Consider the following 57,671-nt stretch of genomic DNA (forward strand, 5'->3'; position numbering starts at 1 on the left):
TTTTTCTCATAGCGATCATCCTTTCTTTGATAACACTATTTTACCATACATCATCTCAAAAATATATAGCAGAAATTTAATTTATTCTATACTAGAACGTTATCCACACACTGCATTCGGAAGTGAACAAATCATCAAGATTTCATTGGAATCTATGCTGATCAGCCTGTTTCGTCGATATTCAGAAGAAGAACCCCTCTTCGCCTATGAGCAGGCCGAACATCCGATGTTACACCGCAACCACGATATTTTTCTCAGTCAGGTAATCCAATATTTAAATCAACATATCTCGGAGCATCTGACTGTCGCACAGATCTGCAAAGATAATATGATTGGACGTTCCCACCTGCAAAATATTTTTCATAAGAAAAAAGGATGTGGTGTCATGGAATACTTTTCCTGGCTAAAAATAGAAGCAGCGAAAAAGCTGATCCGCGAGAACCGCTACAACTATTCGCAGATTGCAAACCTGCTCGGTTACTCATCTTATCAGTATTTTTCGCTGCAATTTAAAAATTATACACGAATGACCCCTTCCCAGTATCACCGTTCCATTAAATCTTTTTCTGAGTAGCTGTGCGGATTGCCGCATTTATCCGCTCTCTGCAATCAGTCAGATAAGAAATACTTCTCGGATATTTCTTAAACGTCACTTCTTCGTCCTGTGTCCGTTCTATACATTTCAGAACTGTATTTCGGTCTGTCAGACCCTCCAACAGATACATGGCTCTCAGATCATTCATTGCCTCATCCATCAGCATCAGACGGATAGATTCTTCAGGTTTTCTGTCTGCCCCTGGATATACAAGGAACGGATCGCCCGATGGAAATGCTCCAGATGCATCCGTACAGCGGTATGGATCAATCGGATAGAGCGATTTCTCTGAATTATAGAAGTTATATCCCCAGTGAAGGAATCCATCCAACTGATATTTGTACATCTGCACCCCTAAGATTCTTGTCCTATATCCAGGCTGTACAATGAAACGATTTGATACATCTTCATACTGTCCAGTACAGTAATATCCCCATAACTTTTCCGGTCGGTCTTCTAAAAATGGTTCCATATGATTCAATGCACATACCGGCTGGCTGACCAGTCCTTCCTTATAGAAATCATAATCAGACAGCGCATCAAATACGATGCATCCTTCTAAATCCTCTGCTACAATCTGCTTTGCTGCACGATAAGAATCAATCTGTGTCATCTGGGGTTCATCAGAAATATGGAAATATACTTTCTCGCGAATCCCAAGTCTGTCCATCTCTTCTTTGAGTGCCGTCAGAAATTGATGCAGGAAATTTTTATACGCCTCTCCAGAGGCATCCGTATCCCATCCAAATAACTTCACCAATTCCCCATCTTTCTCTCCTACAATCTTCGGCGCTGCAACTGCTCCCCACTGGGAGAACAAATGAGAAATCTCATAATATTCTATTCCACATCTCTGGCACATGCTCACCCACTTTTCAAAATTTGCAAATCCAAATGTGTATTGGTTTCCCTCTGCCTTTACGTCAACAAGCTGTACCGTACGTCTTTCTCCTCCCACTGCCGTATCAAGCGGCGGAGTAAATACTGGTGTCAGAAGCATGTTGCAGTTTCGTTTTACTGCTGTCTTCACAAAATTTTCTACAACTTCCCAATATTCATCTGAAAATACTTCCAGTTGATAGTAGTCTGCAAGACAGTCTGTATGAAACCATTCTGTACGCGGAACTGGAAGTTTTGGAAGTACCTGGTCAATCACTTCACAGAACACTTCCAGTTTGCCGATAAGATCTTCTCCATGCGTTAGACGAATCTCCAACGGATATTCCCCCGCCTGGATGTCTTCAGGAATCTCTACATCGATCCACAAACTTCTCCATTGTCCGCTCACCATAGGAAATCCAAGTTCAGGAATCTTGGTCAAAAGATCCGGATATAGCCCCGGTGCTGTAGTAAGGTAATCTTCATCCCTGCTCATATGACATGGATATTCACATGGTACAAGCTGTACAAGACGGACATCCACTTGATTTCTAATTGGAGATATCACTTCCACCTTTCCTCTCTCTTTTCCATTTCCCGCCCAGTAATAAGCAATCTGAAAAGATACGTTTTCCCCTTTCAATGCAGTCAGTCTTGCAAGGTTTCCCTCTCCTGATGGTTCCTTATCTGCAAACACCTTTTCCATTGCAGATACCATTTTGATTCTGAAATATTTCATTCCTTTTCCTCTCTTTCTGAGCCTCATCACTCTGAATTTTTTCGTCTATTTTATCCTTTCACTCCGCTAAGTGCAATACCTTCTACAAACTGCTTCTGCAAAAATGCATACAAGATAAACGGGAAGATAAATGACACGGTTGCTCCCGCCAAAATAAGCCCATAATTTGTCTGATACTGTGTCTTTAACAATGACAATGCAACAGTCAATGTGTACATAGAAGAATCGGTTGTGGATACAAGCGGCCACATAAAATCATTCCATGAAGTCACAAAAGTAAATACGACAAGTGACACAAGAACTGGTTTGATCAGAGGAATTACGATATTGATAAAGATCTTGTATTCCGGACAGCCATCCACCTTTGCCGCCTCTAAAAGTTCATCCGGAACACTTTCCATAAACTGCCGGATCAAAAATACACCAAACGCATTTAAGATAATCACTACCAGCGCAAAATATGTGTTGAGAAGCCCTAATTTCTTCATAATAATAAATACCGGAATCATAGTAACCTGCCCTGGAATCATTAGTGTGAGCATATACACTTTAAAAAGAAATTCTTTTCCCCAGAAATGTTTTTTCTCAAATCCGTATGCTGCCATGGAAGCAATCACGCAGTTGAAAAAGCAGGAACAACCGACAACGATTACACTATTCATTAGCGAGCGGAAAAATCCACTCTTTCCAAATACATGCTCATAGTTTGTAAAATCTGTAAAATTCACATCGCCCCACGAAATCATCAGTGTCGTAGAATGCGTAAAGGACATGATCAGCATATACAAAAACGGTGCAATGCAGATCGCCGCAAAAATTAGGATGAAGAAAAGTCCGATGACTCCAAGCGGTGTCCATGCTTTTTGTTTTTTCGTGTTTGTAGCACTCATACCTGCCATACTACTTTCCCTTCCTTTCCTTGAAAAACAGATTTTCTATAACATTAATAATCACGACGATCAAGAGTAGCAACATTGCCATCGCACATGCATATCCCATTTTGTACTGTTTAAATGCCGCATTGTAAATTCCCATAACAAGCGTGACAGTAGCACGTCCCGGACCTCCTCCGGTCATTAGGTATGCAAGGTCAAATACCTGGAAAGACCAAATGATCCCAAGTGTCACTACAAGATAAGTGATCGGTTTTAACATCGGCAGTGTAATCTTAAAAAACTGTTGAATGGATGTCGCTCCATCTACTTTTGCCGCCTCGTATAAATCTTTTGAGATTCCCATAATTCCTGCATAATAAATAACGAGAAAATATCCGACATTTTTCCAGACTGCGACAATACATATACTGATCAGTGCTGTCTTTGTACTGCCGAGCCAATTAACTGAATCTAGATGAAAAAAATTTAAGATGTTGTTTAACAACCCACCCTCTGTATTTAAAATAATCCTCCAGATGGTTCCCGCTGTAACTGCTGATGCAATTACCGGAATAAACATAACACTTCTTAAAAATCCCCCTGTCTTATTCTGCATTTTATATGCGAGAAATGCTGCAAAAACTAATGAAAGTATCGTCTGTGCCGGCACAGTCATCAATACATACAAAAGTGTGTTTTTCGCTGCATCTGCAACATAACCATCCTGAAATACCCTTTCATAATTTTCAAGTCCGACAAACTTCGGCGGGGTCATAATATTGTAGCTTGTAAAACTAAAATATCCTGACATAAAAATCGGTATAATACAAAAAGCCATGATCAAAATAAAACTTGGCAATACATATATAATTCCCTGCAATGCTTCTTTCTTTTTCCTGGACACAGGATCACTTCCTTCCTTGTAAATCAATCGGGAGAACCTTTTTAGATTCTCCCAATCGGCTTACGCTTCTAATTGAATTTTCTGATAACAGTTCTATTTTAAATTCGTATTATAATACTCTGTCGTCTGCTTCAGCACTTCCTCCGGTGTCATTTCTCCCAGCATCATAGACTGAAGATTTTTATACAGAGTGTCATAAAGGGAACTTGCCCCTTTAAATACAGGAAGTGACACAAAGTTGTCGCCATAGTCAGAGAATAATTCTGCAAAACGCTCATCTCCGGAATACGTCTCGTCCTTTGTAATTGGAGGTTGTTCAGATACTGTCTTATGGAAATCAGACATCACATCCGCACTTGTGATATACTTCATCAATTTTGCTGCAAGTTCTTTATTCTCGCATTTTTCAAACATCACAAGCGAATCCGCTGCGACAAATGTCTGTGCTTTCTCAGGACCTTCGATCAACGGCTGGAAATCCCAGTTGACTTTATCTCCAACTGTCAGCGCATTGCTGGATGCAAGTACTGCCATTGCTGCTTCTCCATTTTTAAACGGCTGCAGTACATCGTCATTTGATGTACAGGAGTCTGGAAGTATTCCCTGCTCTTTCAAGCTATATAAAAATTTTGTTGCTTCCAGTCCTTCTTTGGAATCAATTGTAAGATTTCCTTCTTCATCTACAATTTCTCCACCTGCTCCCCAAAAATATGGCCAGTAAATCTCATTTAAAGATCCATAGTGAGGATTTCCCCAATCCTGAAGAAACGGTGCCACATTTGGATTGCTTTCTTTGATTTTTTTGCATGCACTAACCAGTTCATCCCAATTTGTTGGTATTTTGTCAATTCCCGCTTCCTTCAAAAGATCCATATTTGCGACAAGAATTCTTGGATTTCCAACAACAACCGGAAGTGCATACTGTCCTTCCTGAATATTTCCAAGTTCATAATACAGATAATTTTCTTTTTCCTCATCTGTAAAATACTCATCAATATCTGTCAGTGCCCCCATATCGATATAATCATAAAACATTTCCATATACATATATCCAACATCCGGTCCATCATCCGAAGTTGTTCCTGTCAGATATTTCTCCTCATAATTATCCCACGGAATGATCTCCACCTTTACCTCACAATTATTCTCTTTTCCGAATGCTTCCATTTTTTCTCCCCAGAATTCCTCGTCGGTCACTTTCGCATCCGTCGCTGCAAACGTTGGCATCCAAAGTGTGATTTTTTCCTTTCCCCCTGATTTCTTTTCATCTCCTGAACCAGAACCGCATCCACTAAATAGTCCAACTGTCATCGCTGCCACTGCAAGCAGTGCAATTACCTTTTTTTGTTTCATAACTTATTTCCTCCTTTTGCTAAATTGTTTTGTGTAATTCGCTCATTTATTTATCTCTTAATCAAATAATATAACACTTTTGCACAATTTTCTTCCTATAATTGTCCGTGTTCTGCATACTTTTGTCCATTTTGTGAAACTATCCCTTCTCTTTCTGTTCTGTTTTCTTGAGATCTCAATTCTTTATTGCACACCAGCAGATTTCTATGGTATAATGAGATTCAAATGAAAGCTGAAAGAAGGTATCTATTATGTTAGTAGCTATCATTGGTATTTCTATTCTTGCAGCTGTCATCGCTGCAGTTGTCACAGCTTCATTTGCCGGCGTGCTCGCAGCAGAGCTTGACGATGAAGAATAAGAAATCATTAAAAATGGATGCAGACCTGCCACTTACAGATCCGCATCCATTTTCATTTATATAATTCTACATAGAAGAGACAATTATCCGCTGTACTAAACAATACTGTCATGTACAACACTTCCAAACGGCATCAGTGCTAGCTTGGCAATTTTAAAATGCTGCAATCCAAACGGGATTCCGATAATTGTAATACATAACAGACATCCCAGCAGCGCTGACTCAATTGCAAGTGGAAGTCCCGAGACAAGCAACCATATGATATTCAGCAAGAGGGAACCTGCACCTCCTCCATAAGTAATCTCCTTTCCAAACGGGAAAAACGACAATGCCGCAAACTTAAAACACTGCATCCCCACCGGGATTCCTATGATTGTGATACACCAGAGGCACCCCGTCAGAAGCCAGCTAAGCCCTGAGATCACACCTCCACAGAGAAACCAGATTACATTTCCAAGACATCCCATACTACATCCTCCTCTCCATCTTTCTGATATCGTTGATTCATCATCTGAAGGCTTAAAAGAAGCTGTCGGATCCTCTCAAGCGCTTCATCTACCTGCTTTGATGCACGCGTAATTTTTTCCTGCATAGCCCAATCTGATAAAATATTATCAAAAAATATATCTGCGAACTTTTCAAAACTTTGTATTTCCACATGAATTTCCGCATTTACGGAGATATCTGCCAGTTCTTTTTCAAACATCTTCACTTTCTTTCCGGCAAGCTCCAGTGATTCCTGTGCTTCTTCCAGTCGATTATGCTTCAGCATACTGCTCAAAGCCCCGCCTCCCAGAATATCCCATATTCCTAAATACTTCGCATCCTCTAACTTTTTCTTTGCCTCTTCCAGGCAATGGACTGCACATACTCCCGCTGCCATTGCCTCCTTTACCTCCTGCACATTTCCTTTCCTTTTTTCTTCCATAACTAAATCCTTTCTGCCCTTTTGGCTTCCACACTTTTCTCCCGGCAAAAATTCTTTTTTCTTCCAGCGGTATCCTGCCGAAACACTTTTCCCGGCAGGTATATATTCTAGATGTACTTTTTCTTAAAATAGAAAAAGACTCCTACCGGGGCAATTTCTGCCTCGATAAAAGTCTTGCACATTTCATTTGATACGGATACCTCTCGATATCGGGTGACGATCTCAAACCCACCTTACGGTGTCTGGCTACTCCCTCTTATCTTGATTATGATTCTAATACGTTTCCCCGCTCTTGTCAATCTATTTTTTCTGTTCACAAATCATTTTACAAATCTTATCACAAAATGACTATTCCTGTTCAGTTTTTGCTCCGGAAACAGTAAACCCGTACTTCACAGTTCCATTTTCCCATACCGCTTCCAATTCATACACCGAATTCACCTCTGCTTCTTTCAGTTCGCCTTCACTTCCATCCATTGTGATATCCTGCTCTGTAAACTCTTCCTCTTCCCCAGAGAGTGTTTCCATGCTCCACTTTTTCACAGTGACTTTCTCCGGTTTCCTTGAGAACATAAATTTCAGACTCTTATCCTCCGCATCACAGATAATCTCCGGGAGTACACCTGCCTGATACTGTTCCAAAATAGACCCTTCTTCTGCTTTTTGACTTTCTGTTGTCCCGTCATCCTCTGTATAACTCCAGTCATAGGAAACAGGGGAAATGCTTGTCGATACGATTGCAAGCTTCTGATAATTTTCAATACTGAGCGTCGGTATTTCAGAAGGATCTGGCGCCTGGTAAAATGCATCGATCAATGGCTGGTATTTCTCAGCAATTTTCTGATCTCCTTTTTCTGTACGAATCATCTTTGTCACACCTGCATACTGTGGCGGAAGACTCTGTGTAACTGCCCCATTTCCATAAATTTCTATTGTATCTCCTGCTTGCAGATTTTCTTTGGAAATCTTTTCTCCATTTTTGTCAAATAGCTTTCCATCTGGAATTTCTGCTTCAAACAATGTTTCATTTTTTATATCTGCAAAAATGTAAAATTCCTGTTCTTCCCCATAAGTGAGATAAACTCCTTCTACAGTCGGTATTTCCTCTTTTTCTTTAGTTGTATTTTCCTTTTTTCCACAACCTGTACCTAAAATCAGTACTGATGCGAGAAGCACTCCTATCATTCTGCTTTTTTTCTTCATGTCTAACGCCTCTTCTTTCTACTATATTTCTACTATATTTTTATTATCTTTCCCATTCTTTTTGAATGTATCAGCATTATACCAAAAGCTCGCAGAAAAAAACAGTGCAGAATCTTCTTTTTAAGATTTTGCACCGCTTTTCTTAAGATTTTACAAAGAATTCTATTTTCTTTTTCGGCAATCTATTTCCCTTCTGTATCTTTCAATTTACAGATTTTTTCTTTCAAATATTCTGCTGCTCTCTTTGGATCATCGGCCTTCATGATCGCAGATACGACCGCCACACCATCCATCTTGCATCCTCTTAAAATCTCAAGATTCTCTGCATTCAATCCACCGATTGCCGTCACTGGAATCGGCACAGTTTCACAGATTGCTTTCAATGTCTCCGGCTTTGTGAGAATCGTGATCACCTTTGTCGTTGTCGGGTAAATCGCACCCACTCCGAGGTAATCTGCCCCTTCTTCCCACGCTTTTTTTGCGGCCTCCACAGTCTTTGCTGTCGCTCCGACAATTTTCTCTGGTCCAAGCAGTTTTCTCGCCACAGCTACCGGAAGATCACTGGCTCCGACATGAACCCCTGCCGCATCACATGCGATCGCCACATCCACCCTGTCATCAATAATCAGCGGAACTCCATAGCGATCGGTAATCTTCTTTACAAGAATTGCCTTCTCAAGATATTCTTTTCCGCCTGCCTCTTTTTCTCGCAGCTGTACCAGAGTCACACCTCCTTTACATGCTTCCTCCACAGTCCGAAGCAATGACTCTGTCGTATGATAAGTACTGTCTGTCACCAAATATAAGGTAAGATCTACCTGATTTCCTGTTCTCATCTGTCCACCTCTTCTATTTTCCCATTTTTTCCTTGACAGAATCTGTCACTTTTTCTATTCAAAATTCTGCTTGCTTTTTTCCCGCAGGCGAAGTCGATTCCTGATTTCTTCTTCCTGCAGATCATATAGCGCATCTAAAAATGCTATCTGGAAACTTCCCGGTCCTCTGCTGTTTTCTGCTCCTAATTCCCCTGCGATTCCCATAACCGCTGCTGCTGCCAGCACTGCCTGTCCTCTGCTTTCTGCGGCTTCCGTAAGATAAGTCCCACACAATGCCCCAAGCATACAGCCGGTTCCTGTGATTGTTCCAAGCATAGCATCTCCATTTGCCAGACAGTAGCAATGGGGTCCTTCTATGATCAGATCCTCCTGACCGGTCACGAGAAGAACTGACCGATACTCCTCCGACAGCCTGTAAAATGCAGGTAAGATTTCCTTCTCATTTTCCTCTGAAAACCGATCTTTTTCTCCTGCGTCCACTCCGGTTCCATATGTGGAAAGCCCTGCCAGTTTCCGCATCTCTGACATATTTCCTTTTAGTACGGTCGGACTTCCAATCTCTAGTAGTTCTTTGGCATAATGCAATCGAAGACTGCTGCACTGGATCCCAACAAGATCCAAAACAGTCGGAACACGATTCTTTAGTGCCTCCTGAAATGCTTTCTTCATAGAACTCATTCTCACATCGGTAATATTTCCAAGATTTAAAACAAGCACCTGCGCTGTCCTTACGATTTCTTCTACCTCCTGTGGATGCTCTGCCATGATCGGCCGACCACCGGCTGCCAGTACAATATTTGCACTGTCATGGATGGCAATCGGATTCGTGATACAATGTACAAGCGGTCTATGCTGCCTGATCTGCTCCCCCAGTACCGCGATCTTCGCCGCTATTTTTCTTAACATTTCCTTTGTCATATACTTTCGCTCCAAGACTCCATTGAATTTTTGCAAGCACTCCACTTCTGCTGAGCTGATTTAACAGAAGCCATGCCACTGCTCCTCCCATACAAGTTGCACCAAGAAACATTGGTGTATAGAAAAATGCATTCAGCCCATCTCTTCCCATCAGAAATGCCATGACCGGATAGGATACAAGTGATCCGATGATTCCTGTTCCGAAAATCTCCCCAAACACAGCACAGAAAATCTTTCCATGAGATGCACGGTAAAAAACACCGGATAAAAATGCTCCAAATACTGCTCCGGTCAGAGCAAGCGGCGGGATTCCCATGAACAGCATCCGGATAACCCCGATCATCGTCGCACAGAGCAGCGAATACCATGGTCCTAAAAACACTGCACAAACAATGTTGACAAGATGTGCCGTAGGACACATTCCCTCCACGCGCAAAATCGGTGAAATAACAACTCCCACAGCTACGAACATCGAAAGCATTACCATTCGGTTCGTGTTCATTTTTTGTTTTTTCATGATGTGATTCCTCTCTTTCTTTTGTTGGAACACACCTGACAATCATGCCTGAAAATTTTCCCAGAAAGGACATCAGTCCTTCTGAACATTTCTCTTAATACACTCCTTCGACCCGAAAAGCATGATCCATCGGACCACTTCCTTTTCCAAGATCCAACATTGCCTCCAATGCCCCGGAAATGTAATTCTTCGCATTTTCTACACTTTCTTCCATCGAAAAGCCTTTTGCAAGGTTGGAAGCAATCGCACTGGAAAGCGTACATCCAGTTCCATGGGTGTTCGGATTTTCAATCCTTCTTCCACGGAACCATCGAAATGTTCCATTTTGATATAATAGGTCATTGGCATCGTTCTTCTGATGTCCGCCCTTACACAGGACAGCACATCCATAGGCCTCACTGATCTTTTGTGCAGCTGCGATCATATCTTCCTCCGTGAAGATTTCCATCTCTGCAAGCACTTCTGCCTCTGGAATATTCGGAGTCAGAAGATCTGCCATCGGAAGCAACGTCCTTTTTAGTGTCGCAATCGCCGTATCTTCCATTAATTTTGCGCCGCTTGTCGCCACCATCACCGGATCTACGACAATCTTTTTTGCATTGTACTTTTTCAGATTCCGGGCAATGACTTCCATCAGTTCTGCCGATGATACCATACCTATTTTCACTGCATCCGGATAAATATCAGTAAAAATACACTGCAATTCTTCCTCCAGAAATTTAGGAGTTACCTCCATAATATCTATTACGCCGGTCGTATTTTGTGCAGTCAATGCGGTGATAGCACTCATCCCAAATACATGGTGTGCCATCATGGTCTTGATATCTGCCTGAATGCCGGCGCCTCCGCTGGAATCGCTTCCAGCGATTGTTAATGCTGTTCTCATTTTGTTCTCCTTTTGCATTAATTTTATATAGCGGCAGAAAGTGGTGCCCCCGGCCTGCCGCTTCTTGGGTTCCCGATAGCTATTCCGGCGACATCCGTTCTCTCTGTCGCGGTACGATCTGCACGGAATATTCTAATTTTACAGGATTCTAAAGAATTTCTGTAACAAAAAAGCTGTGATAATCCGCGCGGGTACTATCACAGCATAAACTTCTACCGGGTATTTTCCTACGTTGGCATTATCCAAATCAGGTTATGGGTCTAAGCATACAGCTTACTCTCAGCCTGCTTTTCGCAAGCTCCCCTTGTTCTTTTCCAAGTTTTATTGTAGCACAATTTTACAGCAATGCAAGACTTTTCTGATTTTCAATTCGCTCTGCAAGATCATTTAAATATACCCACCGCTCCATCTTCTCTTCCAATGTAGCTTCTGCAGCTTCTTTCTGTTCGGTGATTTCCGAAAGCTTCGCTGAATTTGTAGCATATTGCATCATCTGCTCATCCAACTCCTCGATTTTCTGCTCCAAAGATGCTATCTCATCATCGATCGTCTCATATTCTTTTTGTTCTTTATAAGTAAATTTCAACTTTTCCGGAGCATCCTTTTTCCAATTCTTTCGATCCGCCTTTTTCTTTGCGGATTCCTCAGATTCTCTGACAACAGTCCCATTCTTGCGCTCTTTCGCTTCAAGATAATCCGTGTAACCACCTTCGTACTGTACAAGCTTTCCGCCAGCCTCAAATGCAAAGATACGATCTGCAATATTATCAAGGAAATACCGATCATGAGATACTGTGATCACAATTCCCAAAAAAGAGTCTAGATAGTCCTCAAGGATGGTCAGCGTTGGAATATCAAGATCATTCGTCGGCTCATCGAGAATCAATACATTTGGAGCATCCATCAATACTTTTAAAAGATACAACCTTCTCCTCTCCCCTCCGGACAGCTTTCCGATCGGGGTATACTGCATTGCAGGAGTAAATAAGAATCGCTCCAACATCTGTGAAGCTGTAATTCTGCCATCTTTTGTCGGAACATATTCTGCCACATCTTTGATATAATCGATCACGCGCTGATTCTCATCCATCTCCGTGACTTCCTGCGCGAAATATCCAATCTTGACGGTATCGCCAATCTCCACCGTTCCCTGATCCGGTTCTTCTTTCCCGGTAATGATCTTCATCAATGTAGATTTTCCACATCCGTTTGGTCCAATGATCCCAAGCCGCTGATTTTTCAGTACAATATACTCAAAATCATCGATCAGCTTTTTCTGCCCATAACTCTTAGAAATATGGTGCAGCTCGATCGTCTTCTTTCCCATCCTCGTTTCCACAGAATCCATCTCAACCTCAGCATCTCTGACCGGAGCTTTTCCATTCTTCAGTGCCTCAAGCCGCTCCAACCTTGCTCTCTGCTTCGTTGTACGGGCACGGCATCCTCTCTTGGCCCACTCCAGTTCCATCCTGAGAACGCTCTGTCTTTTCCGCTCAGAGGCAAGTTCCATCTCCTCTCTTTGTGCTTTCAATTCCAGAAACTGTGAATAATTTGCCGTGTAGGAATATAATTTCCCATGGTCGATTTCTAAAATCTTATTTGTCACCCGATCCAGAAAATAGCGGTCATGTGTGACCATGATGATCGCACCTTTCCACTGGTTCAGATACTCTTCCAGCCAGACTGCCATCTCATTGTCAATATGGTTCGTCGGCTCGTCAAGAATCAACACATCTGCCGGATTGACAAGTGTCCGTGCAAGTGCTACGCGCTTTTTCTGGCCTCCGGACAAATGATCAATCTCTTCGTGATGATCTGTAATCCCGAGGCGGTTCAACGCATTCTTTGCTTCACTCTCTCTTCCCCAGTCTGCTCCATCGGCACCGTCTGCCACATAGGAAAGAACTGTTGCATGCTCCGGGAACTTCGGCGACTGCGGAAGATAGGTGACACGAAGTCCCTTTTGAAAAATCACTTGTCCCTGATCCGGCTCTTCCAGCCCTGCAATTATTTTCAGAAGTGTTGTCTTGCCAGTTCCATTGATTCCGATAATTCCAATTTTATCTCCCTGATGAATCCCACAGGAAATATCATCAAACACTTGCTTCTCTCCAAACACTTTACTGATATGCTCTATATTAATTATGTTCATCTGCAATTCTCCTCATCTTTATCATCTTTCCCATTATATCGATTCCAATGGATTTTCTCAAGACAGACTGGGGAAGAATTTCAGAAGTTTTTCTTTCCTCTATATATTATTCTACTCGCAACATCCGGTAACCCACCCCGATATGTGTCTGGATATACTGGGGCATATCCGGCTCGCTCTCGATCTTCTTGCGGAGTGTCGCCATATATACACGCAGCGATGCCACGTCGTTCTCCCAACTTCTACCCCATATCTCCTGCGTAATATAAGTATGTGTCAACACCTTTCCGACATGTTTTGATAGCAGGCATAATAATTTATATTCAATCGGTGTCAAGTGTAATTCCTTTCCATCCATATAAGCACATCCCGCGCCGTAGTCCAGCATCAGTTTTCCGTTTGTGAAGGTGGACTTTTCTTCCTGGGTTCCCCCTTGCATGATTGCAAGTCTTCTCTGTGTCACCCGCAGCCTTGCAAGCAATTCTTCTACGGAAAATGGTTTCGTCAAATAATCGTCTGCCCCCGCATCCAGTGCCACAATCTTATCATTATCCTCACTTCTGGCACTGATCACAATGATCGGCATATTAGACCAAGAGCGAATCTTTCGGATGATCTCTACTCCATCCATATCCGGCAATCCCAGATCCAAAAGCACAATATCCGGATTATACGAGGATGCTTCCAAAATCGCTGTCTGTCCATTTGCAGCTGTCTGATGGCGGTAACCGTGTGCCTTTAATGTTGTCGTGATCAGATTTCGTACAGATGTATCATCCTCGACAACTAAAATTAATAATTTATTCATTCAAATGTACCTCCTCTGCAGGTAATGTAAATGTGAAAATGCATCCGTGGGGATGATTGTCTTCTACCCGGATGCTTCCTTCGTGCGCCTCTATAATCGAACGACACAGCGACAACCCAAGTCCCAGACTGCGGCGACTGTCCACAATCTTATGTGTTCCAGTGTAAAACATTTCAAAAATGTGTTCTTTTGCCTCAGCACTAATTCCTGGTCCATTATCACTGACAGACACTTCCACCATATTTTCTTTTTTCTGTGAGGCAACTTCTATGACAGATCCCGCCGGCGTGTATTTCAGCGCATTGTCAATCAGATTGATAATTACCTGAAGAATCAATCTGACATCCATCTTTGCCATGAGAAATTCATCATTTTTCTTTAAATGGATCTGATATTCTGCACTTTTCCTTGGCAGATGGCGTATGGATTCCGCAGTCACTTCATCGATCAGCTCCACCGACATCTTCAAGTTCAGTCTGCCATCTTCTATCCTTGTCACAGACAAAAGATTTTCCACAAGATTGATCAGCCACATGGAGTCGTCATAAATATCTCCATATAAGCGAAGTTTCGTTTCTTTGTCAAATTTATCTTCATTCGATAAAAGATTGCTCGCATTTCCTGATATTACAGTCAATGGAGTCCGCAGATCATGAGAGATCGCACGCAAAAGATTTGCTCTAAGCTGCTCATTCTGAGCCATAACAGCAGCCTCCTCTTTCTCTCGGATACTCTGCTCATTTTCCAGCGCAAGCGCACATTCTCCGAGAATTGAAAGCACGATACTTTTCTCAAAAGTATCCATCGGACTGTTTCCAAGTGCAATCCCGATCACTCCATAAACCATGTTATTGACACGAACAGCCAGATATAAACATTTGGCATTTGGGAACATCTTTGTTGTTGCCCCTGCATGACGATTGTTCTTCATTACCCATAGACATGCCTGCCGCTCCTCTTCGGTCGTATACGATTCTTGTTCCTCTTCTTCACCGCAATAATAAACATGCGGAGCCGAAAGAGATGCTTTCTCGACCTCATAGACTACAATATTTCGATTCAGAAGCTTGATCAGCTGCATGGCTGTGACTTCAAGAATATCTTTTTTGTCCCGCTCCTGTTGCAGCAGCTGATTCATATCAAATAAAATCTGTGTCCGAAATGCAGTCTGTGCCGCCTCTCTCGCATTATTTTTCAGCTTTACCGTCAGAGAGCTAGTAATCAATGCTGATAAAAACATAATTCCAAATGTAATAAAATATCCTGTATCATATGCTTTCAGCGTATATTTCGGAGCGGTAAACAAAAAATTAAAGATCAGCACACTGAACACCGAGAGCGTCAAACTGTAAATCCTACTTGCTGTGATCGCCGCTGTGACAAGCACCCCTAAAATATAGACTGTCACAATATTAGACTGGCGGATTCCCAATTCCTCAAACAGAAAGCTAAGTACTGTTGTTACAGTTGCTACAACTACTGTCTTTACCCAGTCTGAGAGCATATAGTACTTCTGTTCCTGCTTTACCTTTTTCTCATGGTAGAGAGAAATACTTCTCTCCGCCCATCCTTTTTCCCTGCTCCTGCTCTCTGTCTCACTTTCTTCTGCGAGCATATCTTCTGTTTCCCACTCTCGCAGATATTTCTCCTGATTTTTTTCAAACAAACTGTCAATTTTCTTCATGCACCAGAAGCCTATGATTCCCGCTGATAAAAATACAATGATCATCCATATATTCTGCATCCTGTGACCGCCCCTCTGACTCTGCTATATTTTCTTATCTATTCCATTAAATATGGAAACACTTCTGTACATTTTTATTTTTTCCAAGAACAAGAAGTGTCTCATCTTCTTTGAAACAATAATCGGAATGAATCTCCGGATTAATCTGATCATCTTTTTTTACTGCAAGAAGTGTCACATTATATTTCCTGCGAATATCTAACTGATGGATGGTCTTTCCCACCCATGCCTTTGGTGTCTCCGTCTCATAAATAGAGTAATCCGGTGTCAATTCAATATAATCAAAAATGTGATCAGATGTATAGCGGATTGCCGTCCATGCTGCAAGCTGCTTTTCCGGATACACTACATGGTCTGCCCCATTTCTCAACAAAAACTTCGCATGAACATCTCTTGCCGCACGCGCTACAACTTTTCTGGCTCCCAAATCTTTTAAAAGACTTGTCGTTTCCAGAGAACTCTGGAATGCATCTCCGATCGCAACGATACAGACATCAAAATTTCGTACTCCCAAAGAACGTACGAATGCCTCCTCTGTGCTGTCCCCGATCTGTGCACTTGTCAAATATGGAAGTGCATCTTCCACTCTCTTTTCGTTTTTGTCCACCGCCAAAACTTGATGATTCATTTCATTTAATTTTCTGGCAACATGTCTCCCAAAACGTCCTAATCCGATTAATAATACTGATTTCATATCTCTTCTCCTAACCTATCGTTATTTTTTCCTGTGGTAATTTTGATTTCGTAAAACGGTGTCCAGATACAACCGCAAAAATCAGTGTCAACCCACCGACCCTTCCCCAGAACATGAGAAGGATTAAAATCATGTGGGAAAACAGACTCAGCTGAGGTGTTAAACCAAGGGACAATCCAACGGTCCCAATTGCCGACGATGTCTCAAACAGCGCTCCCATGAGTGGAACCTGATCAACACAACTGATCACGACTCCCCCCAGAAGAAACAGGGACATATACAAAAACAAAATGGTCGCTGCATTCTTCACTGTCTCTGACGGAATTCTTCTTCCGAAACACTGTACATCTTCTTTCCTGAAAAAAACTGCAAAAGAAGTAAGAAGCAACACAGCAAGTGTCGTCGTCTTAAATCCACCCGCCGTCGATCCCGGTGAACCGCCGATCAACATCAGCAAGATCATGATCAACTGGCTTGGCTCACTCATACGGTTCAGATCAACCGTATTAAACCCTGCCGTTCTTGGCGTTACAGACTGAAATGCAGACGCAAGAATTCTCTCTTTTTCGCTAAGGTCCGTCCACTCAGTTCTTCCAAACTCATAAAAATAAAAATACAGTGCCGGAAGCAAAATTAAAAGAATTGTCACAGTCAAAATAACCTTACTTTGCAGACGATACTTGTGAAAATGTAGTCTGTGGTGCCAAATATCATCCCAAGTCAAAAATCCAATTCCACCAATCACGATCAACGCTATGATTGCAAGGTTGATTGTAGTATTTCCGTTAAATCCGGTCAGAGACGAGAACGGTTGGTTCACCCCCATCAAGTCAAAACCTGCATTGCAAAACGCAGATACCGAATGAAATACTGCATACCACACTCCTTTCTTCATCCCAAATTCTTCACAGAATACAGGCGCCATGAAAATTGCTCCGAGAAGCTCGATTGCCAGCATCGCCCGCAGAATAAATCCGGTCAGTCTTACAATTCCTCCTACCTGTGTCGCGGAAATTGATTCCTGCATCGTACTTCTCTGCATCAGACCGATCTTTCTCCCCGAAAGAATTGCAATGGCAGAAGCTGCTGTGATCACTCCCATTCCTCCGATTTGGATCAACACCATAATGATCAGCTGTCCCTGCATCGACCAGTAACTCGCAGTGTCATGAATCACCAATCCGGTCACACAAATTGCTGACGTTGATGTAAATAATGCATCCGAAAATGAAGTCCCTACCTTTTCTACTGTAGAGGATGGAAGCATCAGCAGAAGACAACCCATCAGATTTACAAGAATAAATCCAAAAATAATCATCTGCGGAGAAGAAAAATGTAATTTTTTTTGTATCACGTCCATAAAGTATCTCCTGAAAAAAGTTATCCGATTCTTCTTCGATCTCGGTATTCTTTATATTACTTTAACACTCATTAACGCCGCATAAAGAAAAATATGCCAGTATTAAAATCGTATAAAGATTTTAATACTATTTTTATTATTTGTCATTCTTTTTCTTCGTTTCTTCTTTCCATCCGTCCACTCACCAGATTGATTCTCGCAAACACTAATGCCGCCTCATTTAGCATTGCAGTCAGAAGTCCATATTCAAATGATGGAATCTGTCGTTTTTCTTCAAGTAGAATTCCCATTACACCGTAAATTTCATCACTTGTCTGAATCGGAAGATACACCGCCTTTGCCCCCGGAAGTGTATGTGTGCAGCAGCCTGCACGCTTCTTATTTGCAATCACCCAGTCTGCCACTGCCCATTCCTGATTATCTATCATACCTCGTAACTCTTCTCTCGACTCTCCTTCTTTTGGAAACACCCACGGTCCCACCGCTTTCCCATCTTTATTCAAGAAGAATACAACCGGAAGATTCATAAGCTTTAACACCTGACCGCTCAATTCTTTTAAAATGTCCTTAATATTATCTACCCGGCGCATTCTCCTGCTATTGTCAAGGAGAAGTTCTGTCCGATACATCATCTTGGCACTTTCTCTTGCTTGTCTTCTGGCATTAGAAATGATCGCTGAAATGCTCAGAGAAAAAATCAGCATAAAAAGAAACGTCATACCGTACCCTTTCTTATAGATTTCTAGACTGTATAACGGCTCTACAAACAAAAAATCAAAAACCAACACACTGATCAGCGATATTGCTGCCGGTAGAAACCACCGTCTTGTATATAGAGAAAGAAGCAATATTCCAAGCAGATAAACCATGATAATGTCTGCATTTAAAAATCCAAGATACTGCATTCCCAGTCCGGCTGCCGTCGACAATATAAGCGACAGAAACCCTTTTATCACTTCTGCTCCACATCCTTCCCCTCTCTGAGAATCAACACCTCTCTTCTTTTTGAACTCTTCGCTCCACTTTCTCTTGTTGCTCTGTCTATCCGGAATAATGTAGATTTCTATGCCCTTTGTGTAGCTGTCAATCTGATCTGTCAGATTCTGCTTCCGCTGCCCCAGTACTGAGCGATGACTCGTTCTCCCAATGACAATCTTTGATGCTCCGCTGATTCTTGCATACTCTGCAATCTGAAACGCAACATCCTCACCGAAGACCGTTGCGATTTTAGCGCCTAGAAGCCTCGCCAGCCTGATATTTTCATCTCTTTTCTTCTTCACATGCTCATCCGCATTCTGCAGGGATGGTGTTTCTACATACAGTGCGGTAAATTTCCCCTGAAAGGCATAGGCAAGCCTCGATGCGCTGCGGATGACTTTCTCGCAACTTGGTGCCGGAGAAATACAAACAAGAATATGTTCCCCTTGATAAATTTCCCGCTTCTCATCTCCCGACACTGCCTGTTGTCCTTTCGCTGCCTCCCGGTTGACTTTATCTGCAGTCCTCCGAAGTGTGATTTCTCGAAGAGCAATCAGCTTTTCTTTCGCAAAAAAGTTATGAAGTGCCCGCTCTGCCTGTGTAGATTTATAAATTTTCCCGTCTTTGAGACGCTGGATCAGCACGTCCGGCTCAATATCAATCAGCTTAATCTGTGTTGCCCTATCAAAAATAAAATCTGGAATCCGCTCCTTGACGTGTATTCCGGAAATCTTTCCTACGATATCGTTCAAACTTTCCAGGTGCTGTATATTAACGGTCGTATAGACATCAATTCCTGCGTTTAAAATCTCTTCAATGTCTTCATACCGTTTCTGATGGCACATGCCCGGCGCATTTGTGTGAGCTAATTCATCAATCAAAACTACTTCCGGATTTCTCTTTAAAATTCCGTTTAAATCTACCTCTCTCAGTTTGATTCCTTTATAATCGACAAGAAGGGGTGGAATTTTTTCCAGCCCCTCTTCTTTGCTCCTTGTCTCTGCACGCTCATGCGGTTCAATATATCCGGCAACCACATCCACACCGCTTTTCTTCAGATCATGCGCCGCTTCCAGCATGGCGTAAGTCTTTCCGACTCCCGCCGCATAACCTAAAAATATACACATCTGTCCTGTTTCTTTTTTATTCATCCAATGTAACTCCCATCTTCTCGGCAATCTCGATGTTACACTTCAACACATTTACCTTCTCTTCTCCGAAGATTCCGAGAAACTTATGTTCTGTATTCTCTTCTACGATTGTTTCCACTTCTTCCTCAGAAAGTCCACTGTTTGCAACTACAATCGGAATCTGGACTTTAGCGGATGCTGGACTAATATGAGGATCTAACCCAGAACCGGAAGCGGTCAGAAGATCTGCTGGTACCTCTCCTTCCAATTCTTTTCCTGTAGCATTCTCATACTTCTTTTGAAATGCTTCCATATCTTTTTCCACGCGCGTCTGAAGTTCTTCCGTCGTGCTTCCATAGTTGTAAGAACCGGAAGCCGGTCCTGTGTAAGTGCCGTCCTCTTTTTCTTTCTCTGAATATACATTATAATTTACCGAAGAAACTCTTCCCTGAAAATACTGTTCCCCTTCAAACTCCTGTCCAATCAATTCTGAACCGACTTTCTTTCCGTTTATTTCTATCATACTTCCATTTGCCTGTTTTTTAAAGAGTAATTGGCCTGCTCCCGTCATCACAAGCGGATAAACAACTCCGCACAGCACGATCAGTACCAGTGTGATGCCAAATGCTTTTTTTAAATAAGATGTAAAATTTTTCATCTTTCTCTTCTCCTTTTTTCTGTCTCTATAATCCTAATAGTGCGAGCAAAGGTGTCACTACAATATCAATCAGCTTGATACCGATAAATGGAACGATGATTCCACCAAGTCCATAGATTCCCATGTTCTTTAAAAGCATTTTCTCAGAACGCATCGGTTTATATTTGACACCTTTCATTGCAATCGGGATCAGACACGGAATGATGATCGCATTGAAGATCAAAGCAGAGAGGATTGCGCTGAATGGTGTGGACAGTTTCATAATATTTAATACCTGCATCTGCGGGATGACAAGTGTAAACATTGCCGGAATGATCGCAAAATATTTTGCTGCATCGTTTGCAATACTGAATGTTGTCAGGGATCCTCTCGTAATCAGAAGCTGTTTTCCAATCTCCACGACTTCCAGAATCTTAGTCGGATCGGAATCCAGATCGACCATGTTGGCTGCTTCTTTCGCTGCGGAAGTTCCACTGTTCATCGCCAGTCCGACATCCGCCTGTGCAAGCGCCGGTGCATCATTTGTCCCATCTCCAGTCATCGCAACAATCTTTCCTTCTCCCTGCTCTTTCTTAATCTCATCAATCTTATCTTCCGGCTTACACTCTGCGATAAATCCGTCCACACCTGCTTCTTTTGCGATGGTTGCCGCTGTCAGCGGGTTATCCCCGGTGCACATGATCGTTTTGATACCAATCTCTCTTAACCGTTCAAATCGTTCCACAAGCCCCGGTTTTACGGTGTCTTTCAGGTAAATCACACCGTAGATGACATTCTCCACACAGACAACAAGTGGTGTTCCTCCAAGACTTGAGATATCTGTCACGATTTTTTCCAGATCAGAAGGAATCTTTCCTCCTTTGGCAGCAACATATTTTTTGATTGCGTCAAAGGCACCTTTCCGGATTTGTGTGCCATCTTCCAGATTGACACCGCTCATCTTTGACTGAGCAGTGAATTCCACAAACTCTACCTGATCTGCCACAGACTCTTCCATTCTTGTTCCCATTGTCTTTCCAAGCTCTACTACAGATTTTCCTTCCGGTGTTGCATCACTTAAGGAAGTCATTACTGCATAATCAATCAGATCTTCCTTTTTTATCCCTTCCACAGGAATAAAATCGGCTGCCAGTCTGTTTCCATATGTAATCGTACCGGTCTTATCAAGAATCATCGTATCGACATCACCACATGCTTCCACTGCCTTTCCAGACAATGCAATGACATTATATCTTGTTACACGGTCCATTCCCGCAATACCGATTGCCGAAAGCAATCCCCCGATCGTAGTCGGGATCAGGCAGACAAGCAATGCGATCAGTGTTGCCACTGGAATCTCAACTCCAGAATAATCTGCGAAACAATAAAGCGTCACAACAACGATCAAGAAAATAACCGTCAGACTGATCAACAGAATGTTCAGCGCAATCTCATTTGGTGTCTTCTTTCTGGAAGCGCCCTCAACAAGTGAAATCATTTTGTCAAGAAAAGAATGACCCGGATCTGAAGTGATTCTTACTTTCAGCCAGTCGCTGACTACTGTCGTTCCTCCTGTTACCGATGAGAAATCTCCTCCTGCTTCTCTTGTGACCGGGGCAGACTCTCCGGTGATCGCAGACTCATCGACAGATGCGATTCCTTCGATCACTTCTCCGTCCCCCGGTATCATCTCATTTGTCCGTACGATGACGATATCACCTTTTTTCAACTCTGATGCACTGATTTTCTTTTCGCTGCCATCTTTCATCAGAAGAACGGCAGTCGTATCTTTCTTTGTCTTCTTTAATGTTTCTGCCTGTGCCTTTCCCCGTCCTTCTGCGACAGATTCCGCAAAGTTCGCAAACAGGATTGTGACAAACAAGATCACGGTGACAATTCCATTATAGACTCTTAAATTTGCCTCATCCCCGAAGATTGTCGGGAAAACTGTCAGCACCAGTGTAATAAAAAATCCAATTTCCACAACGAACATGACCGGATTTTTTATCATATATCTCGGATCTAATTTCTGAAACGATCCAATGACAGCAGATTTCATAATATCCTTTGTAATAAATTTTGTTTTTTTACTTTGTTCTTCCATTTCCGTCAAGATCCTTTCACCCTATTATGGCATCCACAGCACAAGATGTTCCGCAATCGGTCCAAGTGCCAGTGCCGGGAAAAATGTAAGTGCTGCAAAAATATACACAACAAACACAAGAATAAATACGAACAGTACGTTGTCTGTGCGGAGTGTTCCGACTGTCTCATTGACTCTTCGCTTCGCAAGAAAACTTCCGGCGATTGCAAGCTGCGCGATCATCGCAATATATCTTCCGAAAAACATCGCAAGTCCCGTCGTAATGTTCCAAAAATAAGTATTATCTGCAAGTCCCTCAAAACCAGAACCATTGTTCGCTGCTGAAGAAGCATATTCATACAATACTTGCGACAATCCGTGAAATCCCGGATTTGTAATTCCTTCCTGCCCTGCACCTGTCATCACTGCCAGTGCGGAGAAACCGAGAATCAGAAGCGGATGAATGATCAGCACAATCGCAACCAGCTTCATCTCTTTTCCCTCAATCTTCTTATTCAGGTATTCCGGCGTCCGACCAATCATCAGACCGCATAAAAATACAGCAAGGATCACATACATGATCATATTCATCAATCCGACACCCTTGCCGCCAAACACACAGTTTAACATCATATGAAGCATCGGGATCATTCCTCCGAGCGGGGTAAGTGAATCGTGCATATTGTTGACAGTTCCAGTCGTAAAGGAAGTGGTCGTTGTAGTGAAAAGTGCTGATTGCGCAACTCCAAAACGAACCTCTTTTCCTTCCATATTCCCAACCGTCTGATCCAGTCCCGCTTCTGCAAGCAAAGGATTGCCAGACTTCTCCGCCAAATAACATACGGTAAGTCCTACAAGGAATAAGATAGACATTGCTGCAAAAATCGTTCTTCCCTGAGAACCAAAGCAAGTCACATTTCTTTTGATCTTTGCGACTGCGTTTCCTGTTTTCTCCTTTTTCCGCTCTGCGGCCATTTTACCAAAAGTAATGACACAGGCACCCGGTAAAAGCATCATCGAATATAGTTCAATGAGGTTGGAAATGATAGTCGGATTTTCAAATGGAGTGGAAGAGTTTGCTCCGAAGAATCCTCCGCCATTTGTTCCGAGATGTTTGATACTCTCAAGCGCCGCTACCGGCCCCATTGCAATATCCTGAAGTCTTCCCTCTATCGTCTCCACAGTTGCAGTTCCTGCCAGTGTCTGCGGTACTCCCTGCCAGATCAGAAGGATTCCAATCACAATCGAAAACGGAAGTAAAATTCTTGTAGTGATGCGGATCACATCTTCATAGAAGTTCCCGACACCTTTGCTATTTCCAGTAATTCCTCTGCAAAATGCCATACAGGCTGCATATCCGGTTGCGGCCGACGTAAACATCATAAAGGTAATGACTACCATCTGACTTAAATAAGAAAGGCCGGATTCCCCGGCATAATGCTGAAGGTTTGTATTCGTCATAAAACTGATAATTGTGTTAAATGACAGTGTCGGTTCCATTCCTTCAATCTGATTTGGATTTGCCAGCAGTATTCCCTGCACTCTTAGAATGAAATACCCTGCAAATACCATCACCGCATTTGTCATCAAAAGACTGATCGCGTATTGTTTCCACGTCATTCCCTCTCCTTTGATTCTGCACACTTTATACATCATCCGGTCTATTCTGTTAAATACCGGATCTGCAAATGTCTTTCGGTTGGTGGCGATATGATACATGTAATTTCCGACTGGAATCACCAATGCAATATAAATCGCCAGTGTGATAATAATCTGCAACATTTATTTTTCCTCCACATGATAGTATTTTTCTTTTTTTCTTTCTTTGGCTGTCCCGACCTGCTTTTCGCACCAGTCCGCCAGCAGCTTCATACTTCCAAAACAGATCAGCAACAACAAAATCATAAAAATATCTGTTATCATTATTCATACCTTCCTTCTCCATTTGTTTCCATATCAAATTAGCATAACGAAAATTAAGCCGGTGTTATAAATCTTCACTTTTCCATTAAAATCCTATAAAATTTGATATCAAAAAAAGCAACTACCCTATTGGATAATTGCTTTTTCTAAAACTTCTATTATAACTTTTTAATGCCGGAAGCCCTCTTCCCATTTTATATCCACCCAAAGACTATACCAAATGGCAGCATCACCACAGTTGTAGTGAGTGTAAGTGCTCCGACAAGTAAAGCCGGTGCTCCTAAAAATGCAAGCGCACATGTCGCAACTGGATATTTATCTGAAAAATGATCAAACTCTTCTTTGCATTTCTTTTTCATCGTCGTCACCCGACTGATTATCTGCTTCATCATTCATTCCCTCCTTATGCTTTCCACAGATTATCATGTCAGGAATTAAAATACTTCTAAAAAGAAGTGCGTAAAGTTAAAATCAAATAAGGATTGTTTTTTACAGGCAAGATGTCTGTTAGGAAATGTCCTCCATCTCTGTCCGTCTCCACTCAATCCGCGCAACAAACAGATCTCCGTTTACCTCGATTGTAAGTTTCCCTTTCTGAAGTTCCACAAAGCTTTTGACGATCGCAAGTCCCAGCCCGGATCCTTCTGTGTTTCTTGAAACATCCCCGCGAACAAATCGCTCTGTAATATCTCCCGGATTAAAATTTAATTCTCCTTTGGAAATATTTTTCATTGTGATTGTAACTATATCCTCGTTATCTGACACATCGATATACACCCTCGTACCTTCCAGTGAATATTTCAAAATATTGATCAACAGATTTTCAAAAATCCTATAGGTCTTCTGACTATCTAAAGTAAGATACACCTTTTCCTCCTGAAAGTTCCACCGGAAATCAAGTTCGGATTTTTCCATACGTTCACTCAGTTCTAACCTCACCTGTTTCAAAAGTGAAATAATGTCTACTTTTGCCAATTCAAGCTTCACATTTTTGCTTGTCGCCTTGCTAACCTCAAATAAATCCTCAATCAGTACTTTGAGCCGCATAGATTTTCGCTCCAACACGTTGATATAGTTTTCTCGCTCTTCGTCCGTGATTCCTTCTTCTTTCAGCAGATTCACATAAGTGATGATCGCGGTCAGCGGTGTTTTCAGATCGTGGGAAACATTGGTGATCAGCTCCGTCTTCATCTTCTGACTTTTGACCTCTTCGTCTACCGCTGACTTAAATCCGCTCTGGATCTGTAGTAACTGCTTTCTGACTGGATCAAAAATTCCGAAATCCTGTTCCATAGACATATCAAGGTTGCCGGATGCAATCTTCTCTGTCGCCTGAAGCATCCGCTGATAATCCTGTTTGATTTTATAATACTTTTTGCAGATAGTCCGGAATAAGACCACTGAGTAGATCAGCACTCCCGCAATTCCAAAGAACCATCCCATACAAAACAGTGATACGATCACAAACTGTGCTGCAACAAACCGGAAGATTACTTTATTGGATTGTTCCTGCAAATCAATCCGAAAGAATATGTCAACCCGCTTTGCCAGTCCGCTCCATTTCTTTTTCAGAAAAGAACATGCTTTTTCCAGTTTCGCACGATGTTTTTTCAGAAACGGAATCAAAAATATCCTTTCTCTGACTGCTTGTTTCCATCCGATACTGATCAGATTTCGGATGCTTCCTGTCACCCAGTAAATCAGACTGAAGTATATGATCCAGACAATCAGATTCCATGCCATGACCATACTTTCTGCATCTCCATTGCTCAATCCGAGCTGTACCAGTCTATCCTGAATATCTCCTCTCATTGTGCTGATGACCAGACTGGTAACTGCCTCCCACAAGATCAGCAGTCCTATGACAGTAATTCCAATGATTTCTACCGGCATCTGGAACCCTCTCTCGTTTCCGGTATTTAACTTTTTCACAAACGGAAGAAATATCGCCGCACCAATCAGAACAAAAATCGAAATTCTGATCATATCCGCCATTCCGCTTCTATAATAAACGGCATAAAACGGATTCCCGATATAGGACTGATATGCCTGCCCCTGTTCCTTAGTCATACCATATAAAAATGTACAGTCCGCCGGAGTTCCCATCTCTTCTGCTGTCTCTACATCTTCATATTGATCTTCGTATTGATAATACAGTCCTTCCGACAGACGCACTTTCATTTTCTGGGCATAAGTTCCATAGCATTCTGTCACTTCTGCATTTCCAAGATGATCGTATTCCATCTGTACGATCCAGTCATATTTTTTTAGATGATCTTGTGCAAGAAGTTGTTTTAAAGACTCCCCGTTCTTTAGAATCGTTTTTCCATTTTTATTTAACACTTCATATTGAAGATATGGACGGATTTCCCGGAAAGAATTTCCCGGTGGATCCAGCTCCCGCGTATTCGCCCCACTGATTTCTTCATATAAAACTTGATTTCCATTATAAAGCATTTCCGCGAATTCCCGTGTCGTATAATATTTTCTGCTCTCTTTCTCACTCTGCTCTCGTATATGCGGATAGGCGGACAAAATCACCATCGCCGGAACTATACAGAGCAGCGTCCATAAAAAATATTTGATCTTACATTTGTTTTTCCATCTTGTAGCCAATTCCCCACACCACCTTTACATACTTTGGTTCTTTTTGATTAATCTCAATCTTTTCCCGGATATTCCGGATATGTACCATGATCGTCTCCGTGTTGACCGCTTTTTCATTCCAGACTCTCTCATAGATCTCCTCTGCGGAAAAGACTCTTCCCGGATGTTTGATCAAAAGCAGCAAAATCTTAAATTCAATCGGCGTCATCTTGACCTGTCTTCCGTCCACAAGCACTTCCACACGGTCTTCATTGACCTCCAGCCCTCCGATCATATAGGATCTTTCCTTTTCTTCTTTTTTGTTGAGAGCCTCCTGAAATCGATTGTATCTGCGAAGCTGAGAGTTCACCCGCGCCATCAGTTCCATTGGGGTAAACGGCTTTGTAACATAATCATCTGCGCCGATATTAAGCCCCATTACTTTATCCACCTCCTCTGATTTTGCCGATAACATAATGACCGGAAATTCATATTTTTCCCTAAGTCTCATCGTCATCGTGATCCCGTCCATCACCGGCATCATAATGTCAACGATTGCCAGATCGATCTTTTCCCGCTCAATAATCGCTAAGCCCTCCTTCCCATTCTCTGCCTGAAAGACTGTGTACCCCTGGCTGCGCAGATAAATCTCCACACCCTCCCGAATCTCTTTATCATCTTCTACAATTACTATCTGATTCTTCATATCCCCTGCTCCCTTTCGTTCCTTTTCGTATACTTTCTATAATAGAATAAAATCTTCCATAAACAGTTTCAGTATACTACTTTTCCTTTGCAAAACCTAGTATAAAGCATAGTTCTAAATATCCCACGGACAAAATTCCAAAGATTTTCTAAAGGTTTTCATAGAAATTTCCCGAGTATTAAAAAAATACACCCTGCCGAAAATTTCCGACAAGGCGTATCTTTATAATGTCTGTTTTGGATTCATCTTTGCATGTTCTTCCTGCAACTCATGATACAGTTCCAAAGATGTCCATTTCTGATTGTACTCCGTCACAATCGCTTTCAGATTAACTTTCGCGATTCCCGCTTTTCGAAACTCCTTTAATAGCAAGTCAATCCTGCTGCTTGTAAATCCTTTCATCACAAGCATTTCCTCTGGAAATCCTTCTCCCTCATAAATGTCCCCGGACGATGGTATCTCCTTATTTCCCGCCAAAAATCCAATCGGCTCCAAATACTGCTCCTTTGACACTTTTTTTATCTTTACCTTCATTTTTAAAAGCACCATCTTAATCTTACGTGCCTTCTCACCCTCATCAAAATTATACAATAACACGGTCTCAAAATTCATCTCGTTTCCTCCATTTCTTCCAGGCAGATATTGTTCCCTCTGCTCTTCTACAATGATACTTCTTCGTTCCTCAAGTTGCAAAGCATCCGCTCAAGATAACTGTAAAGCATCTTCTGCTCCTCCTCTGAAAATCCATTCGTCAGACGCTTCTCCAACTCTTGAAAGACAATCGAAACTTCCTTTGCCTTCTCGCTTCCAGTCGGTGTCAATGAGATGAGAAAACATCTCCTGCACTCCTCATCGGTCTTTCTTTCTACATATCCTAGTTGGACAAGCTTATCTAGATTTCTTGACAACGTCGTCTGGTCTACATGACACATCTGCGCCAGTTCTTTCTGCGTAATTTCTGTCTTTTTCAACAACGCCTTCAGCACTCCCGGCTGTCCCGGTGTCAGCCCCAGCTTTTCAAATTTCGGTCTTAACGTCTGTCTGCGCTCCATATCAAGGCAGAACAAAAGGTCTCTGATCATCGCCGTTTTTTCCATATATGTTTTTCCTCTTTTCTTTCCTGTTTATTCCAATTCAAACTGTCCCGTATATAACTGGTAATACCTTCCTCTCTGCTCCAACAACTCCTCGTGGTCTCCCCGCTCGATAATTTCCCCATGATCTAACACCATGATCGCATTGGAATTTCTAACCGTAGAGAGCCTGTGAGCAATGACAAATACTGTACGTCCCTTCATCAGAGAATCCATTCCTTTCTCGATCAATCGCTCCGTTCTTGTATCGATAGAACTTGTCGCCTCATCAAGAATCAGCACCGGAGGATCTGCAACTGCCGCCCTTGCAATTGCAAGCAGCTGTCTCTGCCCCTGTGACAGATTTGCACCGTCACTTTCGATCATCGTATCGTATCCGTTTGGGAGGCGCCGGATAAAAGAATCTGCATTGGCCAGTTTCGCTGCCTGCTCCACTTCCTCCTGACTTGCATCCAGATTTCCATAGCGGATATTTTCTGCAATCGTCCCCGTAAATAAATGAGTGTCCTGAAGTACCAGTCCAAGAGATCTTCTAAGATCTGCCTTCTTGATTTTTTTCACATCAATCCCATCATAAGTAATACATCCGCCCTGCACATCATAAAAACGGTTGATCAGATTAATGATCGTCGTCTTTCCTGCGCCAGTCGAACCGACAAAGGCAATTTTCTGACCTGGCTTGGCATAGAGACTGATCTTCTTTAAGATCTGTTTCTTTTCTGTATATCCAAACGCTACCTCATGAAAGCGTACATCTCCACAAAGCGGGACCACTGTCCCATCCTCCGTATCTTTCCATGCCCATTTTCCACTTCTCTCTCTGCATTCCTCCAAAGAGCCATCTTCTTTTTTCCGAACTCTGCACAGTGTGACAGTTCCCTCGTCCCACTCCAGTTCTTCGTCCATCATATCGAAAATCCTCTCTGCTCCGGACAATGCTGCCAGCAGGAAATTGACCTGCATTGTAAACTGATTGACCGGCATCGCACTCTGCCTGACGTAAACCAGATACGATGCAAGGCTTCCGAGATCCATCATCCCTTGGATCACAAACAACCCACCTACACATGCAGAAACCGCATAATTGACATAGGAGAGGCTGACGATTGTAGGAATCAGCATTCCGGAATACTGAAATGCACTTGTGGAAGCTTTCCGGAGATTTTCATTTCTTTTGGAAAATTCTTTAAAATCCACCTCTTCATGGTTAAACACTTTTTCGACCTTCTGTCCATCCACCATCTCCTCGATAAATCCGTTGACCTCACCTAAATATTTCTGCTGGCTGTTAAAATACCGCTTTCCCCTTGCACCGCTATACTTTATGAATAAAAACATCAAAAGCATGAACACCAACACAATCAGTGACAACTTAAAATTCAGAAGAATGATACAGATAATTGTTCCGGCAATCGTAAAAAAACTCTGGATCAAAGTTGTGAAACTGTTGTTTAACGCTTCCGAGATCGTATCTACATCATTCGTAAATCGACTCATAAGCTCCCCATGTGTATGTCCATCAAAATATGACAATGGAAGCCCCTGAGTGTGACGAAACAAATCTTCTCTGATCTCACTTACCACCTGCTGTCCCGTACGCGCCATAATCTTTCCATAGCCATAAGTTGCAAGTACTCCTACCGCATACATCACTCCCATAAAGAAAAGCATTCTCGCAAGTCCTTCCACATCCCCCGGAAGAATATAGCGATTGACAACCGGCTTTAAAAGATATGTCCCAAGAATGCTCGCCACACTGCTGACAGTAACAAGGATGGCTACAATGGCCACGGCAATCTTATGTACACCGAGATACCCAAGTAATTTTTTCAATGTTTTCTTTGTGTCTTTTGGTTTTTTATAGTTCATCGTCCTTGCCATTACAGTCCACATCCTTCCTGCTGAGAGTAATAAATCTCTTGATAAATCTCATTTCGCTGCAACAGTTCCTCATGTGTTCCACAATCATTCAGCTTTCCATCTTCCATGATCAGAATCTGATCCGCATGCATCACCGAAGTAATTCTCTGTGCAATAATAATTTTTGTCGTATCAGCGAGACTGTTCTGCAACGCCTCCCTGATCTTCGCCTCGGTTGCTGTGTCCACCGCACTTGTAGAATCATCCAGAATCAAAATGCGCGGCCGCTTCAGCAATGCTCTGGCAATGCACAGTCGTTGTTTCTGTCCACCGGACAGATTCACGCCACCTTGTTCCACCTGTGAAGAAAGTCCATCTTTCATCTGTAAAAGAAATTCATCTGCACATGCCATACGACATGCTTTCATCAACTCTTCCTCACTTGCATCTTCTTTTCCCCAGCGCAGATTGTCCGCAATCGTACCCGTAAACAACGTATTTTTCTGAAGTACCATAGCGACCGCCTCACGCAGATGCTTCAGCGGATATTGTTTAACCGGTATTTGATCGATCAAAATCTCTCCTTCTGTCACGTCATACAACCTTGGGATCAGCTGTACAAGTGTAGACTTTGCAGATCCGGTCCCTCCAATGATTCCTACCGTCTGCCCCGGTTCAATATGAAAAGATACATTCGAAAGCACATATTTTTTTCCTTCTTTTTTATATTTAAAAGAAACATTCCGAAATTCAATCTCTCCGGCTTTGATCTCACCTGTCGCTTCCGGATCCTCTTTCAGATCAATCTCTTCATCAAGTACATCCAAAATCCGCTTTCCAGAAGCCATCGCTCTTGTCAGCATCAGAAACACATTTGAGATCATCATCAGCGAGTTTAAAATTTGAAGAACATAGCTTAAAAAACCTGTCAGTTCTCCGACCTGCATCTCCCCGGCAAAGATCAGTTTTCCTCCGAACCATAAAATGCATATGATCGTTGTATACATGACAAGCTGCATGGCAGGCATATTTAGCACAGCTGTTCGAAAAGATTTCTCAGAAATACTTTTTAGTTCCTGATTGACCTGCGCAAATTTCACTTTCTCATAATCTTCCCGGACATATGCCTTCACAACACGGATTGCCGTCAGATTTTCCTGAATCATCCGGTTTACAAGGTCTATTGCCGACTGCATCCTCGTATACAGTGGTCTGACTTTTCGGATCACAAGCCAAAGGCAGATTCCAAGTGTAGGCGCCGCGACAAAGAATACAAGCGCCAGCTTCGCATTCAATAAGAAAGACAAGATCATTCCGGTCACCATCATTAATGGAGCCCGGATCAGCGGACGGATTCCGTTTGAAACAGCATTTTGGATCAATGTCACATCACTTGTCAATCTCGTTACAAGCGAAGAAGTGGAAAACTTATCCGTATTTGAGAAAGAAAATTCTTGTATTTTACGATATTCCGCCTTCCTGAGTTCTGCTCCAAGCCCCTGCCCACAAAGTGCCGCAAACCTGGCATACCCGATCCCGAGAACTAGAGAAATCCCGGCACAGAATACCATCTGCAATCCTCTCTCCAGAATATATGCCTGATCTCCATTCGCCACGCCAACATCAATGATATCTGCCATGATCATCGGAATGATCAGCTCAAAAAGCGTTTCAAATGCCACGCAAAGGCAGCTTAGCACCGCATACATCTTATACTTTTCCATGTACACATAAAACCGTTTTAGCATTCCATCAAACCCCTTCCTTTTTCTCTAACACTTCTGCAATCTTCTCTTCCTGCGTATACCTCTATACATATACAACTGTCACAGTTACAATATTTTCATATACATTAGTTGTATATACAACAATCATCTTTATCATAAACATATTTTTTTCCATTGTCAATGAAAAGCACCAATAAACTCTTTTCTCTTGCAATATGAAAGGCTGCGGAAGTATTCTCTCACCTCCGCAGCCTCTCCTGCATTTTCTAAAACATCGCTGTTCTTTTTTCTCTGTACTAATGAATCTCCAAAAGCTTCTGCTTTAGTTCCCCTTCCATACGATTTAACTCCACCTCTGCTGCACGACGTTTTTCCTTTCCCTCTGTCTGGATTTTCATCACTTCATCCAGCGTAGCGATCAACGACTCATTTGTCGCCTTCAGTGTTTCCATATCCACAATGCCTCGCTCCGTCTCTTTTGCGGTCTCAATCGTTGCCATTTTCAATGTCTCTGCGTTTTTGCGGAGCAGGGCATTTGTCATGTCGGTCACTTCCCGCTGTGCTTTCGCGGCCTTCGCAGAATTTTCCACACCGATTGCCAGTACCATCTGACTCTTCCAAAGCGGAATCGTATTGACGATCGTCGACTGAATCTTCTCTGACATTAATGTATCATTGCTCTGCACAAGACGAATTTGCGGAGCCATCTGAAGCGAAACCGCCCTTGTCAGTTCTAAATCATGGATCTTCTTCTCAAACCGATTACAAAGAGACGAAAGATCACTTACCGCCTGTGCATCTTCCGGCAAGCCGCTTCCCTTTGCCTTTGCTTCAAGCTGTGCCATCTCTGTAGTGCGCACTTCTTCCAGCTTTCGTTTTCCTGCAGCAATATACATCGACAATTCTTTAAAATAAGTGACATTTAATTCATACATTTTGTCAAGCATTGCAATATCTTTCAATAACTGAATCTGATGGCTCTCAAGTGCATCACAGATTCGCTCGACATTTCCTTCCGCCTTCTCATACTTTGCTTTCATATTTGCCAGCTTATTCCCACTTTTCTTAAAGAAGCTAAAAAAGCCCTTATCTTCCTCTTCTTCCTCGAGAGTTCTCAACTCCGATACGACACTTGCCAGCATTTCCCCTACTTCTCCGAGGTCTTTTGTGCGCACATTCTCCAGCGCCGTCTCTGAAAAATCCGCCATCTTCTTCTGCGCCCCTGCACCGTACTGTAAAATCATATTGGAACTGTGCAGATCAATCTTCGCCGCAAATTCTTCCACCATGCGTCTCTCTTCCGGAGAGAGATTCACTTCCTCTTCTTTCACAAGTGGCTCCGGTTCCTTCTCTGCCACCGCCGCCTTCTCTTCTCCGAATGGGTCCAACGTCAATGTCGGCGCTTTCTGCATCATCTCATCTAAATCCTGTGCCATCCTGATTCCTCCTATCCTCATCTGCCATTTTCTGACATACTTCTAAAAATCACTCTCTTTGTAGCCTTCCCTCGCAAACATTGCTTCCAGCACAGAGATATCTGCTGACACATCAAATGCCGTATCCTGAAACAAGTCATCCAAAAGCTTCTCAAATGCGACAATGATCGTATCCATCGTGCGCTCAATCTCTGTCATTGCTGTTGTAACATTCTCACCTTTGACCGGAAGTCCGTCAAACTCCCGATAAGTATTGACCAGCTTCAATGTTGTCGGCAAATAATATTCCATAAATTTTTTCATCTCTCCCGCCTGCTCCGGATGACGGATTACGGACTCAAAAATCTTACTGATGATCAGTTCCAATTTATCTAATTTCGCCGAAATCACCTCTCCCGGAATTGCATCATTTGCCTCTCGAAGTGACGTAATATATCGTCCACCTTCCTGAACCATCTCCTGAATTTCCGGAGAAATCTCCTGGGCTTCCTTTTTCGCCTCTCTCCGCTGCTCTTTCTTCTGCTCTGCCTGTCTCTGTTTTGCCGCCTTCTGCTCTTCTTCTCGCTGTTTCCACGACTGCTGTGCCTGTAAATACTGTTGATACGACTTATCATCCAACATCAGACAAGTCCCCTGCTCATCAATATGCCCTTGAGGAAATGCTCCCCGTCGGATCATCTTCTTTAACTCCCTCAACATCTCTTTCTCCGAAAGATTCATCTTCGCCGCCAGTTCCTCAATCTGACAGAACGCTCGTCCATTTAATATTTCCACACAGCGAAGCACTTTTTTATATCCTTTTCTGTTGGAAAGCCCTTTCCATAAAAGTATCAGCGACAAAATAAAAATCGGAAGCTGAACAATCAAGGAAATACCTAGCAGATGCAGGTGCCCGGTAAACAGAGAAGAAATCAGCAAAATCAGCTCCAACAAGCCTCCCAAACCAAGTCCCAACAAGCCAAACACGATCAGCAAAATCCCAGATACTTTCCCAACTGGCTGAACCCTCTTCTCATACGTCGCTGCCGGCTGACTTTGACCAGCACCACCTGCATACTTCTTTCTCCCATATGCCTGCTCTGCGCTTCCTGACCGTGCTGTGCTTCCATAAGTTCGGTCTGCGCTTTCTGACTGGGTTGTTCTTTCATAAGTACGCTTCTGACCTCCCATATTCTGTTGCCACTTGGACTGGTCTGCACGGTCGTATTTGCTATGAGGATCTACATGCGGAAGGAAATCCGTATCTCTGTATCCCCCAAACTGCCGTCGTGCTTCCTCCAGTGCCTGGTTCACTGTCCTTCCGATATCCTGATTCAACTTACTGAAGTTCATCGACCGCATCGCATCGTCGACCATCTTGCTGACCTGCTCACCTATATTTGAAAAATCTCTGTTATCCATAACTCTATCGCAGCCTTTCTCTTTTTGCGCTCTGATTTTCTTCTATTATATAAAAAACCAAATTTTTTTACAATGAACTTTTTCTAAAAATCGTTCCTGGAAAGGAAGATACAGTCTCCCTTCAACCATTCTTTGCTTTGCTTCTTTGGAATCCATCATATATTTTTCCTCCTCACCTTCTATATTTACAATTCAATGCTTAAAAGCTCTTCGTCTGATTTTTGCGTCCATTTTTGCTTTTTCTATCTTACTATAGATTACATGAAAATAAAAAAAGGAGCAATCCCTTTTCCTGTGAATCGCTCCTACAATCTTTGTTTTTCTAAATACTTTTTATAAATTTTCTTTAAAAAATGTTTCCATTGCCGCTGCTGCCTCAGCTTCATCGGCTCCTTCTACCCGAATTACAACTTCTTCTCCCTGCTTTGCCGCAAGCCCCATCACACCGAAAATACGCTTCGCATCTGCTGCTTTTCCTGCTTTCTCAATTTTGATATCCGATGCAAATTTTGCCGCTTCTTTGACAAGAAGACCCGCCGGTCTAGCATGAATTCCCTGGCTATCTGTGATTGTGTACTTAAATTCTTTCATTTTCTTTTCCTCTTTTCTTTCTTTTTCTCTTTATTTTCATCCGCTCTACCTTTTTTTCGGAAGCGGTTTTTTCAGGATCACAATACCTGCCATCGCAATAACAGCACCTAATGCCAACGCGATCAAAAACATCGGTGCATGATCCATGATTCCTACTACAAATATTCCTCCGTGCGGCGCTCTTGATCCACATTCAAAAAACATGGAAAGTGCCCCTGAAACCGCAGAACCCAGCATACACGGTGGAATGATGCGGAGTGGGTCTGATGCTGCAAACGGAATTGCTCCTTCTGTAATAAAAGAAAGTCCCATAATATAATTTGTGATCGTCGTCTGTTGTTCGCTCTTCGTAAAGCGGTTTTTAAAAAATGTTGTCGCCAGCGCGATTGCAATCGGCGGTACCATCCCTCCGATCATGACCGATGCCATAATCTCATACTGTCCACTTGCAATCGATGCTGTTCCAAATACATATGCTGCCTTGTTAAACGGTCCTCCAAAATCAACTGCCATCATTCCTCCAAGCACCGCTCCTAACAGAAGTCTGCTTCCTTCTCCCATACCTGCAAGCATATCATTCAGCCAGGTATTAAACGCTCCCACAGGTGGATTTACGATAAACACCATGATTGCTCCCATAAGAAGAATTCCAAAAAATGGATACAACAGCACCGGCTTAGTTCCCTCCAGCGCATGCGGCAGACGGTCAAATGCCTTTTTCAAAAACAACATTAAATATCCTGCCACAAATCCGGCGATCAATGCCCCGAAAAATCCGGACGAAATCCACTGGTCTTCCGGAAGAAATACTGATGTTCCCGCTTTTGCAAGCAATCCTCCGACAATCCCCGGCATCAAAGCCGGACGATCCGCAATGCTCATTGCAATGTATCCCGCAAGAATCGGGAACATCATCCCAAACGCGGTGTCTCCGACTATCTTTAAAAATCTGGAAAATGTATTTCCGGTTCCAAAAATATCCGTTCCTGCATTCGCACCGTCAAACAGAAATGCCAAAGCGATTAAAATTCCTCCGCCGATTACAAACGGTAACATATGGGAAACTCCGTTCATTAAGTTCTTATAAATCTTTCTTCCGAATGACTCTTTCTCTCCACCAAATGCTTCCACTTCTTCTTTCCGGTCGCTGTGATACACGGAAATTGTTCCACTTTCTGCCTCCTCAATCAGCTCTTTTGCCCTGTGGATTCCATTTGCAACTTTTGTCACGATGACTGGCTTTCCATCAAATCTTGCCATTCTGACATCTTTGTCCGCTGCTACGATAATACAGTCACATGATGCAATTTCCTCTGGTGTCAGTACATTTTTATCTCCACCAGAACCATTTGTCTCTACCTTAATGGTATATCCAAGTTCCTTTGCTGTCCGCTCAAGACTTTCTGCCGCCATATAAGTATGAGCAATTCCAGTAGGACAGGCTGTCACTGCAAGAATCTGGTAACGTCCCTCTGACGACTGATGCTTTTCCTTCTCCTTCTCTTCTTTCGCATTTGTTTCTTCCGAAGCATCTTCCTCCCCAAATTTTTCTTTCTCCGCCTCATCTACATATGCGAGGAACTGTTCCACCGATTCTGCATGAATCAGATTCTCCCGAAAAGCTTCATCCATAAGAAGCATGGACAGTCTTCCAAGTACTTCCAAATGAATATTATCCTTCGTATCTGGAGCTGCGATCAAAAAAATCAGATTCACAGGAAGTCCGTCCAGCGAATCATAATCCACACCGTTTTTTACAACCATTGCAGCAAGTCCTGCTTCCTTTACTACCGGTGTTTTCGCATGTGGAATCGCAATTCCTTCCCCGATTCCTGTTGTTCCTTCTTCTTCCCGCTTCTTTACACAGGATTTGTAGATTTCTTCATCTGAAATATTTCCGGATTTTACCATCAGTGAAACCATATGGTCAATTGTCTCTTCTTTGGAAGTCACTTGTCCATCAAGATCAATGCTATATCTCTTTAATAAATCTGTAATCTTCATATCTTTCCTCCTACAATCCGTATTCCTCCGGTGGTTGCTGCAAAAGCTTTACAATCTCGTCTTTTCCCGCAAGCCAGGATAAAAATGCACTTGCACTTCCCGCCGCAATTCCAAGCTGAAGCGCTTTTTCATAATTATTTGTGTTAAGGTAACCTGTCAGAAATCCCGCAACCATGGAATCTCCTGCTCCCACAGAATTAACTACATTCCCTTTCGGCGGCATCTTTCTGTAAACCTTTCCGTCTTCCGTCAAAAGAAGTGCCCCATCTCCTGCCATCGATATCAGCACATTGACTGCCCCCATTTCCTGCAGCTTTCTCGCATAGACAATGATGTCTTTCTCCTGTTTCAGTGTCACTCCAAACAATTCTTCTAGTTCATGATTGTTTGGCTTGATCAAAAATGGGTGATACTTCAGCACATTCAAAAGCAGATCTTTTGTAGCATCTACTACGATGTGGATTTTTCTTTCTGCAAGCCGCTCCATAATTCTCTCATAAATATCTTCTGGAAGTGTATTAGGGATGCTTCCTGCAAGTACAAGAATATCTCCTTCCTGAATCTGCTCCAGCTTTTCAAACAATTCCCGGATTGCCTCTGCTGTAATTTCCGGCCCCTGTCCGTTAATCTCACTCTCTTCACTTGCATTAATTTTTACATTGATCCTCGTCATTCCCTCTTTCAGTCTGATAAAATCGGTCGTACATCCAAAATCGGTCAACATCTTCTCCAGTGCATCTCCGGTAAATCCTGCTATAAATCCAAGCGCCCTGCTTTTCATACCAAGATTTGCCAATACTACAGACACATTGTTTCCTTTGCCGCCGGGATATATCGCCTCACAAGACGTCCGATTGACTTCCCCCAGTGTCAGATTTTCTATCTGGACGACATAATCTAACGAAGGATTAAAGGTTACTGTATAGATCATCTATTTCACCTCCACAATGTTTTTATACTTTTTCCATCTGGCATCCTGCAAATCTGTTGTAAGCACTGTCGCTTCATGAAATGTTCCAAACCGCACCGCGGAAATCTTTCCAATCTTTGTACTGTCTGCCAGCACATAACACTCTCTACACTGCTTCATTGCTTGTTCCTTTACAAAAGCTTCATGAATGTCCGGTGTCGTAAAACCAGACTCCTCATGAACTCCGTTCGTTCCAAAAAATCCCTTTGTAAAATGGTAGCGTTTCAAACTCTCCATCGTTTCACCGCCAACAACAGCCTCTGTCGCTGCCTTTAATTCTCCACCTAGCAGGAACACCTTATATCCTTTCTCTGCGAGTGTGCGGGCATGCACAATTCCATTTGTCACAAAAACAGCCCCTTGCTCGCAGATCCAGTCGATCAGACATCCTGTCGTTGTCCCCGCATCCACATATACAAAATCATTCTTTTCAATCCGTTCTGCGGCATACTTCGCAATCCTTTGCTTTTCTTCCATATTCATGTCTTTTCGAACGGATACCGCCTCATCTTTCGTCGTATACCCCATCTGAAGCGCAGTCGCACCCCCATGTACTTTTACAAGCTGGTGTCGTTTATGTAATTCTGTCAGATCTCTGCGGATCGTCGATTCGGAAGAATCTAGTAACTCTGTCAACTCCTGGACAGTCATCGTCTTTCTCTCATTGACCAGCCTGATAATTTCATGAAACCGTTCTTCTGCCAGCATCTCGCTACCTCTCTTTCCTTTTTGTTGATTCCATATTACAATCATTTTCAATCACAGTCAATCAAAATCAGTCAAAAAACTTCACCAAATTTCCTGTTTTTGTTTTGGACATTTTTACTAAACAATCATTTTCTAAGGAATTGTAAAAAAGATTGTTTCTGACAAAAATAAATAGTATAATAGGCACATAACAAACTGATGCGTGCATCACACGATAAAGGAGGAACCTCTATGTCCAAAAAATCTAAAGCGGCAGGAGATGCCGATAAAATACACGAAGTAAAACAAACTGCGGAACAGGAGCCAGCTGTTTCCAGTGCACTTTTTTGTGGGACGGACTTTGATATCTGTGAACCAGTCCCTTCCACCAGTTCAAAGGAAGCCGACATTCTTCCATTTTCAGATGTCTCTTCCGAAACAGAAAAAACGTCTGAAACAAACAATTATGCAGACCCTTCCGGGACAGGTAACACCTCTTCCGAAAACAAAGAGATTGCTTCTGAACCAGCCTCTTCTGCTGCCTCTTCGTCTGCTTCCAAACAATCAAACAGTGTAGCATCAGATTCTTCCTATGAAGAAGAACCCCTTCAGAGCGATACCAGACACGAGCGACGCTCCTTCTTCTCCAAAACAGCAAGAAAATCTGCTCCTTCGCTGGAAGAACAGATTCTCGCCCGGATAAACGATGCAGATCTGATGCGATATCTTGAGATGGAACATGAAAAACTTCATCTGCTTCAGTCGCGGAAAGAATCGCGTGAAAAGCGGCTGTTTACAATCCTTCAGCTGCTCTTGTCACTCGCTGCTGTTGTCACTGTAGTCTTCCTTCTGAGAGATAACCCAACTGTGCTCGTCAATATTTTATATATCACCGGAATCATTGTCGTTCTCTGGCTAGTGAAAAACCCTCTCGAGAAAGACCGTAAGAAAAAAGATTGATTTCGGAAAGGCAGTATTTCCGAACGTACAAAAAGAACGAAGCCCCTCAGGACTGTCTTAAAAAGTTAGTTTTTTCTTCTCACTTTTTAGGACGATTCCTTTTGGCTTCGTTCTTTTTTCTCAAAACTTCTCTTTCCATCTCTCTTCTCAAATTTGTTTTTATGACAGATCACACTAAAGCTTCTCTATAAAAAACTTTTGGATTGCTTCTGCCGCTTCCTCTTCATCTTCGCCTTGGACAGTAACGTAGAGTCTGTCTCCCTTGCGTGCGATCAGACTGATGATCCCCAATAGACTTTTCCCACTCACCATCCGCACTTCTTTCTTCTCCACTTCAATCTCAGAGCGAAACTCTTCTGTCATGTCTACAAACTCAACCGCCTCCTTCATATGAAGTCCCTCATCTTTTTGAATTGCATATTCCAGTTTTTTCATTGGCTTCTACAACCTCCTCTCCCCACAAGATATTTTTATGTCGTAATTATACAAAAATAGTTTTGTAAAATCAATATATTTTATTCACTTTTCCTAGTCAACTCTCTTTTTTCCTATTCAAACAAAGGTGTGGATAGATATCTCTCTCCGGTATCCGGAAGTAAGACTACGATTGTCTTCCCTTCATATGCTTCCTCTTTTGCGATTCGGATTGCCGCACACAGAGCTGCTCCAGAAGAAATACCAACAAGAATCCCCTCTTCTTTTGCAAGAAGTTTTGCCGCCTCATATGCCTCTTTAGTTTCCACAGCCACAATCCTGTCATAGATTTCTGTGTCAAGAATCTCCGGCACAAATCCCGCACCAATCCCCTGAATTCCATGTACGCCAGCCTGCTCGCCTGACAATACCGCTGATGTGCTAGGCTCCACAGCTACTACCTCGATCGTTTGGCTCTTTTCTTTCAAATATTTTCCTGTTCCGGTAATAGTTCCACCTGTCCCTACTCCCGCAACAAACGCATCTACGTTTCCTTCCGTATCTTCCCAGATTTCCGGACCTGTCATGCGGTAATGTGCGTCTGCATTGGCTGGATTGACAAACTGTCCAAGCACAACTGCTCCTTCTATTTCCCTCTCCAGTTCTGCTGCTTTTTCTATCGCACCTTTCATTCCTTTTTTTCCTTCTGTCAGCACAATTTCTGCCCCGTAACCCTGCAGAAGTTTTCTCCGTTCAACACTCATCGTCTCCGGCATTGTAAAGACCGCACGATACCCTCTTGCAGCCGCAATCGCTGCCAATCCAATTCCCGTATTTCCACTTGTCGGCTCAATGATGACAGCTCCTTCTTTTAAAATCCCTCGTTCTTCTGCATCCAGAATCATTGCGAGTGCTGCTCGATCCTTCACGCTTCCTGCCGGATTAAAATATTCCAGCTTCACCAGTATCCTTGCCTGCAATCCCAGATTTTCTTCTATCTTTTTCACCTCCAACAAGGGAGTTCTTCCAATTAACTCTGTCATCGTTGTATAAATTTTCGCCATGTTGTTCCATCCTTTCTGTCTCATTCTATTTTACATACTGCGAATATGTTTCGTAGTTAGTTTCAACTCACTTCTATCCTATTATATCATGCATCTGTTTCCTTGTGAACTCCCTTTCTCACGACTGATCTCCTTCCTGCACTTTTACCTGCCTGCACTGCCTCCTCCCACCTTTTTTATTTATATATTTTGCTATTTTTGTGATGTTTTTTTCTTGTTTTTTTATATATTTTGTTGACATTCTACCATCATTATGCTATCCTCAAGAAGTGTTCAGCACATCTGGACAACAGATTTATTTTTTATGGAGGTAACACAATGAACAAAGGTACTGTAAAATGGTTTAGCAACCAAAAAGGGTATGGATTCATTTCTGACGAAGCTGGAAACGATGTATTCGTACATTACTCTGGTCTGAACATGGAAGGATTCAAGACTCTGGAAGAAGGTCAGGCAGTGGAATTCGAAGTGACAGAAGGCGCTAAAGGACCTCAGGCAATCAATGTCGTAAAACTTTAATCAGAATCTTTACTGTGCCTTTTATTTATATATATTAATTTCGATATTTCATAATTAAAAAGCAGTACTTGTATTACGTGATTAAAATAGAGCTGATGGCAGATTTGGGAAGTTCCCTCTGCCGCCAGCTCTTTTCTTTTTGAGTTCTTTGCTAAAGTTGATCAAAACTATTTTACATCAGCTTCTTTAACAATTTTAAATGTCCTTTATACGGTGGATAGCGAACTGGAAGATCTAGCCACAGGGCCTTTTTCAAAATGCTCTTTCTATGGGTAAATGTATCAAACCCTGCTTTTCCATGGTAGGATCCCATTCCACTTTCCCCGACACCTCCAAATGGCATATGCGAAGTAGCTAAATGGACAACTGTATCATTGACACATCCCCCGCCATAGGAAATCTGTCCGAGTACCTTTTTTTCTGTCCTGCGGCTTCTTGTAAAGAGATACAATGCCAAAGGTTTTGGCCGACTGTTGATCTGTGCGATTGCTTCATCCAAATCTTCATACACAAGTACCGGAAGAATCGGACCGAAAATTTCTTCCTGCATCACTGGACTGTCCCAGGATACCCGTGTCAGAATTGTTGGCTCAATCTTTCCTGACTTTCTAGACCATTCTCCTCCAACAACAGTATGCCGCTGATCAATATATCCACAGAGTCGATCAAAATGTTTTTCATTGATGATCTTCGGGTACTCTCTGTTTTTACATGGCTGCATTCCATACAACTTCTCAGTCATCCGCTTCAGATAAGTGAGCAACTTTTTTCTTACACTTTTGTGTACAAGTACATAATCCGGTGCCACACAAGTCTGACCTGCATTCAGAAATTTTCCCCACACAATCCTTTTTGCTGCCAGTTTCAGATTGGCTGTCTCATCAACAATACACGGACTTTTTCCACCAAGTTCCAGACTGACCGGAGTCAGATGCTCTGCTGCTTTCTTCATCACATGCTTTCCAACTTCCATGCTTCCTGTAAAAAAGATATAGTCAAATCTTTCGTTCAACAAACTCTCATTCTCTTGTCTTCCACCTTCTATGCAGCAGACATATCCCGGTACAAAAAGTTCCTCCGTCATCTCCCGCATCAGCCTGGAAACATTTGGGGAATAGGCGGATGGCTTTAATACTGCACAGTTTCCCGCGCCAATTGCTGCAACAAGCGGTGCAATAGTCAGTTGAAACGGATAATTCCACGGAGACATGATCAGCACAACCCCATATGGTTCTGCATAAATCCGCGATTTTGATGGAAATTGTGTGATAGGTGTCGGAACTTGCTTTGTCGCAGCCCACCCACGCAAATGCTTCATTGTATATCGGATTTCTTCTTTCACAATCCCTATTTCTGTCGCATAGGTTTCAAAAGGCGCCTTGTTCAAATCTTCCCACAGCGCCTTCTCTATTGCCTCCTCATGCGCTTCTATCCACTGATACAACTTTCTCAATTGAATCAGCCGAAAAGAAACATCCTTTGTCACCTGTGTCTGAAAATATTCCCTCTGTCCCTTTAATACCTTCTGATAGTCTGTCATATCTTCTGCCTTTCTGTATGGATCATTCATACTTTACAGAGCGTCTCCCACGCTTCCGTCTGTAACCTTTCTTTTTCGCTATCATTATAAGAAAAATGTGCTACTTTTACAACACCATCCGGCATAGAATCTTCAATACTTTTCTCGCTCCTATCCTCGCCGCCTTCTTCCAGCACAAGCAATTCTTCCAATCTGGCCTTCGGCGCAAAATAAGTAAAAAATACGCTCTTGTTCCATGTTTTCTTTTCCACTTGTTTCATCATACAACTCTCCCTTTTCTCTTTCTTTTTACTTTTTCTTTTGTTCTACTGTTTGGAATAACGGCGGGAAAGATCATCCAGCCGGGAAAACAAGAATGTTTTCATGATTCATTTTCTCTTTTGAAATTCTACTTGAAATGGTAAGCGGCGAAAAAACCGCTTACCGATATTTCTTATCATAGCACACTTCCCCTAAAAGGGAAAGTCCCTATTTGTTTAATCTTTTACAGATCAAACAGTGACAGCTGATTCGTTTCCGGCAGATCACCAAACATCCCAAGATCCGCCATAAAGTCAATGACAGTTTTACTAACCTTTGTCCGCTGTCTAAAATCATCTCTCGAAAGATATGGTCCATCTTCTGCTGCCATCTCCACTGCTTCCGCCGCCTTATCGCCCATTCCTTCGATGCTGGAGAGCGGCGGCATCAATTTGCCGTCAATGATCTGAAATTTTGTCGCCTTCGCCCGATAAATGTCAAGCGGAAGAAATTCATACCCTCTCGCATACATCTCCTGCACGATTCGCATATCTTTGAGTGTATCCTGATCCTTTTTACTCAGAGAATCCGAACGGTTCTTGTAGTCCCGGAGATAAAACTCCAGTTTTTCCTTGCCCTGACACATCAATTCATAGGAAAATGCAGATGCACGGATACTAAAATATGCCGCATAATACGCCAGCGGATAATTGACTTTGCAGTAGGCAATCCGATATGCCATCATGACATAGGCCGCTGCATGGGCTTTCGGGAACATATATTTGATCTTCTTACATGACCAGATATACCAGTCGGGAACGCCCGCCGCCTTCATCGCATCTTCCCATTCCGGCTTCAGCCCCTTCCCTTTACGGACACTCTCCATGATCGTAAAGGACAGCTCACTTTCCATTCCGGTATTGATCAGATACGTCATAATGTCATCACGAGTACAGATAGCTGTAGAAATTGTCGCTTTTCCCTCCTGGATCAACGTCTGTGCATTGTTCAGCCATACATCCGTACCATGTGACAAACCAGAGATACGGATTAGATCAGACAACGTCTTTGGCTTTGTATCCACAACCATCTGGATAACGAAATCAGTCCCAAACTCCGGGATTCCAAGACATCCCACCGGACATCCTCCGATATCCGAAGGCTTGATCCCAAGAGACCCTGTATCCGCAAAAAGCTGCATCACTCCCGGGTCATCCAAAGGAATCTCTGTCGCCTTAAACGGCTTTCCGGTCAGCTGCTCCACAAGTTCCTCCAGCATCTTGATCATCGTCGGATCATCGTGCCCGAGAATATCAAGCTTCAGCAAGTTATGGTCGATCGAGTGATAGTCAAAATGTGTCGTGATAATGTCTGTCGTCATATCATTCGCCGGATGCTGCACCGGTGTGAAGGAATTGATATTCTCCCCGTGAGGCAGTACGATGATTCCTCCCGGATGCTGCCCGGTGCTCCGCCGGATCCCGGTACACCCTTCCACAATCCGCTCAATTTCACACTTCCTCTTTCTGCTTCCATGCTCCTCATAGTAATTTTTTACAAATCCGAACGCCGTCTTCTCCGCCAACGTTCCGATCGTCCCGGCACGGTACGTCTGCCCTTCGCCGAAGATGACCTCGGTATACTTATGTGCATTACTCTGATAATCTCCCGAGAAATTCAAGTCGATATCTGGCTCTTTATTTCCCTTAAATCCAAGGAACGTCTCAAACGGAATATCAAATCCATCTTTGACAAGCGGTTGTCCACAGTTCGGGCATACTTTATCCGGCATATCCCATCCACATCCTCCGGCAAATGCACGCACTTCCTCCGACTCAAAATCACTGTAATGACAATTGGTACAGTAATAATGCGGGCTGAGCGGGTTTACCTCGGTAATTCCCGCCATCGTCGCCACGAAAGAAGAACCGACAGAACCTCTGGAGCCAACAAGATATCCATCCTCGTTTGATTTCCACACCAGCTTCTGCGCAATAATGTACATCACGGCAAATCCATTGGAAATAATGGAGTTCAATTCCCTCTCAAGACGTTCTACAACGATCTCCGGAAGTTCTTCCCCGTACATACTATGCGCCTTATCATAACAGATATTCCGAAGTGTCTGATCCGAATCTTCAATGACCGGAGGACACTTATCGGGCCTCACCGGGGAAATCCGCTCGATGGAATCGGCGATCTTATTTGTATTCGTGATCACGACTTCCTCCGCCTTCTTAGATCCGAGATAAGAAAATTCTTCCAGCATCTCCTCCGTTGTCCGAAGATACAGCGGCGGCTGGCTGTCCGCATCAGAAAATCCTTTTCCGGTCATAATGATCCTTCGATAAACCTCACTGTCCGGATCCATAAAATGCACATCACAGGTTGCGACAACTGGCTTTTGAAATTTCTCTCCAAGCTGTACGATCCTCCTGTTCATGTTCTTTAGATCTTCCTCACTCTTAATATTTCTCTGCTTCTCACTGGCGATCATAAATGCGTTGTTGCCGATCGGCTGGATTTCCAGATAATCGTAATAATCTACGATCTTTGCGATTGTCTCTTCCGATTTCCCATCCAAAAGCGCCCGATATAATTCGCCCGCCTCGCAGGCACTTCCAAGGATCAGCCCTTCCCGGTACTTGTTGAATTCGCTTTTTGGAATTCGCGGACGTCTCGCAAAATATTTTAAGTGCGAGAGGGAAACAAGTGTATACAGATTCACTCTTCCCACTTCATTCTTTGCAAGAATGATCGCATGGTAAGTCGGCATTTTCTTGATCGCATCCGGGTTCATATCCCCAAATGCATTGACTTCTTTTAAAGTCGTCATCCCTCGTTCCTTTAACATCTCGATAAATTTCACATAGATTTCCGCCGTCGCTGCCGCATCATCCACAGCACGATGATGATTTTCCAGAGAAATGTTTAATGCCTTCGCCACAATATTCAACTTATATTTGGACAAGGTTGGAAGCAGTACACGGGCAAGTCCCACAGTGTCCACCGAGGTAAATGTCCGGCTTCTTCCAAGTCTGACACAGTTCTGTTCAATAAATCCCACATCAAATCCTGCATTGTGCGCCACAAGCGCAGACTCACCGACAAAATCAAGAAATGCCGGAAGTGCCTCCTCAATCTTTGGAGCCTCCAGTACCATGTCATCTGTAATGTGCGTGAGCTGCTGAATCTCAAACGGGATTGGGATCTCCGGATTGACAAACGTACTGAATCGATCCACGATCGCCCCGTCGGTGATTTTAACCGCTCCGATCTCTATGATCCGATCTTCCGCCGCGCTGAATCCGGTTGTCTCAATATCAAATACAACAAACGTGTCATCCAGTGTCTGCCCCTGTTCGTTGACAGCGATCTCTGTCAAGTCGTCTACAAGATATGCTTCCACCCCATATATGATCTTAAATGGATCCTCCTTGTCAAGTCGTTCCACATAATGATTGGCATCCGGGAAAGCCTGCACTACGCCGTGGTCCGTAATGGCGATCGCCTGATGTCCCCAGTCATGTGCCCTCGCCACAAGCGCCTGCGCCTCAGATACTCCATCCATATCACTCATTTTCGTGTGGCAGTGAAGCTCCACACGCTTCTCTGGGCTGGTATCCTTCCTCGTTGTCGTAAAGTCACTGATCTTACGGATACCCACAACGGAACCGATCGTCAGCTCTCCATCAAACTTATCAATCGTCGTCACTCCTTTGATCTTCAAAAAAGCGCCTTTTTTGATTCCTGCGAGAATCTCAGGAAGCTGTTCATTTCTCGTGAACATCTTTACCATGATCGTATCCGTGAAATCTGTGATTGCAAACATGACGATTGTCTTCTCATTTCGGATTTCTCTCGTCTCCAGCTTCAAAATCTTTCCACGGATCGTAATCTCTCCCATCTCTCCGACCACATCGGAAAGCGGAATTGCCTCATCCTCAAAATCCCTTCCATATAGTACATCCGGATTGTCAGACCGCTTCGGAGAGCGGTAAAATTCTTTTTTCTGAAATTCCCTCTTTGGAAATTCCTTTTTCTTCGGTTCTGCAGGTGCTTTCTCCTGTTTTGGAACACTTTCCTTCTTCTTTACTCCTTCTGTCTTTTCCTTCTTCTGAGCGATCTTTTCCTCATGAAGGCTTGCATTCTGCTCCAGAATTGCATCTACTTCCTGCTGAATCCGAATTTCTCCGTGTTTCTTATTCTTACTTTCTTGCGGCTCCCGATACAATACTTTAATCTTCGTCGGAACCTGACACCGCTCGTTAAAAATCCGGTCAATGGTCCCTACAATCGCATCTTTTTTCCCTTCTGCCACAATGGAATCTGTCATCTCAATGCAAAGAGTCTGTGTGTCCTCAAATGTACACACTGCATTTTGAAACATATTGTACTCTAACATACTCTGTCGCTGAAGTTCATATAAAATACTATCCCGATACTCTCGCAGAAGATTTTCCGGTGTATAAAGCTCCGAAAGCTGATAGGTCTCTACCACCTCAACCTGGATCTGTGTATGTCCGAATAATTGTTCCCGGATCATCTCTTCCATCTTGCAGACAGACCGCTTTGCAATCAGGTGGGTGCTGCATATATGTACCCGTATAAAATCTCTCAGAGAAGTGGTCGTGACTTTCATCACTTCCACTTCTCTGAAAAGATTCTCATATTCTTTATTTACTTTTAATGTCGGAAATACATCAAAAAATAATTTTCCCATGTATCATCTGCCATCCTTCTATTCGTTCCAATTCAAAAGTTCTTCTCTTAATACAGACAAGAGCTGCTCTTCTTTGACCTTTTTGATAATTTCACCCTTTTTGATCAGAAGTCCTTCCCCGATTCCTCCTGCGATTCCGATATCTGCTTCTTTCGCTTCTCCCGGACCGTTTACTACACAGCCCATCACAGCCACCTTAATATCAAGCGGAATATCTGCCACCATATTTTCCACCTGATTCGCAAGTCCGATCAAGTCAATCTTCGTTCTTCCGCAAGTCGGACAAGATACAACTTCAATACCGCCTTTGCGAAGTCCCAGTGTCTTTAAGATTAATTTTGCAGACTTGATTTCTTCCAACGGATCTCCGGTCAGCGACACACGGATCGTATCTCCGATCCCCTGATATAAAATGATTCCAAGCCCGACCGAAGACTTAATATTGCCCGACAATACCGTTCCGGACTCTGTGATACCAACGTGCAGCGGATACGGACACTGCTTTGCGATCAGCTCATGTGCTTTCACACACATCAAGACATCTGAAGATTTAATACTGACAACAAGATTATCATATCCCATCTCCTCGATCAAGCGCACTTTGTCCATTGCACTTTCCACGATTCCTTCCGCAGTCACACCACCATATTTTTCTAAAAGCGGTTTCTCCAAAGAGCCACTGTTCACTCCCACGCGAATTGGGATATTGTATTCCTTTGCCTTATCGACAACCGCCTGCACTCTGCTTCTATCACCGATATTCCCCGGGTTGATTCGGATTTTATCCGCACCGTTTTCGATCGCAGCGATTGCAAGTCGGTAATCAAAATGAATATCCGCCACAAGCGGGATATGGATCCGCTTCTTAATCTCCCGGATTGCCTCTGCCGCCTCCATCGTCGGCACTGCACAGCGGATAATCTGACATCCTGCCGCCTCTAATGCAAGGATTTGCTGCACAGTCGCTTCCACATCTTCTGTCTTTGTATTTGTCATCGATTGGATAGCAACCGGATTGCCTCCTCCGATCTTTACGGTTCCAATCTGAATCACTTTTGTATCTTCTCTTGCCATGGTCGTTACTCCTTTCCGTCCCATTTGAAAACCCTCTATGAAAATTGCTGCATTCTCTTAGAGGGCATGTTCTTCTGCACTATTTTTTATCAAAAACCAACTGATCTCCGTACTCCCGCTCGGTAAGTGTCAGCTGATTGTTCTGTACACTGTAATCGTATGTGGCTGTGATCTCACTCAATGCTGTTTCCAGCATATCGGCAGTATATTTCCCTTCCGATTTTTCTTCTGCTTCCAGAAGAGCTTCCTCATCCGCCTTAAATGTCACCGTCTTGCTATCCTTATCTAAAAGGTACTCCATGCCGATCGTCATCTTCTTGTCTTCGAAAATTTCTTCCCAGTCAACCAGAAGTGTTCCATTTCCCTTAATCGTCAGCACAAGCTGCTGCTCGGTGCTTTTCCATGTCCCCTCCAGCGGATTCCCGGTAAACATCTTAAACAAGAAAAATGCCCCGATCAAAATAATTAGTACACTCGCCGTGGATATGACAATCCTCCATGCCATACTACGTTTCTCTTCATTGCTCTTTGCGATAAACATGCTACCCCTTCCTTCCCTGCAAGTCATTGAAGTATCTCCTACTGTCATCTGAATTTCTCATCACTTCCCACAATAGAAAAATTGCTTCTCGCCCTTGTTGTAAGTAAATTATAAGTTGTTTCAGAAAGAGTGTCAACGGATAATGCGAAAGCATACCAAAAAACCAGATCTCTGATATTTCGGTATGCCTTCACTCCTAGTATGCCTATTCTATTTTTTATTTTAAAGATTTTCCACAAGTTCCTGAATATTTAAAATTTTTTTCTTAATTCCCATCTTCTGCCCAATTCTTGCACAAAGCGGTGGTGTAACGTGTGCTTCTTTTAAAATATCTGGCTGATAAAAAATATCTTCTTTGCTTCCATCTGCAATCACATTTTTATGTGCCATCACGATTACTCTCTCAAAATGTTCTGCAACATACTCCATATCATGGGAAATCGTAATGACCGCTTTCCCTTTCTTTTTTAAATAATCCATAACAATTTTCAGCTGCTCACATCCCCATAAATCTTGTCCTGCCGTCGGTTCATCAAGAATCACGTAATCTGGACTGACTGCAAGCACTACTGCAATCGTAAGAAATTTTCGAATTGGAAGAGGAATATCAAATGGATGGGTTTCTAAATAGGGACGGATTCCTGTAACTTCTATCGCTTCTTCTGTACGCTGTCCGATTTCTTCCTCTGAAAGCTTCCAATATCGAAGAACATATTGGATTTCCTTAATTACATCATCATTAAAAATCTGATCATTTGGATTTTGAAATACATATCCGACATGTGGTGCAATCTGCGCTGTCGTTTTTGTACTTGTATCTATTCCATCTACAAAAATTTTACCTTGGGTCGGTTTATAAATATTATTAATTAATTTTACCGTAGTAGATTTTCCCGCTCCATTTTGCCCAATAATCGCCACTCGTTCTCCCTTTTCTATCTTCATGGAAACATTCTCAACAGCCGTAACAGGATTTCCCGGATATGAAAAACTGATTTCTTTCACTTCAATTGCCATACTATATGTCCCCTCTTTCTTTCAACATTGCAACTGCTTCCCGCTCACTGACCGGGATACTACTCAATGCTTTTTTCTTTTCTTCCAAAAGAAGTGCCAGTGTCACAACCTGCGGGATTCTAACTTTTTTCTCTCTGAGAATTTGAAGCTGAAACACCTCTCTGACCGTTCCCTGTGCAATAATTGTCCCCTCTGCCATAGCGATAATCTCATCACAATATTCCGCCAGCAAGTCTACTTTATGTTCAGCAATAATCACGGTCTTGCCCTGCCTTTTCAAAGCCCCGATAATTTCAAACACATCCATCGTTCCATCCGGATCCAATTGACTGGTCGGTTCATCAATCACAATAATGTCCGAATCTAATGCAAGAACAGAAGCAAAGGCAACTCTCTGACATTGTCCACCAGAAAGTGCCAGTGGATTTTTCTGCAATAAAGTATCTACCTTGACAACTTTTGCAATTTCTAAAATCCGCCGAATCATCTCTTCCTGCTCTACTCCGGTATTCTCAAGACCCATTCCTATTTCTTCAAATACTGTTTCTTTGATACCGCTCACCTGTGCAAATGGATCCTGAAAAACATATCCGATTCTGACACTCAGTTCACCGTCTTCCCATTCCTCCAGATTTTTCCCTTCTACAAGCACGTTTCCCTTCAAAATCCCCCCATAAAATTTGGGACAGAGCCCCCTCATTAAATTGCAGAAAGTGGTCTTCCCACTGGCATTCGGTCCAATCACACCATAGCATTTTCCCTTTTCCAATTTACAGTTCAAATGCCTGACCGCAGCTTTTTTTGTCAATGGATATGCATAGGAAACATCCTGAAATTCAATACATACGCTCATATTCTCTCCTCCTACAAAAATAATTTTCCCGCAACACAGCCCAGAATACTGACAATGACCGCAACAACTGCAACCGTTTTTTCACTCCGTTTTGCCGGCTGTATTTTTCGTAGAGATGTATGCACCCCATCAGCCGCAAATGCACGGGCATCCATTGCAAGCGTCTTGTCCTCGATTCCCGTCATAGAACTAATAATCACTGGAAAAAGCACAGGAAGAATCGACTTTACTTTTACAAAAAGATTTCCCTCCGTTTCAATTCCTCTCGCCCTCTGGCTTTCCCGCACACGGTTTAATTTTTCTTTGATCGAAGTAATACTTGAAAAAGTAGATAAAACCATAAATGTCACTGTTGAAGACATTCCCAATTGTTCCAGGCAACAACAAAGATCTCTCATTTCTGTTGTCATAAAAAATACAAGAAAAATTCCCAGGAATCCCTCAATCATAAAAATCAAGTCCAAGCAGCTGATAATCGCAGCAACTGGCACTGATTTCCCAAATAGATAAAAAGCCACCGGTCCCGGATCTCCCATATGTACATAAAGTCTTACAATAACTGTAAATACACAACCTAACAGAAACATAATTCCTATCATTTTAAAATACTTTTTCCAAACCGGAGTCAAAAATGCAATTCCTCCAGCTAAAAGAAAAATAATTAAGCCGACCTGCCAGCGAAAAACAATCAGGCACATAAATCCAAGTGACAGGCAAGTTACCATTTTTGCTACCGGATGAAAATCACACCACCAATTTCCTTTTTTCTGGTATTTTCTAAAACTATCAACAAATTGTTCTTCAGTCATATTTCTTTCCCCCTGTCAAAACTCAATATCTTCCTCACGGTATTGTTTTGTTGTCACATACTTGCCATACGGAAGCTTAATCAAAAAGCGATCTGGAAGCGAACGAATAATTAAAAAGACAAGGATCAAACATACAATCTTATCAATGCAGTCAAATAAAAGCTGTCCCACTGCCATCGCAAAATATTTTGGAACTCCGGCGCGAAAAAGTGGAATCCCAATTACAACACTGGCAAGGTTCCCCCAGAAATCTCCTCCCATTGCAAGAAAAATGATGCTTCCACTCAGCCATCCCCCAATAAATCCAAAAATAGGTGTGCAGATTACTGTCTTCCAAAATGATGTAAAAATCCTTCGCCTTGCGAGTGTTCCTGCGGCTATTCCAAACAAAGCATTTAGCGGCATCATCACGATCATAACCGGATTTTTAATTACATTTACTAGATTCGATAAAATCCCAACAATTGCCCCTGGAAAAGGTCCACATACTGCCCCAACCAAAATCGTCCCAATAGAGTCCCCTAAAATAACCATAGTCGTTGAGTACAGTACGTTATATGCCACCATGTTGATTGCCACTGCTAACGGAATCAACAATAACGTCATATTATCCAGTCTTTTCTTTTTCTTCTTTTTCTGCACCATAATTCCACCCTCTCTTTCTTTTCAATCTACTCTAATTTTTCATAACCATCCAGCGTTTCCTTCAACAAATTCATATAAGCTTCCCGATCTAAATCCATTGCCACCTTTGTATTCTTTGGATATCCAAGAGGTGTATACATATTTAAAGGAACTACTCGCCCTCTACTCAATTCTCCTTTTGTTTCAACAAAAATATTGTATCGTTCAAATCTTACATGTTCTGGCATTCCAATTCCAAATACAGCAAGTGCCGGTCCATAATAAATTGCCTCCCCCGGTCTGTGAGACATACCACTCATAGCAAACGCTGTGGTATATGGTCCATTTGCTCCATGAACAATTTTCCCAACTTCTGCATTTGTCAAAGCTGATTTTAATTCAAAGTGATATCCATACATTTCCATTAAAATTCCACTTTGAAATACAGCCTTTGCCGCTTCCGGATCTGCCGCCATATTTTCTTCCACAACTGCTGAAACATTTCCAAAGTCATAGCTTCCCCCTACAAAAGCTACCTTTTTGATCATAGAAGATAATTCCGGATACTTAAAAATTGCCAGAGCTAAATTGGTCATCGGTCCAAAACATACAACTACAAGTTCACCTTCCGCCTCTTTCGCCTCTTGATAAATTCTGTCCCATGCCGGCATTGTATCGTAGTTCGCACCTTTTGGAAACGGTAATCCACATTTTCCATCCGGTAAAAATCTCCTTTGTTCTGGCACCTTTTTACTAATCAGAACTGGTCGTTCACTCCCTTTTGATAAATGGCACTGTAATCCTGCCATCGTAAGAAACCCTCCGGTATTTTCAAATGCCTGTTCCGCTTCTTTGCTTTTCCCTTTACAAACGGTAACTGCTTTTACATCCAATAACTGTTTTGCCAGCATTATCCCCCAAAAGCTGTCCAATTGTCCATCTGTATCAATTACTACCGGTAATTTATTCATACTCTTTTTCTCCTTTCTCATAACTTTGGCATGCTTCTAATAAAAGTTTAACAAACCGTTCTCTGTCTGAAGAAAGCCCCACAAGCACATTTGCTTCTTTCCCCTCTACATTATAAAAATCTCCCACTGTACTTCCCATTGTGTACTCTCCCTCCAGATCGATCTGTACAGACATCTTCTTCATGGTAAAAAGAGAAGGATCAATTAAATATGCAACCGCACATGCATCATGAATTGGTACCCCATGCCAACCGATCATCTCAAATCCTCTTCCGAAAAAATCTACAAGTTCTGCTACAAAAGTACCTATCTTACCTATTTTACGGAAGTCATCTTTTTCCTCAAACTGAATTGTCGTATCATTTGTTACGTCCAGACCAAGCATCACAATCGGTACCCCAGAAGTATAAACAATATCTGCTGCATACGGATCTACCATAATATTAAATTCCGATGCTCCTCTTCCACTGCATCCACCTACAATAGAACCTCCCATCAAAACAATTTTATCTATTTTTTCTTTTAAATGTGGATAACACAAAAGTAATGTTGCAATATTGGTCAATGGCCCCGTCGGTACAATCACAACCGGTTTCTCACTTTTCATAAGTTTCTCTGCCAGAAATTCAACAGCACTCTCTTCTGCAAGTGGAACAACTGGATTTGGAAGTTGCGGTCCATCTAATCCACTATCTCCATGCGCAATTCCAGCGGTATAAACTGGTGTCAAAAGTGGTGCTTTTCTTCCTTGTGCAATCGGAATTTCTCTCTTTCCTAATAATTCACAAATCCCCTGTGCATTTTTTGTCGTTTTTTCGATTGTCTGATTTCCACATGCCGTTGTGATACCAAGTACTTCTAACTTTTCCGCTGCCAATGCAAGCATAATCGCAATTGCATCGTCATGTCCAGGATCACAATCCATCAATATCGGTATTCTGTTCACAGTATTCTTCCTCCTTCACTATTTTTTATCTTCATTTTCTTTTCGATATTTCTCATAGTACTCTTTATAATTTTTCTCTGAAAATCCTCTGAAATAGTATCTAGGTCTTCCACTGCTGTATTTTCCATATTCAATCGCTTCTTTTGGACAGCGATTCAGACATGCCATACAAAAATAGCAGTCTTTCTTGTACCATACTGGCTTTCCGGCTTCCATCCGAATCGCATTTGCCGGACAGATTTTTTCGCAGATACCACATCCAATACATTTCTCAGTTACATGATACGGTGCAGTTTTCCTCATTTTTTCATTAAATATATGTGCTTTCACATAAGTATTGTCTACGGCATCCTCTCCTTCTTTTACCTCAACAACCTTCTCTTGTCTCTGAATGCACTGTATAATTTTCTCCAAACGGATTTTGGCAGCGCTTAATTTTTCCAATGTACTCTCAGGAGTATCTAAAATACGTTCTGTAATTGGATAATTATCCGGCATTGTAATCCCAAATCCACTCTGTAAAGAAAATATATTTGAAAACTGCTCAATCGCCTTCCCTGCCACATTACTGTATGTTGCAATCGCAAAAGAATATCCTTTTTCTTCAAACGTACCCTCCCGTTTCATCTTCTCAGCCAGTTTCTTTACAAAATCCAGCATCACCTCAGGTGCTGCCCAGGCATATACCGGAAAGACAAATCCGATGTAAGCTTCTTTTTCCAAACGAAAGATGTCTGGATTCTTTCCAACTATATCAACCGTTGTATCCTGCAATTTTTCCGCAATCATTTCCGCAATTCCACGGGAATTCCCCGTTCCTGAAAAATAAAAAATCATATCTCTCGCCTCTTTCTTTTTTCTTCCACATAAACTTTAGATTCTAAAGTATTTTTCAAAAAAATATTGCACTTTCCCTTACTTTCTAATAAACTGATATCAGAACATCACAGTTTTTATGTTATCTTTAGAAAAAAAATATGCATTTTGTTTTATGAATAGTCTATTATTTTAGTTTCTAAAGTAAATATATATCATGTTGCACTATTTTGTCAATATTTCAATCACTTTTCTGTAATATTGCACAACAAAGGAGAGCTTATGAAAAATTATGAATTATTAAAAACCGTTATGACTGAGACACGCAATGCCACACTCGCTTATCACAATTACATGTATACCGACCGTGAATATGTAAAAGGTCAAAAACTTTATCTGCGAGAAATGCATCTTCTAATCTTTGTCGGTATTTCTGGCGAACTTACAATGAGTGAAATCGCCGAAAAAATGAATATCACCCAGGGAGCTGCTACACAAATTGCCGGTCGGTTAATCAAAAAGAAACTAATTGCAAAGAAAAAGCATCCATCGGATAAGCGCTATTCTGTCATTTTTCTTACGGATTCCGGAAGACATGCCTATGAAGATTATATGAAATATGACCAACTGAGAAACGAAGAAATCATGTCTTGTTTTGAAGATTTCAGTGAAACAGACATGAATATTATTTTAAAATATGAACTCTTGATTCAAGATATCTGTTCTGGAAAAGTCGCTGGAAAAACCAGACTATAATTTTTGTTTTTAAACTGCCTATCCCGCGTCAGCAGACGGGATAGGTATTTTTATTTCCTCTTCATACTTCTGATCTTTTCCTTTTCTTCTTTCCCCACCCGGAGTGATTCTGTGATTTTCTGCAATGCTTTGTTGTAGGTAAAATCATCCAGCTTATTTTTCATGAGATACTGCATCGTCAGTTCCGGATGCTGCACATAATAAACCGATACTGCCCATGCCACTGCCATTTTCACATAGT

Annotated in this window: 53 protein-coding genes and 1 riboswitch (1 of these 54 running past the window's edge); of the genes, 4 read left to right on the top strand and 49 right to left on the bottom strand. The window is 42.4% G+C overall.

Features of this window, described 5'->3' with window-relative positions; genetic code table 11:
• Positions 1 to 574: helix-turn-helix domain-containing protein (locus tag EDD74_RS09080; protein WP_132038445.1), on the top strand; the 574-nt coding region annotated here is incomplete at its 5' end.
• Here EDD74_RS09080 and EDD74_RS09085 read toward each other — a convergent pair.
• The 34 genes from EDD74_RS09085 to EDD74_RS09245 all read right to left on the bottom strand — a co-directional run bounded on the left by EDD74_RS09085 (position 555) and on the right by EDD74_RS09245 (position 39,584).
• Complete coding sequence (locus EDD74_RS09085; RefSeq protein WP_116441311.1) at positions 555 to 2,213, bottom strand: DUF4091 domain-containing protein; 1,659 nt, start codon at positions 2,211 to 2,213, stop codon at positions 555 to 557. The genes EDD74_RS09080 and EDD74_RS09085 overlap by 20 nt on opposite strands.
• A 50-nt stretch (positions 2,214 to 2,263) precedes the next feature.
• The gene (locus EDD74_RS09090) at positions 2,264 to 3,112 is read right to left on the bottom strand and encodes a carbohydrate ABC transporter permease (RefSeq protein ID WP_009262336.1); all 849 of its coding nucleotides are present in this window, start codon (positions 3,110 to 3,112) and stop codon (positions 2,264 to 2,266) included.
• Between the two features lies 1 nt (position 3,113).
• Complete coding sequence (locus tag EDD74_RS09095) at positions 3,114 to 3,992, bottom strand: carbohydrate ABC transporter permease (RefSeq protein WP_116441310.1); 879 nt, start codon at positions 3,990 to 3,992, stop codon at positions 3,114 to 3,116.
• A 93-nt stretch (positions 3,993 to 4,085) separates the two neighbouring features.
• Positions 4,086 to 5,345, bottom strand: coding sequence for an ABC transporter substrate-binding protein (locus EDD74_RS09100; RefSeq protein WP_009262338.1), 1,260 nt, complete (start codon positions 5,343 to 5,345; stop codon positions 4,086 to 4,088).
• 454 nt (positions 5,346 to 5,799) lie between these two features.
• The gene (locus EDD74_RS09105; protein WP_008974966.1) at positions 5,800 to 6,171 is read right to left on the bottom strand and encodes a YccF domain-containing protein; all 372 of its coding nucleotides are present in this window, start codon (positions 6,169 to 6,171) and stop codon (positions 5,800 to 5,802) included.
• A complete protein-coding gene (locus EDD74_RS09110) occupies positions 6,150 to 6,632 on the bottom strand; it encodes a hypothetical protein (protein ID WP_016438377.1) in 483 nt (160 codons plus the stop codon). Before EDD74_RS09110 ends, EDD74_RS09105 begins: the two co-directional genes overlap by 22 nt.
• Positions 6,633 to 6,980: 348 nt before the next feature.
• The gene (locus EDD74_RS09115; RefSeq protein WP_116441309.1) at positions 6,981 to 7,835 is read right to left on the bottom strand and encodes a hypothetical protein; all 855 of its coding nucleotides are present in this window, start codon (positions 7,833 to 7,835) and stop codon (positions 6,981 to 6,983) included.
• A 182-nt stretch (positions 7,836 to 8,017) separates the two neighbouring features.
• Positions 8,018 to 8,671: a thiamine phosphate synthase gene (thiE, locus tag EDD74_RS09120; RefSeq protein ID WP_008974963.1), complete on the bottom strand. Its 654-nt coding sequence runs from the start codon at positions 8,669 to 8,671 to the stop codon at positions 8,018 to 8,020.
• A 54-nt stretch (positions 8,672 to 8,725) separates the two neighbouring features.
• Positions 8,726 to 9,589: a hydroxyethylthiazole kinase gene (thiM, locus tag EDD74_RS09125; protein WP_242990091.1), complete on the bottom strand. Its 864-nt coding sequence runs from the start codon at positions 9,587 to 9,589 to the stop codon at positions 8,726 to 8,728.
• Complete coding sequence (gene thiW, locus EDD74_RS09130) at positions 9,519 to 10,106, bottom strand: energy coupling factor transporter S component ThiW (RefSeq protein WP_009262345.1); 588 nt, start codon at positions 10,104 to 10,106, stop codon at positions 9,519 to 9,521. Before thiW ends, thiM begins: the two co-directional genes overlap by 71 nt.
• Positions 10,107 to 10,200: 94 nt before the next feature.
• Positions 10,201 to 10,992 carry a bifunctional hydroxymethylpyrimidine kinase/phosphomethylpyrimidine kinase gene (gene thiD, locus EDD74_RS09135; protein WP_116441308.1) on the bottom strand — a complete coding sequence of 264 codons (792 nt, stop codon included), beginning with the start codon at positions 10,990 to 10,992 and terminating at the stop codon, positions 10,201 to 10,203.
• A 207-nt stretch (positions 10,993 to 11,199) separates the two neighbouring features.
• A riboswitch (TPP riboswitch) is annotated at positions 11,200 to 11,307 on the bottom strand.
• A gap of 22 nt (positions 11,308 to 11,329) precedes the next feature.
• The gene (locus EDD74_RS09140; RefSeq protein ID WP_116441307.1) at positions 11,330 to 13,144 is read right to left on the bottom strand and encodes an ABC-F family ATP-binding cassette domain-containing protein; all 1,815 of its coding nucleotides are present in this window, start codon (positions 13,142 to 13,144) and stop codon (positions 11,330 to 11,332) included.
• A gap of 106 nt (positions 13,145 to 13,250) precedes the next feature.
• Entirely contained in the window at positions 13,251 to 13,952 is a 702-nt protein-coding gene (locus EDD74_RS09145) for a response regulator (RefSeq protein WP_009262347.1), read from the bottom strand.
• The gene (locus EDD74_RS09150; RefSeq protein WP_116441306.1) at positions 13,945 to 15,696 is read right to left on the bottom strand and encodes an ATP-binding protein; all 1,752 of its coding nucleotides are present in this window, start codon (positions 15,694 to 15,696) and stop codon (positions 13,945 to 13,947) included. Before EDD74_RS09150 ends, EDD74_RS09145 begins: the two co-directional genes overlap by 8 nt.
• 46 nt (positions 15,697 to 15,742) lie before the next feature.
• Entirely contained in the window at positions 15,743 to 16,390 is a 648-nt protein-coding gene (locus EDD74_RS09155) for a potassium channel family protein (protein ID WP_008974955.1), read from the bottom strand.
• Positions 16,391 to 16,400: 10 nt separating this feature from the next.
• Positions 16,401 to 17,750 (bottom strand): TrkH family potassium uptake protein, encoded by a 1,350-nt coding sequence (locus EDD74_RS09160; protein ID WP_009262349.1) that lies wholly within the window; start codon positions 17,748 to 17,750, stop codon positions 16,401 to 16,403.
• A 143-nt stretch (positions 17,751 to 17,893) separates the two neighbouring features.
• The gene (locus EDD74_RS09165) at positions 17,894 to 19,879 is read right to left on the bottom strand and encodes a DUF4118 domain-containing protein (protein ID WP_116441305.1); all 1,986 of its coding nucleotides are present in this window, start codon (positions 19,877 to 19,879) and stop codon (positions 17,894 to 17,896) included.
• Positions 19,872 to 20,516 carry a potassium-transporting ATPase subunit KdpC gene (gene kdpC, locus EDD74_RS09170; protein WP_116441304.1) on the bottom strand — a complete coding sequence of 215 codons (645 nt, stop codon included), beginning with the start codon at positions 20,514 to 20,516 and terminating at the stop codon, positions 19,872 to 19,874. The genes EDD74_RS09165 and kdpC overlap by 8 nt, the downstream gene beginning before the upstream one ends.
• 25 nt (positions 20,517 to 20,541) lie before the next feature.
• On the bottom strand, positions 20,542 to 22,599 hold the full coding sequence (gene kdpB / locus EDD74_RS09175; protein WP_009262352.1) for a potassium-transporting ATPase subunit KdpB: 2,058 nt from the start codon (positions 22,597 to 22,599) through the stop codon (positions 20,542 to 20,544).
• A 24-nt stretch (positions 22,600 to 22,623) separates the two neighbouring features.
• Entirely contained in the window at positions 22,624 to 24,360 is a 1,737-nt protein-coding gene (gene kdpA / locus EDD74_RS09180; RefSeq protein WP_116441303.1) for a potassium-transporting ATPase subunit KdpA, read from the bottom strand.
• Entirely contained in the window at positions 24,361 to 24,501 is a 141-nt protein-coding gene (locus EDD74_RS15080; protein WP_016438366.1) for a hypothetical protein, read from the bottom strand.
• Positions 24,502 to 24,695: 194 nt separating this feature from the next.
• Positions 24,696 to 24,893, bottom strand: coding sequence for a hypothetical protein (locus EDD74_RS09185; RefSeq protein ID WP_009262355.1), 198 nt, complete (start codon positions 24,891 to 24,893; stop codon positions 24,696 to 24,698).
• Positions 24,894 to 25,008: 115 nt separating this feature from the next.
• Positions 25,009 to 27,117 (bottom strand): sensor histidine kinase, encoded by a 2,109-nt coding sequence (locus EDD74_RS09190; protein WP_116441302.1) that lies wholly within the window; start codon positions 27,115 to 27,117, stop codon positions 25,009 to 25,011.
• Complete coding sequence (locus EDD74_RS09195) at positions 27,089 to 27,793, bottom strand: response regulator transcription factor (RefSeq protein ID WP_116441301.1); 705 nt, start codon at positions 27,791 to 27,793, stop codon at positions 27,089 to 27,091. Before EDD74_RS09195 ends, EDD74_RS09190 begins: the two co-directional genes overlap by 29 nt.
• Before the next feature lie 222 nt (positions 27,794 to 28,015).
• Positions 28,016 to 28,405: a DUF3783 domain-containing protein gene (locus EDD74_RS09200; protein WP_009262359.1), complete on the bottom strand. Its 390-nt coding sequence runs from the start codon at positions 28,403 to 28,405 to the stop codon at positions 28,016 to 28,018.
• A gap of 47 nt (positions 28,406 to 28,452) precedes the next feature.
• Positions 28,453 to 28,890, bottom strand: coding sequence for a MarR family winged helix-turn-helix transcriptional regulator (locus EDD74_RS09205; protein WP_016438361.1), 438 nt, complete (start codon positions 28,888 to 28,890; stop codon positions 28,453 to 28,455).
• A 27-nt stretch (positions 28,891 to 28,917) separates the two neighbouring features.
• Positions 28,918 to 30,768, bottom strand: coding sequence for an ABC transporter ATP-binding protein (locus tag EDD74_RS09210; protein WP_174704836.1), 1,851 nt, complete (start codon positions 30,766 to 30,768; stop codon positions 28,918 to 28,920).
• Positions 30,768 to 32,495 carry an ABC transporter ATP-binding protein gene (locus EDD74_RS09215; RefSeq protein ID WP_116441299.1) on the bottom strand — a complete coding sequence of 576 codons (1,728 nt, stop codon included), beginning with the start codon at positions 32,493 to 32,495 and terminating at the stop codon, positions 30,768 to 30,770. The genes EDD74_RS09210 and EDD74_RS09215 overlap by 1 nt, the downstream gene beginning before the upstream one ends.
• Positions 32,496 to 32,770: 275 nt before the next feature.
• Positions 32,771 to 33,910: a toxic anion resistance protein gene (locus tag EDD74_RS09220; protein ID WP_116441298.1), complete on the bottom strand. Its 1,140-nt coding sequence runs from the start codon at positions 33,908 to 33,910 to the stop codon at positions 32,771 to 32,773.
• 42 nt (positions 33,911 to 33,952) lie between these two features.
• Positions 33,953 to 35,311 carry a 5-bromo-4-chloroindolyl phosphate hydrolysis family protein gene (locus EDD74_RS09225; protein ID WP_242990090.1) on the bottom strand — a complete coding sequence of 453 codons (1,359 nt, stop codon included), beginning with the start codon at positions 35,309 to 35,311 and terminating at the stop codon, positions 33,953 to 33,955.
• Between the two features lie 333 nt (positions 35,312 to 35,644).
• Positions 35,645 to 35,902 (bottom strand): HPr family phosphocarrier protein, encoded by a 258-nt coding sequence (locus EDD74_RS09230; RefSeq protein ID WP_009262366.1) that lies wholly within the window; start codon positions 35,900 to 35,902, stop codon positions 35,645 to 35,647.
• A gap of 45 nt (positions 35,903 to 35,947) precedes the next feature.
• A complete protein-coding gene (locus EDD74_RS09235) occupies positions 35,948 to 37,906 on the bottom strand; it encodes a PTS fructose transporter subunit IIABC (protein ID WP_116441296.1) in 1,959 nt (652 codons plus the stop codon).
• A 10-nt stretch (positions 37,907 to 37,916) separates the two neighbouring features.
• Positions 37,917 to 38,837 carry a 1-phosphofructokinase gene (gene pfkB, locus EDD74_RS09240; RefSeq protein ID WP_116441295.1) on the bottom strand — a complete coding sequence of 307 codons (921 nt, stop codon included), beginning with the start codon at positions 38,835 to 38,837 and terminating at the stop codon, positions 37,917 to 37,919.
• Positions 38,838 to 39,584 (bottom strand): DeoR/GlpR family DNA-binding transcription regulator, encoded by a 747-nt coding sequence (locus EDD74_RS09245; RefSeq protein WP_008974934.1) that lies wholly within the window; start codon positions 39,582 to 39,584, stop codon positions 38,838 to 38,840. It lies immediately after the preceding gene.
• 231 nt (positions 39,585 to 39,815) lie between these two features.
• On the opposite strand from EDD74_RS09245, the gene EDD74_RS09250 reads away from it, so the two are divergent.
• Positions 39,816 to 40,523 carry a hypothetical protein gene (locus tag EDD74_RS09250; RefSeq protein ID WP_116441294.1) on the top strand — a complete coding sequence of 236 codons (708 nt, stop codon included), beginning with the start codon at positions 39,816 to 39,818 and terminating at the stop codon, positions 40,521 to 40,523.
• A 174-nt stretch (positions 40,524 to 40,697) separates the two neighbouring features.
• Here EDD74_RS09250 and EDD74_RS09255 read toward each other — a convergent pair whose 3' ends face one another.
• Both EDD74_RS09255 and cysK read right to left on the bottom strand, forming a co-directional pair.
• Complete coding sequence (locus EDD74_RS09255; protein ID WP_008974932.1) at positions 40,698 to 40,958, bottom strand: HPr family phosphocarrier protein; 261 nt, start codon at positions 40,956 to 40,958, stop codon at positions 40,698 to 40,700.
• 113 nt (positions 40,959 to 41,071) lie between these two features.
• Positions 41,072 to 42,001 carry a cysteine synthase A gene (cysK, locus tag EDD74_RS09260; RefSeq protein ID WP_116441293.1) on the bottom strand — a complete coding sequence of 310 codons (930 nt, stop codon included), beginning with the start codon at positions 41,999 to 42,001 and terminating at the stop codon, positions 41,072 to 41,074.
• A gap of 318 nt (positions 42,002 to 42,319) precedes the next feature.
• Here cysK and EDD74_RS09265 point away from each other — a divergent pair, with 318 nt between their 5' ends.
• The gene (locus EDD74_RS09265; protein WP_008974930.1) at positions 42,320 to 42,520 is read left to right on the top strand and encodes a cold-shock protein; all 201 of its coding nucleotides are present in this window, start codon (positions 42,320 to 42,322) and stop codon (positions 42,518 to 42,520) included.
• 172 nt (positions 42,521 to 42,692) lie between these two features.
• Here EDD74_RS09265 and EDD74_RS09270 read toward each other — a convergent pair whose 3' ends face one another.
• From EDD74_RS09270 to EDD74_RS09325, 12 genes are all read right to left on the bottom strand, one after another.
• A complete protein-coding gene (locus EDD74_RS09270; RefSeq protein WP_116441292.1) occupies positions 42,693 to 44,090 on the bottom strand; it encodes an aldehyde dehydrogenase in 1,398 nt (465 codons plus the stop codon).
• Entirely contained in the window at positions 44,087 to 44,323 is a 237-nt protein-coding gene (locus EDD74_RS09275) for a hypothetical protein (protein ID WP_116441291.1), read from the bottom strand. The genes EDD74_RS09270 and EDD74_RS09275 overlap by 4 nt, the downstream gene beginning before the upstream one ends.
• 221 nt (positions 44,324 to 44,544) lie before the next feature.
• Positions 44,545 to 49,023, bottom strand: coding sequence for a PolC-type DNA polymerase III (locus EDD74_RS09280; protein ID WP_116441290.1), 4,479 nt, complete (start codon positions 49,021 to 49,023; stop codon positions 44,545 to 44,547).
• A gap of 18 nt (positions 49,024 to 49,041) precedes the next feature.
• Positions 49,042 to 50,097 carry a flavodoxin-dependent (E)-4-hydroxy-3-methylbut-2-enyl-diphosphate synthase gene (gene ispG / locus EDD74_RS09285; RefSeq protein WP_116441289.1) on the bottom strand — a complete coding sequence of 352 codons (1,056 nt, stop codon included), beginning with the start codon at positions 50,095 to 50,097 and terminating at the stop codon, positions 49,042 to 49,044.
• A 79-nt stretch (positions 50,098 to 50,176) separates the two neighbouring features.
• A complete protein-coding gene (locus tag EDD74_RS09290) occupies positions 50,177 to 50,638 on the bottom strand; it encodes a hypothetical protein (RefSeq protein ID WP_242990089.1) in 462 nt (153 codons plus the stop codon).
• Between the two features lie 222 nt (positions 50,639 to 50,860).
• Positions 50,861 to 51,655 (bottom strand): energy-coupling factor ABC transporter ATP-binding protein, encoded by a 795-nt coding sequence (locus EDD74_RS09295; protein ID WP_116441287.1) that lies wholly within the window; start codon positions 51,653 to 51,655, stop codon positions 50,861 to 50,863.
• Position 51,656: 1 nt separating this feature from the next.
• On the bottom strand, positions 51,657 to 52,508 hold the full coding sequence (locus tag EDD74_RS09300; protein ID WP_116441286.1) for an energy-coupling factor ABC transporter ATP-binding protein: 852 nt from the start codon (positions 52,506 to 52,508) through the stop codon (positions 51,657 to 51,659).
• Positions 52,509 to 52,519: 11 nt separating this feature from the next.
• Positions 52,520 to 53,317 (bottom strand): energy-coupling factor transporter transmembrane component T family protein, encoded by a 798-nt coding sequence (locus EDD74_RS09305; RefSeq protein WP_116441285.1) that lies wholly within the window; start codon positions 53,315 to 53,317, stop codon positions 52,520 to 52,522.
• A gap of 15 nt (positions 53,318 to 53,332) precedes the next feature.
• Positions 53,333 to 53,962, bottom strand: a complete 630-nt coding sequence (locus EDD74_RS09310) for a hypothetical protein (protein ID WP_116441284.1) — start codon at positions 53,960 to 53,962, stop codon at positions 53,333 to 53,335.
• Positions 53,963 to 53,988: 26 nt separating this feature from the next.
• Positions 53,989 to 54,912 carry a nucleoside hydrolase gene (locus EDD74_RS09315; RefSeq protein ID WP_158547694.1) on the bottom strand — a complete coding sequence of 308 codons (924 nt, stop codon included), beginning with the start codon at positions 54,910 to 54,912 and terminating at the stop codon, positions 53,989 to 53,991.
• Positions 54,905 to 55,858, bottom strand: coding sequence for a nucleoside hydrolase (locus EDD74_RS09320; protein ID WP_242990088.1), 954 nt, complete (start codon positions 55,856 to 55,858; stop codon positions 54,905 to 54,907). The genes EDD74_RS09315 and EDD74_RS09320 overlap by 8 nt, the downstream gene beginning before the upstream one ends.
• A gap of 18 nt (positions 55,859 to 55,876) precedes the next feature.
• Positions 55,877 to 56,695 (bottom strand): EFR1 family ferrodoxin, encoded by an 819-nt coding sequence (locus EDD74_RS09325; RefSeq protein ID WP_116441281.1) that lies wholly within the window; start codon positions 56,693 to 56,695, stop codon positions 55,877 to 55,879.
• 261 nt (positions 56,696 to 56,956) lie between these two features.
• On the opposite strand from EDD74_RS09325, the gene EDD74_RS09330 reads away from it, so the two are divergent.
• On the top strand, positions 56,957 to 57,430 hold the full coding sequence (locus EDD74_RS09330) for a MarR family transcriptional regulator (RefSeq protein ID WP_116441280.1): 474 nt from the start codon (positions 56,957 to 56,959) through the stop codon (positions 57,428 to 57,430).
• Positions 57,431 to 57,480: 50 nt separating this feature from the next.
• Here the strand turns inward: EDD74_RS09330 and EDD74_RS09335 are convergent, their stop codons facing one another.
• Positions 57,481 to 57,671, bottom strand: partial view of a DNA alkylation repair protein gene (locus EDD74_RS09335; protein ID WP_116441408.1) — the 3' portion only. 511 nt of this gene lie beyond the right edge of the window; only the last 191 of its 702 coding nucleotides appear in the window; the start codon falls outside the window, past its right edge — the gene reads right to left on this strand; the stop codon is at positions 57,481 to 57,483.

Source organism: Faecalimonas umbilicata (genome assembly GCF_004346095.1).
In the GTDB taxonomy this organism is placed as follows: domain Bacteria; phylum Bacillota; class Clostridia; order Lachnospirales; family Lachnospiraceae; genus Faecalimonas; species Faecalimonas umbilicata.

Excerpts from the sequence above, each read along its gene's own strand:
- EDD74_RS09155 (WP_008974955.1), bottom strand. The coding sequence starts at position 16,390 with ATGAAATCAGTATTATTAATCGGATTAGGACGTTTTGGGAGACATGTT.
- thiD (WP_116441308.1), bottom strand. The coding sequence starts at position 10,992 with ATGAGAACAGCATTAACAATCGCTGGAAGCGATTCCAGCGGAGGCGCC.
- EDD74_RS09140 (WP_116441307.1), bottom strand. The coding sequence starts at position 13,144 with ATGAACATAATTAATATAGAGCATATCAGTAAAGTGTTTGGAGAGAAG.
- EDD74_RS09200 (WP_009262359.1), bottom strand. The coding sequence starts at position 28,405 with ATGAATTTTGAGACCGTGTTATTGTATAATTTTGATGAGGGTGAGAAG.
- EDD74_RS09085 (WP_116441311.1), bottom strand. The coding sequence starts at position 2,213 with ATGAAATATTTCAGAATCAAAATGGTATCTGCAATGGAAAAGGTGTTT.
- EDD74_RS09160 (WP_009262349.1), bottom strand. The coding sequence starts at position 17,750 with ATGGACGTGATACAAAAAAAATTACATTTTTCTTCTCCGCAGATGATT.
- EDD74_RS09220 (WP_116441298.1), bottom strand. The coding sequence starts at position 33,910 with ATGGCACAGGATTTAGATGAGATGATGCAGAAAGCGCCGACATTGACG.
- EDD74_RS09315 (WP_158547694.1), bottom strand. The coding sequence starts at position 54,912 with ATGAATAAATTACCGGTAGTAATTGATACAGATGGACAATTGGACAGC.
- EDD74_RS09275 (WP_116441291.1), bottom strand. The coding sequence starts at position 44,323 with ATGATGAAACAAGTGGAAAAGAAAACATGGAACAAGAGCGTATTTTTT.
- EDD74_RS09250 (WP_116441294.1), top strand. The coding sequence starts at position 39,816 with ATGTCCAAAAAATCTAAAGCGGCAGGAGATGCCGATAAAATACACGAA.
- EDD74_RS09165 (WP_116441305.1), bottom strand. The coding sequence starts at position 19,879 with ATGAATAAAAAAGAAACAGGACAGATGTGTATATTTTTAGGTTATGCG.
- EDD74_RS09110 (WP_016438377.1), bottom strand. The coding sequence starts at position 6,632 with ATGGAAGAAAAAAGGAAAGGAAATGTGCAGGAGGTAAAGGAGGCAATG.
- EDD74_RS09185 (WP_009262355.1), bottom strand. The coding sequence starts at position 24,893 with ATGATGAAGCAGATAATCAGTCGGGTGACGACGATGAAAAAGAAATGC.
- EDD74_RS09150 (WP_116441306.1), bottom strand. The coding sequence starts at position 15,696 with ATGCAGAATATATGGATGATCATTGTATTTTTATCAGCGGGAATCATA.
- EDD74_RS09235 (WP_116441296.1), bottom strand. The coding sequence starts at position 37,906 with ATGAAGATTACAGATTTATTAAAGAGATATAGCATTGATCTTGATGGA.
- cysK (WP_116441293.1), bottom strand. The coding sequence starts at position 42,001 with ATGGCGAAAATTTATACAACGATGACAGAGTTAATTGGAAGAACTCCC.
- EDD74_RS09295 (WP_116441287.1), bottom strand. The coding sequence starts at position 51,655 with ATGGCAATTGAAGTGAAAGAAATCAGTTTTTCATATCCGGGAAATCCT.
- EDD74_RS09305 (WP_116441285.1), bottom strand. The coding sequence starts at position 53,317 with ATGACTGAAGAACAATTTGTTGATAGTTTTAGAAAATACCAGAAAAAA.
- thiE (WP_008974963.1), bottom strand. The coding sequence starts at position 8,671 with ATGAGAACAGGAAATCAGGTAGATCTTACCTTATATTTGGTGACAGAC.
- EDD74_RS09245 (WP_008974934.1), bottom strand. The coding sequence starts at position 39,584 with ATGCTGGCAGAAGAACGGTTTCATGAAATTATCAGGCTGGTCAATGAG.
- EDD74_RS09145 (WP_009262347.1), bottom strand. The coding sequence starts at position 13,952 with ATGAATAAATTATTAATTTTAGTTGTCGAGGATGATACATCTGTACGA.
- EDD74_RS09090 (WP_009262336.1), bottom strand. The coding sequence starts at position 3,112 with ATGGCAGGTATGAGTGCTACAAACACGAAAAAACAAAAAGCATGGACA.
- EDD74_RS09255 (WP_008974932.1), bottom strand. The coding sequence starts at position 40,958 with ATGAAAAAACTGGAATATGCAATTCAAAAAGATGAGGGACTTCATATG.
- thiW (WP_009262345.1), bottom strand. The coding sequence starts at position 10,106 with ATGAAAAAACAAAAAATGAACACGAACCGAATGGTAATGCTTTCGATG.
- EDD74_RS09290 (WP_242990089.1), bottom strand. The coding sequence starts at position 50,638 with ATGTTTATCGCAAAGAGCAATGAAGAGAAACGTAGTATGGCATGGAGG.
- EDD74_RS09225 (WP_242990090.1), bottom strand. The coding sequence starts at position 35,311 with ATGGATAACAGAGATTTTTCAAATATAGGTGAGCAGGTCAGCAAGATG.
- pfkB (WP_116441295.1), bottom strand. The coding sequence starts at position 38,837 with ATGATCTATACAGTAACCTTTAATCCTTCGTTAGATTATGTCGTCCAG.
- EDD74_RS09205 (WP_016438361.1), bottom strand. The coding sequence starts at position 28,890 with ATGGAAAAAACGGCGATGATCAGAGACCTTTTGTTCTGCCTTGATATG.
- EDD74_RS15080 (WP_016438366.1), bottom strand. The coding sequence starts at position 24,501 with ATGATAACAGATATTTTTATGATTTTGTTGTTGCTGATCTGTTTTGGA.
- EDD74_RS09265 (WP_008974930.1), top strand. The coding sequence starts at position 42,320 with ATGAACAAAGGTACTGTAAAATGGTTTAGCAACCAAAAAGGGTATGGA.
- EDD74_RS09105 (WP_008974966.1), bottom strand. The coding sequence starts at position 6,171 with ATGGGATGTCTTGGAAATGTAATCTGGTTTCTCTGTGGAGGTGTGATC.
- EDD74_RS09300 (WP_116441286.1), bottom strand. The coding sequence starts at position 52,508 with ATGAGCGTATGTATTGAATTTCAGGATGTTTCCTATGCATATCCATTG.
- EDD74_RS09215 (WP_116441299.1), bottom strand. The coding sequence starts at position 32,495 with ATGCTAAAACGGTTTTATGTGTACATGGAAAAGTATAAGATGTATGCG.
- EDD74_RS09280 (WP_116441290.1), bottom strand. The coding sequence starts at position 49,023 with ATGGGAAAATTATTTTTTGATGTATTTCCGACATTAAAAGTAAATAAA.
- EDD74_RS09325 (WP_116441281.1), bottom strand. The coding sequence starts at position 56,695 with ATGATTTTTTATTTTTCAGGAACGGGGAATTCCCGTGGAATTGCGGAA.
- kdpC (WP_116441304.1), bottom strand. The coding sequence starts at position 20,516 with ATGAAAAATTTTACATCTTATTTAAAAAAAGCATTTGGCATCACACTG.
- thiM (WP_242990091.1), bottom strand. The coding sequence starts at position 9,589 with ATGACAAAGGAAATGTTAAGAAAAATAGCGGCGAAGATCGCGGTACTG.
- EDD74_RS09210 (WP_174704836.1), bottom strand. The coding sequence starts at position 30,768 with ATGGCAAGGACGATGAACTATAAAAAACCAAAAGACACAAAGAAAACA.
- kdpA (WP_116441303.1), bottom strand. The coding sequence starts at position 24,360 with ATGTTGCAGATTATTATCACACTGGCGATTTATATTGCATTGGTGATT.
- EDD74_RS09310 (WP_116441284.1), bottom strand. The coding sequence starts at position 53,962 with ATGGTGCAGAAAAAGAAGAAAAAGAAAAGACTGGATAATATGACGTTA.
- EDD74_RS09100 (WP_009262338.1), bottom strand. The coding sequence starts at position 5,345 with ATGAAACAAAAAAAGGTAATTGCACTGCTTGCAGTGGCAGCGATGACA.
- ispG (WP_116441289.1), bottom strand. The coding sequence starts at position 50,097 with ATGGCAAGAGAAGATACAAAAGTGATTCAGATTGGAACCGTAAAGATC.
- EDD74_RS09330 (WP_116441280.1), top strand. The coding sequence starts at position 56,957 with ATGAAAAATTATGAATTATTAAAAACCGTTATGACTGAGACACGCAAT.
- EDD74_RS09195 (WP_116441301.1), bottom strand. The coding sequence starts at position 27,793 with ATGAAGAATCAGATAGTAATTGTAGAAGATGATAAAGAGATTCGGGAG.
- EDD74_RS09270 (WP_116441292.1), bottom strand. The coding sequence starts at position 44,090 with ATGAATGATCCATACAGAAAGGCAGAAGATATGACAGACTATCAGAAG.
- EDD74_RS09115 (WP_116441309.1), bottom strand. The coding sequence starts at position 7,835 with ATGAAGAAAAAAAGCAGAATGATAGGAGTGCTTCTCGCATCAGTACTG.
- kdpB (WP_009262352.1), bottom strand. The coding sequence starts at position 22,599 with ATGGAAGAACAAAGTAAAAAAACAAAATTTATTACAAAGGATATTATG.
- EDD74_RS09230 (WP_009262366.1), bottom strand. The coding sequence starts at position 35,902 with ATGAAAGAATTTAAGTACACAATCACAGATAGCCAGGGAATTCATGCT.